The sequence below is a fragment of the Pseudomonas sp. GW821-FHT10B02 genome, from assembly GCF_059415665.1.
Window position 1 is genome coordinate 1 of record NZ_JBWKNR010000019.1, and the last position, 57,671, is coordinate 57,671.

General features: G+C 61.6%; 45 protein-coding genes and 1 pseudogene (1 of these 46 running past the window's edge). 26 read left to right on the forward strand and 20 right to left on the reverse strand.

The genetic code is table 11. The annotated features are described in order from the left end of the window. Positions 1 to 226: 226 nt before the first annotated feature. The 6 genes from AC07OF_RS24025 to AC07OF_RS24050 all read right to left on the reverse strand — a co-directional run bounded on the left by AC07OF_RS24025 (position 227) and on the right by AC07OF_RS24050 (position 6,369). Entirely contained in the window at positions 227 to 1,462 is a 1,236-nt protein-coding gene (locus AC07OF_RS24025; RefSeq protein ID WP_495073568.1) for a saccharopine dehydrogenase family protein, read from the reverse strand. Positions 1,463 to 1,489: 27 nt separating this feature from the next. Further along, on the reverse strand, positions 1,490 to 2,587 hold the full coding sequence (gene nspC / locus AC07OF_RS24030; protein WP_038616468.1) for a carboxynorspermidine decarboxylase: 1,098 nt from the start codon (positions 2,585 to 2,587) through the stop codon (positions 1,490 to 1,492). 162 nt (positions 2,588 to 2,749) lie between these two features. Beyond that, entirely contained in the window at positions 2,750 to 3,958 is a 1,209-nt protein-coding gene (gene gltS, locus AC07OF_RS24035; protein WP_157192101.1) for a sodium/glutamate symporter, read from the reverse strand. Positions 3,959 to 4,004: 46 nt separating this feature from the next. Further along, a complete protein-coding gene (gene hutG, locus AC07OF_RS24040) occupies positions 4,005 to 4,943 on the reverse strand; it encodes a formimidoylglutamase (RefSeq protein WP_157192100.1) in 939 nt (312 codons plus the stop codon). Positions 4,944 to 4,963: 20 nt separating this feature from the next. Beyond that, positions 4,964 to 5,689 (reverse strand): IclR family transcriptional regulator, encoded by a 726-nt coding sequence (locus AC07OF_RS24045; protein ID WP_038609790.1) that lies wholly within the window; start codon positions 5,687 to 5,689, stop codon positions 4,964 to 4,966. 116 nt (positions 5,690 to 5,805) lie between these two features. Beyond that, positions 5,806 to 6,369, reverse strand: coding sequence for a hypothetical protein (locus AC07OF_RS24050; RefSeq protein ID WP_157192099.1), 564 nt, complete (start codon positions 6,367 to 6,369; stop codon positions 5,806 to 5,808). 218 nt (positions 6,370 to 6,587) lie between these two features. Between AC07OF_RS24050 and AC07OF_RS24055 the strand changes: the two genes are divergently transcribed. After that, complete coding sequence (locus AC07OF_RS24055; RefSeq protein WP_157192098.1) at positions 6,588 to 7,592, forward strand: GlxA family transcriptional regulator; 1,005 nt, start codon at positions 6,588 to 6,590, stop codon at positions 7,590 to 7,592. Here AC07OF_RS24055 and rarD read toward each other — a convergent pair. Further along, positions 7,556 to 8,494, reverse strand: coding sequence for an EamA family transporter RarD (gene rarD, locus AC07OF_RS24060; protein WP_157192097.1), 939 nt, complete (start codon positions 8,492 to 8,494; stop codon positions 7,556 to 7,558). The two genes, AC07OF_RS24055 and rarD, sit on opposite strands and share 37 nt — an antisense overlap. A gap of 100 nt (positions 8,495 to 8,594) precedes the next feature. Between rarD and AC07OF_RS24065 the strand changes: the two genes are divergently transcribed. Further along, positions 8,595 to 9,086 (forward strand): Lrp/AsnC family transcriptional regulator, encoded by a 492-nt coding sequence (locus AC07OF_RS24065; protein WP_157192096.1) that lies wholly within the window; start codon positions 8,595 to 8,597, stop codon positions 9,084 to 9,086. Positions 9,087 to 9,123: 37 nt separating this feature from the next. Further along, the gene (locus AC07OF_RS24070) at positions 9,124 to 10,227 is read left to right on the forward strand and encodes a pentapeptide repeat-containing protein (RefSeq protein ID WP_157192095.1); all 1,104 of its coding nucleotides are present in this window, start codon (positions 9,124 to 9,126) and stop codon (positions 10,225 to 10,227) included. Between the two features lie 85 nt (positions 10,228 to 10,312). On the opposite strand, the gene AC07OF_RS24075 is transcribed toward AC07OF_RS24070, so the two are convergent. Further along, entirely contained in the window at positions 10,313 to 10,774 is a 462-nt protein-coding gene (locus AC07OF_RS24075) for an FAD/FMN-containing dehydrogenase (RefSeq protein WP_157192094.1), read from the reverse strand. A 214-nt stretch (positions 10,775 to 10,988) separates the two neighbouring features. Between AC07OF_RS24075 and AC07OF_RS24080 the strand changes: the two genes are divergently transcribed. The 3 genes from AC07OF_RS24080 to AC07OF_RS24090 all read left to right on the forward strand — a co-directional run bounded on the left by AC07OF_RS24080 (position 10,989) and on the right by AC07OF_RS24090 (position 13,751). Continuing rightward, positions 10,989 to 11,969, forward strand: a complete 981-nt coding sequence (locus tag AC07OF_RS24080; RefSeq protein ID WP_157192093.1) for an aliphatic sulfonate ABC transporter substrate-binding protein — start codon at positions 10,989 to 10,991, stop codon at positions 11,967 to 11,969. A gap of 183 nt (positions 11,970 to 12,152) precedes the next feature. Further along, the gene (locus tag AC07OF_RS24085) at positions 12,153 to 12,989 is read left to right on the forward strand and encodes a bifunctional allantoicase/(S)-ureidoglycine aminohydrolase (protein WP_028944847.1); all 837 of its coding nucleotides are present in this window, start codon (positions 12,153 to 12,155) and stop codon (positions 12,987 to 12,989) included. 126 nt (positions 12,990 to 13,115) lie between these two features. Beyond that, complete coding sequence (locus AC07OF_RS24090) at positions 13,116 to 13,751, forward strand: START domain-containing protein (RefSeq protein WP_157192092.1); 636 nt, start codon at positions 13,116 to 13,118, stop codon at positions 13,749 to 13,751. Here AC07OF_RS24090 and AC07OF_RS24095 read toward each other — a convergent pair whose 3' ends face one another. After that, complete coding sequence (locus tag AC07OF_RS24095; protein WP_157192091.1) at positions 13,752 to 14,633, reverse strand: LysR substrate-binding domain-containing protein; 882 nt, start codon at positions 14,631 to 14,633, stop codon at positions 13,752 to 13,754. Between the two features lie 78 nt (positions 14,634 to 14,711). Here AC07OF_RS24095 and AC07OF_RS24100 point away from each other — a divergent pair, with 78 nt between their 5' ends. Next, positions 14,712 to 15,389, forward strand: a complete 678-nt coding sequence (locus AC07OF_RS24100) for an ankyrin repeat domain-containing protein (RefSeq protein WP_157192090.1) — start codon at positions 14,712 to 14,714, stop codon at positions 15,387 to 15,389. 121 nt (positions 15,390 to 15,510) lie between these two features. Here AC07OF_RS24100 and tatA read toward each other — a convergent pair whose 3' ends face one another. Both tatA and pobA read right to left on the reverse strand, forming a co-directional pair. Next, positions 15,511 to 15,687 carry a twin-arginine translocase TatA/TatE family subunit gene (tatA, locus tag AC07OF_RS24105; protein WP_038609769.1) on the reverse strand — a complete coding sequence of 59 codons (177 nt, stop codon included), beginning with the start codon at positions 15,685 to 15,687 and terminating at the stop codon, positions 15,511 to 15,513. Positions 15,688 to 15,704: 17 nt separating this feature from the next. Next, complete coding sequence (gene pobA / locus AC07OF_RS24110) at positions 15,705 to 16,892, reverse strand: 4-hydroxybenzoate 3-monooxygenase (protein WP_038609766.1); 1,188 nt, start codon at positions 16,890 to 16,892, stop codon at positions 15,705 to 15,707. 166 nt (positions 16,893 to 17,058) lie between these two features. Between pobA and AC07OF_RS24115 the strand changes: the two genes are divergently transcribed. Next, positions 17,059 to 17,937 carry a helix-turn-helix domain-containing protein gene (locus AC07OF_RS24115; protein WP_038609764.1) on the forward strand — a complete coding sequence of 293 codons (879 nt, stop codon included), beginning with the start codon at positions 17,059 to 17,061 and terminating at the stop codon, positions 17,935 to 17,937. A 181-nt stretch (positions 17,938 to 18,118) separates the two neighbouring features. Beyond that, a complete protein-coding gene (locus AC07OF_RS24120) occupies positions 18,119 to 19,042 on the forward strand; it encodes a SphA family protein (RefSeq protein ID WP_157192089.1) in 924 nt (307 codons plus the stop codon). A gap of 16 nt (positions 19,043 to 19,058) precedes the next feature. On the opposite strand, the gene AC07OF_RS24125 is transcribed toward AC07OF_RS24120, so the two are convergent. Continuing rightward, entirely contained in the window at positions 19,059 to 20,897 is a 1,839-nt protein-coding gene (locus tag AC07OF_RS24125; protein ID WP_157192088.1) for a sigma-54-dependent Fis family transcriptional regulator, read from the reverse strand. A gap of 332 nt (positions 20,898 to 21,229) precedes the next feature. On the opposite strand from AC07OF_RS24125, the gene AC07OF_RS24130 reads away from it, so the two are divergent. Genes AC07OF_RS24130 through AC07OF_RS24145 form a run of 4 tightly spaced genes read left to right on the forward strand, consistent with a single transcriptional unit; the run spans position 21,230 to position 25,361 of the window. Then, positions 21,230 to 22,705 carry an aldehyde dehydrogenase family protein gene (locus AC07OF_RS24130; RefSeq protein WP_157192087.1) on the forward strand — a complete coding sequence of 492 codons (1,476 nt, stop codon included), beginning with the start codon at positions 21,230 to 21,232 and terminating at the stop codon, positions 22,703 to 22,705. A gap of 37 nt (positions 22,706 to 22,742) precedes the next feature. Then, positions 22,743 to 23,078, forward strand: coding sequence for a c-type cytochrome (locus AC07OF_RS24135; protein WP_157192086.1), 336 nt, complete (start codon positions 22,743 to 22,745; stop codon positions 23,076 to 23,078). 13 nt (positions 23,079 to 23,091) lie between these two features. Continuing rightward, complete coding sequence (locus tag AC07OF_RS24140; protein WP_157194714.1) at positions 23,092 to 23,781, forward strand: hypothetical protein; 690 nt, start codon at positions 23,092 to 23,094, stop codon at positions 23,779 to 23,781. 11 nt (positions 23,782 to 23,792) lie between these two features. Beyond that, entirely contained in the window at positions 23,793 to 25,361 is a 1,569-nt protein-coding gene (locus AC07OF_RS24145) for an FAD-binding oxidoreductase (RefSeq protein ID WP_495073569.1), read from the forward strand. A 50-nt stretch (positions 25,362 to 25,411) separates the two neighbouring features. On the opposite strand, the gene AC07OF_RS24150 is transcribed toward AC07OF_RS24145, so the two are convergent. Then, a complete protein-coding gene (locus AC07OF_RS24150; RefSeq protein WP_495073570.1) occupies positions 25,412 to 26,461 on the reverse strand; it encodes an AraC family transcriptional regulator in 1,050 nt (349 codons plus the stop codon). 134 nt (positions 26,462 to 26,595) lie between these two features. Here AC07OF_RS24150 and AC07OF_RS24155 point away from each other — a divergent pair, with 134 nt between their 5' ends. The 5 genes from AC07OF_RS24155 to AC07OF_RS24175 all read left to right on the forward strand — a co-directional run bounded on the left by AC07OF_RS24155 (position 26,596) and on the right by AC07OF_RS24175 (position 34,255). Further along, positions 26,596 to 27,285, forward strand: a complete 690-nt coding sequence (locus AC07OF_RS24155; protein ID WP_157192083.1) for an OmpW/AlkL family protein — start codon at positions 26,596 to 26,598, stop codon at positions 27,283 to 27,285. A 43-nt stretch (positions 27,286 to 27,328) separates the two neighbouring features. Next, positions 27,329 to 28,948 (forward strand): GMC family oxidoreductase, encoded by a 1,620-nt coding sequence (locus AC07OF_RS24160; protein ID WP_157192082.1) that lies wholly within the window; start codon positions 27,329 to 27,331, stop codon positions 28,946 to 28,948. A gap of 3 nt (positions 28,949 to 28,951) precedes the next feature. Continuing rightward, on the forward strand, positions 28,952 to 30,388 hold the full coding sequence (locus AC07OF_RS24165) for a coniferyl aldehyde dehydrogenase (RefSeq protein WP_157192081.1): 1,437 nt from the start codon (positions 28,952 to 28,954) through the stop codon (positions 30,386 to 30,388). A gap of 85 nt (positions 30,389 to 30,473) precedes the next feature. Beyond that, complete coding sequence (locus AC07OF_RS24170) at positions 30,474 to 32,186, forward strand: diguanylate cyclase (protein WP_157192080.1); 1,713 nt, start codon at positions 30,474 to 30,476, stop codon at positions 32,184 to 32,186. 104 nt (positions 32,187 to 32,290) lie between these two features. After that, positions 32,291 to 34,255 (forward strand): alkyl/aryl-sulfatase, encoded by a 1,965-nt coding sequence (locus AC07OF_RS24175; RefSeq protein WP_495073571.1) that lies wholly within the window; start codon positions 32,291 to 32,293, stop codon positions 34,253 to 34,255. Between the two features lie 53 nt (positions 34,256 to 34,308). Here the strand turns inward: AC07OF_RS24175 and AC07OF_RS24180 are convergent, their stop codons facing one another. The 3 genes from AC07OF_RS24180 to AC07OF_RS24190 all read right to left on the reverse strand — a co-directional run bounded on the left by AC07OF_RS24180 (position 34,309) and on the right by AC07OF_RS24190 (position 38,419). After that, a complete protein-coding gene (locus AC07OF_RS24180; protein ID WP_476445472.1) occupies positions 34,309 to 35,646 on the reverse strand; it encodes a DUF1329 domain-containing protein in 1,338 nt (445 codons plus the stop codon). A gap of 14 nt (positions 35,647 to 35,660) precedes the next feature. Next, on the reverse strand, positions 35,661 to 37,460 hold the full coding sequence (locus AC07OF_RS24185; RefSeq protein WP_157192077.1) for a DUF1302 domain-containing protein: 1,800 nt from the start codon (positions 37,458 to 37,460) through the stop codon (positions 35,661 to 35,663). A gap of 110 nt (positions 37,461 to 37,570) precedes the next feature. Continuing rightward, positions 37,571 to 38,419 carry a helix-turn-helix transcriptional regulator gene (locus AC07OF_RS24190; RefSeq protein WP_495073572.1) on the reverse strand — a complete coding sequence of 283 codons (849 nt, stop codon included), beginning with the start codon at positions 38,417 to 38,419 and terminating at the stop codon, positions 37,571 to 37,573. A 97-nt stretch (positions 38,420 to 38,516) separates the two neighbouring features. Between AC07OF_RS24190 and AC07OF_RS24195 the strand changes: the two genes are divergently transcribed. Together AC07OF_RS24195 and AC07OF_RS24200 are read left to right on the forward strand one after the other, a co-directional pair. Further along, positions 38,517 to 39,437: a LysR family transcriptional regulator gene (locus AC07OF_RS24195; RefSeq protein WP_157194713.1), complete on the forward strand. Its 921-nt coding sequence runs from the start codon at positions 38,517 to 38,519 to the stop codon at positions 39,435 to 39,437. Next, entirely contained in the window at positions 39,434 to 40,453 is a 1,020-nt protein-coding gene (locus tag AC07OF_RS24200) for an AraC family transcriptional regulator (RefSeq protein WP_495073573.1), read from the forward strand. Before AC07OF_RS24195 ends, AC07OF_RS24200 begins: the two co-directional genes overlap by 4 nt. Here the strand turns inward: AC07OF_RS24200 and AC07OF_RS24205 are convergent. The 3 genes from AC07OF_RS24205 to AC07OF_RS24215 are packed head-to-tail and all read right to left on the reverse strand — an operon-like array spanning position 40,429 to position 44,030. Beyond that, positions 40,429 to 41,457: a histone deacetylase family protein gene (locus AC07OF_RS24205; protein WP_157192074.1), complete on the reverse strand. Its 1,029-nt coding sequence runs from the start codon at positions 41,455 to 41,457 to the stop codon at positions 40,429 to 40,431. The two genes, AC07OF_RS24200 and AC07OF_RS24205, sit on opposite strands and share 25 nt — an antisense overlap. A gap of 10 nt (positions 41,458 to 41,467) precedes the next feature. Beyond that, positions 41,468 to 42,697 (reverse strand): Zn-dependent hydrolase, encoded by a 1,230-nt coding sequence (locus AC07OF_RS24210; protein WP_495073574.1) that lies wholly within the window; start codon positions 42,695 to 42,697, stop codon positions 41,468 to 41,470. Positions 42,698 to 42,725: 28 nt separating this feature from the next. After that, positions 42,726 to 44,030, reverse strand: a complete 1,305-nt coding sequence (locus AC07OF_RS24215; protein ID WP_157192072.1) for an MFS transporter — start codon at positions 44,028 to 44,030, stop codon at positions 42,726 to 42,728. 169 nt (positions 44,031 to 44,199) lie between these two features. Between AC07OF_RS24215 and AC07OF_RS24220 the strand changes: the two genes are divergently transcribed. From AC07OF_RS24220 to AC07OF_RS24235, 4 genes and pseudogenes are all read left to right on the forward strand, one after another. Further along, positions 44,200 to 45,114, forward strand: coding sequence for a LysR family transcriptional regulator (locus tag AC07OF_RS24220; protein ID WP_157192071.1), 915 nt, complete (start codon positions 44,200 to 44,202; stop codon positions 45,112 to 45,114). A gap of 349 nt (positions 45,115 to 45,463) precedes the next feature. Next, complete coding sequence (locus tag AC07OF_RS24225; RefSeq protein WP_157192070.1) at positions 45,464 to 46,816, forward strand: APC family permease; 1,353 nt, start codon at positions 45,464 to 45,466, stop codon at positions 46,814 to 46,816. Positions 46,817 to 47,154: 338 nt separating this feature from the next. Continuing rightward, a pseudogene (locus AC07OF_RS24230) lies at positions 47,155 to 48,162 on the forward strand (methyl-accepting chemotaxis protein); the annotation flags it as partial. A gap of 102 nt (positions 48,163 to 48,264) precedes the next feature. Beyond that, the gene (locus tag AC07OF_RS24235) at positions 48,265 to 49,020 is read left to right on the forward strand and encodes a methyl-accepting chemotaxis protein (protein WP_371261999.1); all 756 of its coding nucleotides are present in this window, start codon (positions 48,265 to 48,267) and stop codon (positions 49,018 to 49,020) included. A gap of 24 nt (positions 49,021 to 49,044) precedes the next feature. Here AC07OF_RS24235 and AC07OF_RS24240 read toward each other — a convergent pair whose 3' ends face one another. After that, the gene (locus AC07OF_RS24240; protein WP_157192068.1) at positions 49,045 to 54,864 is read right to left on the reverse strand and encodes a DUF7379 domain-containing protein; all 5,820 of its coding nucleotides are present in this window, start codon (positions 54,862 to 54,864) and stop codon (positions 49,045 to 49,047) included. A 242-nt stretch (positions 54,865 to 55,106) separates the two neighbouring features. On the opposite strand from AC07OF_RS24240, the gene AC07OF_RS24245 reads away from it, so the two are divergent. Further along, on the forward strand, positions 55,107 to 57,431 hold the full coding sequence (locus AC07OF_RS24245) for an AAA family ATPase (RefSeq protein ID WP_495073575.1): 2,325 nt from the start codon (positions 55,107 to 55,109) through the stop codon (positions 57,429 to 57,431). Beyond that, positions 57,424 to 57,671 carry the start of an HNH endonuclease gene (locus AC07OF_RS24250; protein ID WP_495073576.1) on the forward strand. The gene runs 556 nt beyond the window's last position, so the window shows 248 of its 804 coding nt (coding positions 1-248); it begins with the start codon at positions 57,424 to 57,426; its stop codon lies beyond the right edge, outside the window. Before AC07OF_RS24245 ends, AC07OF_RS24250 begins: the two co-directional genes overlap by 8 nt.

Consider the following 57,671-nt stretch of genomic DNA (forward strand, 5'->3'; position numbering starts at 1 on the left):
GATGCAGGAGCGAGCGGTTTTGCCTACTTTTTCCAAGAAAAAAGTAGGCCGCCGTAAAGGCGGAAGGGGCCGGCAGCATCGCCACACAAAATGGATAAGCTCACAACCACAGCAATCAAAACCCAACCCAAAGATCATAGCCCCCGGAATTCCGTGAAGAGCCAAAAAAAACGGGATTGGCACTGTGCCAATCCCGCTCGGTTGCAACCTGTGAGCTAAAGGTCAATCAGCTCCAGGGACGGTCACCGTTCTCGTCTTTGATACGAGTCGGCAGCCCCATCACGTCCAGCGCCTTGAGGAACGGCTCAGCCGGCAGTTCCTCGACGTTGGCCATGCGCTGCACATCCCACTCGCCACGGGCGACCAGCAAGGCTGCCGCCACTGGCGGTACGCCTGCGGTGTAGGAAATACCCTGGCTGTCGGTCTCGGCGTAGGCCTCTTCATGGTCGGCCACGTTGTAGATGAAGATCTCACGTGGCTGGCCATCCTTGGTGCCCTTGACCAGGTCACCAATGCAGGTCTTACCGGTGTAGCCCGGCGCCAGCGAGGACGGATCAGGCAGTACAGCCTTGACCACTTTCAGCGGCACCACTTCCAGGCCTTCAGCGGTCTTGACCGGCTGCTCGGAGAGCAGACCAAGGTTCTTCAGCACGGTGAACACGTTGATGTAGTGCTCACCAAAGCTCATCCAGAAACGCACGTTCGGCACGTCGAGGTTCTTCGACAGCGAGTGCACTTCATCGTGGCCGGTCAGGTACAGGTTTTGCGAACCTACCACTGGCAGGTCGTCGGTACGCTTGACTTCGAACATGGTGTTGCTGGTCCACTGGCTGTTCTGCCAGCTCCACACCTGCCCGGTGAACTCGCGGAAGTTGATTTCCGGGTCGAAGTTGGTGGCGAAGTACTTGCCATGTGAGCCGGCATTGACGTCGAGAATGTCGATCGAATCAATGCGGTCGAAATACTGTTGTTGCGCCAGCGCCGCATAAGCGTTGACCACACCCGGGTCGAAGCCTACGCCGAGAATGGCGGTAATGTTCTTCTGCTGGCACTCTTCGAGGTGTTTCCACTCGTAGTTGCCATACCAGGGCGGGGTTTCGCAGATTTTGCCCGGTTCTTCGTGGATGGCGGTGTCCAGGTAGGCCACGCCGGTATCGATGCAGGCACGCAGCACCGACATGTTGAGGAAGGCGGAGCCGACGTTGATGACGATCTGCGATTCGGTTTCGCGGATCAGCGCTTTGGTCGCTTCGACATCCATGGCATTGAGTGCAAATGCCTTGATTTCAGCAGGCTGTTTGAGGCTGCCCTTGGCCTTGACGCTGTCGATGATGGCCTGGCATTTGGAGATGTTGCGCGACGCGATAGCAATACGACCGAGTTCGTCGTTGTGCTGCGCGCACTTGTGGGCCACCACCTTGGCGACACCTCCTGCACCAATGATAAGAACGTTCTTCTTCAATTTCTCTTTCTCTCCTTTACTGCCAGCTTACGACAGGCTGGACAAGTAGTCTTCGAACCCGAATTCACGAACCACCTCGACTGTACCGTCGAGTTGTTTCACTACGATGGACGGCATTTTCAGGCCGTTGAACCAGTTTTTCTTGACCATGGTGTAACCCGCTGCGTCAACAAACGACAGCCGATCGCCGATGGCCAGCGGACGATCAAATTGGTACTCGCCGAAGATGTCGCCAGCCAGGCAGGACTTGCCGCACACCATGTAGGTGTGATCGCCGGTGCTTGGCGCGAGTTTGGCGTTGAGGCGGTAGATCAGCAGGTCGAGCATGTGCGCTTCGATCGAGCTGTCGACCACGGCCAGGTGCTTGCCGTTGTACAGGGTGTCGAGCACGGTCACTTCCAGCGAGGCGCTCTGGGTGATCGCCGCTTCGCCCGGCTCCAGGTAGACCTGTACGCCGTACTTCTCGGAGAAGGCTTTCAGGCGCGCGCAGAAAGCGTCCAGCGCATAGTCTTCACCGGTGAAGTGGATACCGCCGCCCAGGCTCACCCACTCGACCTTGTGCAGCAGGTGGCCGAAGCGCTCTTCGATGGTGCTGAGCATCTGGTCGAACAGGCCGAAGTCGTCGTTCTCGCAGTTGTTGTGGAACATGAAGCCGGAGATCTGCTCGATGACCGCTTCGACTTTCACCGGATCCCATTCGCCCAGACGGCTGAACGGACGCGCCGGGTCGGCCAGCAGGTAGTCGGAGCTGCTCACCTGTGGGTTGACACGCAGACCACGCACGGTGCCTTCGGTCTGTTCGGCAAAGCGTTGCAGCTGGCCGATGGAGTTGAAGATGATCTTGTCGCAGTTCTCGACCATCTCGCCGATCTCGTCGTCGGCCCAGGCCACGCTGTAGGCGTGCGCTTCGCCGGCGAACTTCTGACGGCCCAGTTTGAGCTCGTAGAGCGACGACGAGGTAGTGCCGTCCATGTACTGCTGCATCAGGTCGAACACCGACCAGGTGGCGAAGCACTTGAGTGCCAGCAGGGCCTTGGCGCCGGAGTTTTCACGCACGTAGGCGATCTTCTCCATGTTGCGCAGCAGCTTGGTTTTGTCGATGAGGTAATACGGCGTTTTGATCATTTCGAGGCCCCCGGCAAGGCCGGCCAAAAAAAGGACACGCATTGTGCCCTCCCTTGACGGAACTCGAAAGGGAGAAAAGCGATTTTCGCCAAGTCAGTGGTCGTGTGGGCCGTGTTTCGGGCCTGTTGCAGGTGGCATTTCTGCCACCTGTGGGGCTTTCGATCAGGCGAAGGCGTTGATGAACCAGGTAATCAACGGCAAGGCCACGATGTCGATCAATACCGCGCCACACAGCGGCACGATAATGAAGGCCTTGTAGGAGAACACTTTGTAGTGGTCACAGATGGCGCCCATGTTGGCCACCGCATTCGGTGTGGCGCCCAGACCATGGCCCATGTAACCGGCACACAGCACTGCGGCGTCATAGTTGCCGCCAAACAGGCGGAACAGCACGAAAACGCACAGCAACACCATGATCAGCACCTGCACCACCAGGATCACCAGCAACGGCAGGCCCAGCTGTTCCAGCTCCCAGAACTTCAGGCTCATCATCGCCATGGTCAGGAACATGCCCAGGCTGATGTCGCCCACCGTGCTGACCGCGTTGTCCGGCATCTCGATGATACGTGCGCGGTCGTTGAGGTTACGCAGGATGATGGCAACGAACATCGCACCGACATACACCGGCAGGACGATGCCCAGGTGCTCTTTCAAGGCATCGCCGATCCAGAAGCCGAGCACCATGATCACCAGCATGCAGGTCAGCAGACGCAGCAGCACGGCGGCATCCAGGGGCACGCTCGGGGCTTCGTTGGCTTTTTCCAAGGCTTGCAGGGTGTCGACCTGGTCGGCTTTGACTGCCAGCTTTTTACGGTCGATCAGGTAACGGGCCACCGGGCTGCCAAGCAAGCCACCGGCGACCATACCGAAAGTCGCCGAGGCCAGCGCGGCGGTAGTCGCACCACTGGTACCGAGGCTCTCGGCAATTGGCCCGAAAGCCGCCGCAGCACCAAAGCCGCCTTCCAGCGACACCGCTCCGGCCATGATCCCCAGCAACGGATCGATGCCGAGCAGTTCGGCCATGCCGACACCCACTACGTTCTGCAGCAAGGCCAGGCCCCAGCAGGCGCCGAGGTAGACGAACAGGATTTTGCCGCCCTGGCGCAGCAGGCCAAGGCTGCCGCCCAGACCGACGGTGGTGAAGAACGCCACCATCAGCGGGGTTTGCATCGCGGTGTCGAGCTTGATGTCCAGCCATTGCTGGTTGCGCAGCAGCCACACCACCAGGGCAAAGCCGAAGCCGCCGATCACCGGGGCCGGTACACAGAGTTGGCGTAGCCAGTAACTGTGCTTTTTCAGTTGCGCCCCCAGCGCCAGCAGCACAAGGGCCAGGGCGACGGTGGTCAATGCATCGAGTTGCAGGGTCAGCATGGGTGAATACTCTTGTTTTTATACTTGGATTAATGGGGAGAAAGGCTTAGTCGACCAGGCTGGCCAGCAGCCGCGCGCCGATGCGTGCGGTGCGCTGGTCCTGGTCGAGGCCCGGATTGAGTTCGGCAACGTCGGCCATGCGCAGCTTGCCGCTGGCCTTGGCCCGGCGGACCAGGTGCTCGACCACCATCAGGTCGACGCCATGGGCCGACGGCGCACTCACGCCGGGCGCCTGGCTGGCGGGCAGCACGTCCAGGCAGACTGTCATGTACAAGTGATCGATGCCGCTCAAGAACTCGTCGACAAAGGCTTCGATGGCCGGAACATTCCACGGCTGCATCTGCCGGTCGAGGCGATAGCGCACGTTCAGGCGCCGGGCCTGGTCGAACAGCGCCTGGGTGTTGTTCAGCTCACTCACGCCCAGGCAGCAGTAGTCGAAGTCCAGGCCGGCCTGCTGGCAGTACTCGGCGATCTGCCGGAACGGCGTGCCGGAGCTGCTTTGCGCGGCGTGGCGCAGGTCGAAGTGGGCGTCGAAGTTGAGGATGCCGATACGCGGGCGCGCCTCGCGCTGGCGTAGGTGTTCGGCCAGGCCCAGAAAGCTGGCATAGGCGATTTCGTGGCCGCCGCCCAGCCCCAGGGGCAGATGGCCTTGGTCGAGCAGTTGACTGACGCGCTCGGCATAAGCCTGCTGCGCACCTTCCAGGTCAGTGCCGACACAGGCGATGTCGCCGCTGTCGTACAGTCCGCGCTGGCCACGCCAGGCCAGGTTGGCCAGGGCTTTGCGCAAGGCCTCTGGCCCCTGGCGGGCGCCGCTGCGGCCCTGGTTGCGGCTGACGCCTTCGTCGCACGCCAGGCCCACCAGGGCGCTGCCGGGCGCTTGCGCGCTGCTGCAGGGCTGCACCCACTGGTGCCAGCGCAGTGCCGACGAGCCTTCGTCAGCGTCAATACGGCCTTGCCACACGGGCATGGCGAGATGTGCGGTCATGCGGGGTACTCCAGGTTGATTCAGTCCAGCCGCGCGCCCACGCGCAGGGCGACCTCGCGGGTCCAGCGGGTCAGGCGTTCACTGTTTTGCTGGGCACGAATGGCCGGGGCCATCAGGCTGATTGCACCGTGCAAACGGTTGCGGCTGTCGAGCACCGGGGCGCTGACGCCCCAGATACCGTCGTCGATTTCGCCAAGGCTGACGGCATAGCCCTGGTCGCGAATAGCAATGAAGCTCTGCAGATAGACCGCGATGCCGTCAGCATCGACGCCCTGCTCGTGGAGGATCGCCTCGCTTCGTTCCGGCGCCATATGCGCCAGCAACACCCGCGCCGAAGCCCCCACCAGCAGCGGCTGGGCCAGGCCTTTCTGATAGCAGCAACGCAGCGGCTGCGGGCTGTCGATCAGTTCGATGCAAATCGCCTGGCCATTGCTCGGCACCATCAGCGCAACACTCTCGCGGCTCAACTCGGCCAGGCGCTTGAGCTCAGGCAGGGCTTGCGATACCAGCAACGCTTCACGGTCGAACTTGTTCGCCAGCTGCAGGCAGGCCGGCCCCGGCAGGTAGCGACCGTGGCCGTTGTCTTCGGCCAGGCCCCAGCGCAGCAGGGTTTTCAGGTGCCGGTAGGTGCTGCTCAGGGGCTGTGCCAGTTGCAGGCTCAGTTCCTTGGCCGACAGCGCCTCATCGGCCTGGCCAAGGGCAACGAGGATCTGCAGCAGGCGATCGGTGGGCGTGTTGTAGTTCATATGTGCTCCTTGCGAACATGGTGCACAGGCTTTTCCCAAAGGGTGAAACAGGATTCCCACTAAGTGGGAAATTTCGCAATTAAAAGCGATGAGGGGTGTGTAAACGGCAGGCAGGATCAGGCCGACAAGGACTTGCCGCAGCGCCCGTAGACCACTATTTCTCCCGCGGTGGCAATCACCAGACTCAAACCGGTGTAGGAAAACCCAAACGCCCTCACCTCCAGCTCGACCCCCAGCTTGTGGAACAGCGCTGGCCGGTTATAGCGCGCGCCGTGCAGCCACGACCCCGGTTCAACCAGCAGCAGGTGCTGCTCGGGCCAGGCCAGAACGATGTCCTCGACCATCCAGCCATCGGCGGTGGCCAGCGGCAGACCGCCGCCATTGATGCCGGCCATGCGGATCACCCGCTCGTGCAACGGGCCGATGCCGCGGGTTTCCAGGTGGCGGTCGCTGCCGAGGTTGTCGGTGCGGTCACGGGCGACTTTCTCGCCGGTCTGGCAATCGATCACACTGCGCCCGGAGCTGGAGGCGACCAGCAGCAGCTCGCTGTCCCGGTCAAAGCCGATTTCCAGCAGACCGGCAATGGTCGATCGCGTCTTCAACTGCCACGGTTCAGGCGCTGCGGCGACCTGAAGCTGTTCGATCACCCGGCGCAGCGGGTCAAGATGGGATGAGGGCATGTCGCGACTCTGCTGTAGGGATCAGGCGTCGGATTCCGGCATTTTTGCATCAAGCCTTGCCGCAATGATTCATGGATCCTACAACGACCAGACGCCAGCCGGTTACCCCAAGAGGCGCTGGCGCGCAAAGTTGAGCCTGCGGTGTATTCGCATCCCCCTGGTTGTCAGGCATGATCGTCAGCGCAGGCTTTACCCATCAATGCCCCGCGGAGCCGAAATTGCCCACCCCTCGCCACTTCAGCCAGAAATCCAGTACAACAAACATGCTGAACCTCAAGCACCCGCAGGCGCCCTCCTCGCCCGCCTACCGCGTTGGCTTCCTGCTGCTGGAGAATTTCTCCATGGCCAGTTTCACCGTGGCCATGGATGTACTGGTCACCGCCAACCTGTTGCAGAACCAGCTGTTTGTCAGCACACCGCTGTCACTGGGCTCAGAACGGGTGATCAGCGACCTGGGGCTGGAGATCTATGCCACAGGCCTTGAGCGCAACACCCTGGATAACCTGGACATGCTGGTGGTCTGCGGCGGCTTGCGCACACCGCTCAAATACCCGCAGCTGGACCGTCTGCTGAGCGAGGCGGCAAGCCATGGTCTGGCCCTGGGCGGGCTGTGGAACGGTGCCTACTTTCTCGGGCGTGCCGGGGTACTGACAGGCTACAGCTGCACCATCCACCCCGAACAGCGAGCGAGCCTGGCCGAGCTCACGCAAAGCACGATTACCCCGGCAAGCTTTGTCCTCGACCGCGACCGTTTGACCGCCGCCAGCCCCAACGGCGCGCTGGAGATGATGCTGGCGCTGCTCAAGCTGCAACAGGGTGAAGCACTGGCGGCCGGGGTCGAGGAGATTCTGGCGTTCTCCGGGGCGCGCTTCAGGCGGGTCGACAGCAGTTCGAAAAAATCCATGAGCGCACCGCTGCGGACCATTGTCGAACTGATGGAAAACAACCTGGAAGAAACCCTGAGCCTGGATCAGCTGGCCACCTACAGCAGTCGCTCGCGCCGTCAGATCGACCGGCTGTTCCAGGCGCAGCTGGGGACCTCACCCAGCCGCTACTACATGGAACTGCGCATCACCAAAAGTCGGCGCCTGCTGCAGTATTCCGATCTGCCGTTGATGGATGTGGCGATAGCCTGTGGCTTTGTCTCGGTGTCGCATTTCAGCAAGTGCTACAGCGCCTACTTCGGCTACCCGCCTTCGCGTGAACAGCGGCTGGGCGAGTAACCACGGCGACTGCTGTTCAGGCTCAAGCCGCCCTCCACCACCAGCACCAGCACCGCCAGCCAGATAGCGATGTAGGTGGGCCATTGCGCCGGGGCGATGCTTTCCCCCAGGAGGATCGCGGCCAGCACCAGCAGAATTGGTTCGACATAGATCAGCAGGCCGAACAGGGTCAGGTTCAAGCGTGGCCCTGACAGCGCTTGCAAGGCCAGCGCAGATGCACTGATCGCCCCCAGCCCGGCGACCAGCCACGGCAAGCTTGAGCCACTGGCGGCAACGCTCAGCACTACGCCGCCCTTGAGCACGAAAAACAGGCTGACCGGCAGGCTCAGGCTCATGTCGAACCACAGGCCGCCCATGTTGTTGCTGTCGCTGACCCGACGCAGCCAGAAGTACAGCGGATACCCCAGCCCCACCGCCAGCACCGGCCAGGTGATGGCCTTGGCAATGGCGATCTGGTTGATGATACCCAGCGCCGCCAGCGCACAGGCCAGCAGTTGCAGGCGACTGATGTTGTCGTTGAAGGCCAGACGGCCGACGATCACCATGGTCAGTGGCATGAGGAAATAGCCAAGCGAAACATCCAGGCCGTAGCCATTGATCGGTGCCCACATGAACAACCACAACTGCACCCCGAGCAACGCCGCCGATAACAGGCGCACCGCCCAGAACCAGCGCTCTGCAAACACCCGCCGAACAAGCCGGCGCACTTCGTGCCAGTGGCCGCTGGCGAGCACCATCAGGGTCAGGCAAGGCACGGTCAGGAGAATTCGCCAGCCGTAGATTTCGTCGCCGGCCAAAGGTTCGAGCAAATGGGTATAGGCATACATCACGGCAAACAGCACCGACGCCAGTACGTTGAGCAGCACGCCCAGGGCGGCATTGGCGGTAGCGGGCGAGTGCATGGCGGTGTCCTTCACGTAGCGGTTCGGTCGGTGATAATTTATTGCGTAGCGCCCGATAAGTGCCCTCGTTTTTCACCCTGAAGATGAGAAATTTTTGCACATGAAACCTGCACTGGATGATTTCGACCTTGCCCTGCTCAACGTTCTGCAGCAGGACAACAGCCTGCCGCTGCGGGAACTGGCCGAGCGGGTACACCTGTCGTCAGCCTCCGTGCAGCGGCGCATCCAGCGCCTGAAGACAGCCGGCTTTATCCAGGCCAACGCGGCAGTGGTCGATCCGGAAAAAGTCGGTCAGGTGATAACCTTGATGGTCGAGGTGCATGCCGACCGCACTCAGTCGGCAGACCTTGAGCTGATGAAACAGGCCTTCTCCGGGCCCGAGATCCAGCAGTGCTACTACGTCACCGGCGATGCCGATTTCATGCTGGTGCTGACGGTGGCGAGCATGAGCGAGTTTCAGGCACTCGCTCAACGGCTGTTTCATGACAACCCGAATGTGAAGTGGTTTCGCACCATTGTCGTGCTGGAGCGGGTGAAATCGACCTTGCATGTGCCGATCCCAGTAAAAACCAAGCCCGCAAAGGGCCAGTAACATCAGGATTTCAAGAGTAACCCCAGGACAGGATTGTATGGAAAACCATAGCAAAGAAGAGCCAAACAAAGAGCAATATGCATTACTCGTCAGTTGCGCAATCAAGGAAGATTTTTCAGCCTGGAATGATTACGTATCAACGCTCGATGAAATGATTAAGCTTCGCGGTGCAAATTTCGATGAACTAACGATTAAGAGCGCGCGATTTAAAAACAAGCATGGCAAAGGCGCCGACTTATATGGCGCCACATTCAAAGGCTCTACCCTGGAGAGCATAGACTTATCCGACACTCATTTGATGCGCGCAAATTTCCAGGATGCGACCATCGCAAGTTGCCTATTCTGTGAGGCCGCATGTGAAGAAGCGGTGTTCGAGAACACCACTTTTTTTATAGTGAATTTTACTCACGCCCGCTGCTATAACGCGAACTTCCGGAATGCGAAATTTTTCAGCTCATCCTTCTACGAAACGCAGTTCGCTTCTGCCAATCTGGAAGGCGCTCGTTTCATAACGGAAAAATACAATCCGCTAGCCGCTAAAAAACCACGTCTCAACATGTGCGGCGCAAATTTTCGCGACACGAAACTTAACAGCGAAACTTACTTCGATCTGTGTGACGTTTCTCGAAATACAGACTTCAGAAGCATCTCCTTTGAAAGCGCCAACTTCTCAGCTGGTCTACGTCAAACCCTGCAATACTGCAACCGCCGACACAACTGGAACGACTGGTACAAAAAGCAGGGAGCATTATCTAGTATCCTGGTGAGATTATTTTGGATGCACTCAGATTATGGCCGTTCAGCCAAACGGATCATTTCCTCTTTCTTCATAGCATCCTTGCTCTTTGCAACTTTTTACTTTTTTTTCCCGAGCCAGGTGCAAAATCTTCAGCCCTGGCAACCGATTCGCAGCCTGTATTTCTCCATCGTCACCATGACCACCCTGGGTTTCGGAGACATGCATGCATCACCCGATAGCTGGCTTGCGCCCTGCATTATCATGATTCAGGTGCTCTATGGATATGTACTATTAGGTGGTCTGATCACTGTACTTTCCAATTTGTTTAGCTCTGACGGACCTGCCCTAGGATTGGTAAAGCACCCTTCAGCACCACCAAGTTTCATGTTTACGATGAGGTGATTGGCAATCGCGGGGCAAGCCCGCTCCCACCGCTGATCAACAGTGGGAGCGGCGGTGCGACGACTCGACTTGCCCCGCGATGAAGTCAGTTCTGCTCTAGCGCCTGGCGCAACTCTTCGGCCGTGGCGAACTCCCGCTGACTGACCACCTGCCCCTTGTCCAACTGCAACCACAGCACCTTGTCTTCGGCACCGGCATAGCGTGTAGCCACACTGCCCTCACGGTCCAGCAGCACACGGTAGCTGTAGTCGCGCATCGCCGGGATGGCAAAGAGCCTGGAAATCAGCGCCGGCATGCGCTGGATGTCCGCGACGAACACAGTCTGGCGAGCTTCCAGGTAGCCCTTGGGACGGTCGGCCAGGGCCGCCTTGACCAGCTTGGCGCCGTCCATGTTGCGGGCCACCAGCAAGGTGCGGGTCTGGTCGTTGAGGCTGTAGGCCTGGTCGTACTGATCAAGCAGGGTCCAGGGCGCCAGGCGCTCACCGACTTCGACCGCCTGGGCCATCAGCGGGGACAGGCTCAAGAGTAGTGCTATGGCGTATTTCACAAGTGACCTCAGTGGCTGGTAAGAGAATGCAGCGTGCATGGTAGGCCGTTGCCGCCGAGCCAGTCCATGCATCAGAAAACCCTGAAACAAATAAAACAAAAGGATATAAAAATAACAAAACAATCTAACTAAACAGAATAAACAAATTGAAGCACTTACCCGGGCTGCTTATATTTTTGGATACCAACCGTCCTTGAGTCTCTGGAGTCCGCCCATGCCGCAACAGCCCCACTCTCCCTTGCGCCGCCTACTCACTGGCGGCTTGATTGCCGCCTTCGCCGCACTGCTGTTACCTGGCCAAAGCGCCGTGGCCGAGCCCAGCAAAACCCTGCGCATCGGCTACCAGAAATTCAACAGCATCAACATTCTCAAAGGCAGCGGCGCCCTGGAAAAAGCCCTGGCACCACAAGGCGTAAGCGTCAGCTGGTACGAGTTTGCCGCCGGCCCGCAACTGCTGGAGGCATTGAGCACCGGCGCCATCGACCTGGGCCACGCTGCCGATGCGCCGTCGGTGTTCGCCCAGGCGGCGGGCAAGCCGGTGGTGTACCTGGCCGCCGAGCAACCTTACCCGCGCGGCATCGGCCTGGTGGTCCGGGAGCAGGACAAGATCGCCAACGTCCAGGCCCTCAAGGGTCAGCGCGTGGCCACCGGCCGTGGCTGGAACGCCCAGTACCTGCTGGCCGTGGCCCTGCAGGATGCCGGCCTGAGCTACAAGGACATCACCCCGGCCTACGTCAACAACGCCGCCGACGCGGTGGCGGCACTGCAGTCGGGCAGCGTCCAGGCCGTGACCCTGTGGGACCCGTTCCTGGCCGCCGCAGAAAAGCAACCGGGGCTGAAAAACCTGCGTGACGGCAGCGGGCTGTCCAACAACCGCACCTTCTACCTGTCGTCTGCCGCCTTTGCCGACAACAACCGCGCCCTGCTCAAGACCTTCTTCAGCGAACTGGCCAAGGTCAGCGCCTGGGCCAACCACAAACCCGATGAAGTCGCCGCCCTGCTCGCCCCGCAACTGGGCATCGGCGCCGATGTACTGCAGGTGGCCAGTGAACGACGCAACTACAATGCCGTGCCGATCGACAGCAAAATCACCGCCGAACAACAGAAACTGGCCGACACTTTCCAGGGCCTGGGCCTGATTCCCAAAGCCCTGCGGGTGGCCGATGCGGTGTACCCGGTCTCGGTGCTGCCCTGAGCTGACTGACCGGTAATGCCGACTCGCGGATCAGCCCGGTCGGCATTCAGTAATCAAATACCGGGTATTTCAACATTTAATTTGTGGATAGCACGAGCTTGTCTATATCGTGTCAATGCATCCCCACGCAGCGCCGGCCGGCGCTGCCAGGCACGGGGACACAACAACAAGTCGAGACTGTCCATGTCGAAATCTTCTTACTACGCCCCTCACGGTGGGCACCCGGCTCAAACCGAGCTGCTGACAGACCGTGCCATGTTTACCGAAGCCTATGCCGTGATCCCCAAGGGCGTGATGCGTGACATCGTCACCAGCCACCTGCCGTTCTGGGACAAGATGCGCATGTGGGTCATCGCCCGTCCGCTGACCGGTTTCTCGGAAACCTTCTCGCAATACATCGTGGAGCTGGCGCCAGAAGGCGGCAGCGAGCGCCCTGAGCTGGACAAGAACGCCGAAGCGGTGCTGTTCGTCGTCGAAGGCGAAGTCGACATCACCCTGCAGGGCAAGCCTTACACCCTGAAAGAAGGCGGCTACGCCTTCATTCCGCCGGCGGCCGACTGGAGCCTGCGTAACACCAGCGGCAAGAACGTCACCTTCCACTGGATCCGCAAGCACTACCAGGTGGTTGAAGGTCTGGCGCTGCCGGAAGCCTTCGTCACCAACGAGAAGGACATTGAGCCAATCCCGATGCCCGGCACCGACGGCGCCTGGGTTACCACGCGCTTCGTCGACATGGCCGACATGCGCCACGACATGCACGTCAACATCGTGACCTTCCAGCCGGGCGGCGTCATTCCGTTCGCTGAAACCCACGTCATGGAACACGGCCTGTACGTGCTGGAAGGTAAAGCGGTGTATCGCCTGAACCAGGACTGGGTCGAGGTCGAGGCCGGTGACTTCATGTGGCTGCGCGCCTTCTGCCCGCAGGCCTGCTACTCCGGCGGCCCAGGTCCGTTCCGCTACCTGCTGTACAAAGATGTAAACCGTCATATGAACCTGGTGCTGAACCCTCAGCGCTAAGCCCAGGCTCGATGCACAAGAAGCCCGCCGTTACTGGCGGGCTTTTTCGTTGCTGTGGGAGCGGGCCCACCACCCTCTGCATGGCCTATGCTTTTTTGACCTGACGTCGGCCATGGAGCCCGTCTTATGAAGCCCGGATACCTCTGCGGCGCGCTGCTGCTCATGCTGCTAAGCAACATCGCACACGCCGATGCCTGGCAGCTGGCCAAGGACGAAGACGGCATTCAGGTGTATCTGGATGATGTGGCCGGTTCGAAGTACCAGCGCTTTCGCGGCGTGACCCTGATCAAAGCCGATGTGCGCACCTTGAGTGACCTGCAAGAGAACCTGCGGGTGGCGTGCAAATGGTTATACGGCTGCGCCAGCATGCGCCTGCTGGACGTCGAAGGCGACAGCACCTGGGTGTACCTGACCACCGAACTGCCCTGGCCGGCCAGCCCGCGCGACATCGTGATCAAGGTGCAGACCGAGCGCACCGACGATGACGGGCTGATCCGCCACCTCAGTGCCGTTGCCGGCAAGGTTGAACGGCAACCGGGACTGATCCGTGTCCGCCAGCTCAAGGGCCTGTGGACCCTGATCCCCAAAGGTGAACAACTCACCGAAGTGACCTATCAACTGGAGGCCGAGCCAGCCGGGGACATTCCCTCGTGGCTGGCCAATCAGTTCGTCATCGATGCGCCCATGGTTTCACTGCGCACCTTGCGGGCGGTGGCGGAGCGTCAAGGCCTGCGCCCCGAGCAGGAAACACCTGATGAATGATTACACCTCATGGGCTTCCAGAAGGCTTGCCAACACCCCCGCCAACTCCTTGACCATCGGATCGGCGGTCGGCCGATGAACGATGACGATTTCGTAGCTGTCGATCACCGGCAGGCCGTTCTGCTCACCCAGCACCGCATGCTCACGGGTTGCCGCGCGCGGCGGCAGCAGGCTGATGCCCATGCCATCGGCGACCGCGGCCTGGATACCACTGAGGCTCGAGCTGGTGAAGCTGATGCGCCAGCGCCGGCCCATACTTTCGATGGCGTTGATCATGTCGTCGCGGTACAGCCCCCGCGGCGGAAAGGTCACCAGTGGAATCGGGTCGAGGTCGATCGAGGGCGTGCTGGCGCTGTCGATCCATTGCAACTCTTCCGGCCAGCAGGCTACCCCTTCGCGGCTGTTGCGTCGCTGCTTGAGCAATACCAGGTCGAGCTCACCGTTGTCGTAGCTCTGGCTCAGGTCACGGCACAGGCCGCTGGTGACCTCCAGTTTGACCTGCTGGTACTTGCGATTGAACGCCGACAAGGCATTGGTGGTGCGCCCACCGACAAAATCCTCCGGTACCCCCAAACGCACGGTCACACCCACGGTGGCGCCGGCCAGGGCTTCAAGCATCTGGTCATTGAGGGCCAGCATGTGACGGGCGTAGCCGAGCAGGGTCTGGCCGGCATCGGTGGGCAATACATCGCGATTGCCACGCACCAGCAGGCGGTGGCCGACCATGTCTTCCAGGCGCCGTACTTTCTGGCTGACGGTCGACTGGGTGGAATGCAGACGTGCGGCAGCGGTGGTAAAGCTGCCGCAGTCGGCCACCACGACAATGGCCCGAAGCAGGTCCAGATCGAACAACGACCTATTCGGTTTTACACTGATGTCCATGTAAATATTTAACTTCTAAATGGTGAGCACGATTTCTATCATGCCCCCATTCACGGGACAACCCACGGAGACCAGCGGATGCGCCTGGAACACCTCAACGTTTTTTTCGCATTCCTATTGGCCATGATGACCTCGATCACCGCCAGCGCCGAAGGCGGCGTGCTGGAAAGCCAGCTGCGCGAAGCCGCTGACAACGGCGACGCCGCGCGCGTACGCAGCCTGCTTGAACAAGGCGCCAACCGCGAAGCCCGCGACAAGCTTGGCCGCACGCCGCTGCTGCTGGCGACCCATCGCAACCAGGTCGAAGCGGCACGGGTACTGATCGAGGCCGGTGCCGACGTCAACGCCAAGGACAACATCGACGACAGCCCTTACCTGTATGCCGGTGCGCGTGGCTTCAACCAGATCCTGCGCCTGACCCTGGCCCACGGCGCCGACCTCAAGAGCACCAACCGCTATGGTGGTACGGCGCTGATCCCCGCGGCCGAGCGTGGTCATGTCGACAACGTGCGCACCCTGATTGACGCCGGTGTCGACGTGAATCACCTCAATCGCCTGCACTGGACGGCCTTGATGGAAGCCATCGTGCTCAGCGACGGCGGACCGCGTCATGTGGAGATTGTCGAGATGCTGGTCAAGGCCGGGGCCGATGTGAACATTGCCGACAAAGATGGCGTGACGCCGTTGGCGCATGCACGCAAGCGTGGCTATACGGCGATGGTGAATATCCTTGAGGCGGCCAGTAATCCGCGTTGATTGCGCGGCCCATCGCCAGCAAGGCTGGCTCCCACAGAGTGGCTGACTGCATAACATCTGTGGGAGCTGGCGACAGCCTGCGATCGACCGCAAAGCGGTCGCAAACCAGGCAACACCTTTGTCAGACCTTATCGATCTTGGCGGGAGGGGTTGGCTCTTCGTCCTGGTTCACCGAACGACGAAAGCCCTTGATCGACTCCCCCAGATCACTGCCCAGGGTCTTGAGCCGCTTGCTGCCGAACACCAGTACCACCACAACCAGCAGTACTCCCCAGTGTTTCCAGTCGAACACACCCATGCTCCACCCTCCTTCGCTTATTCGATGTCTTCGAACGGCAGGCCCACGTAGTTCTCGGCGATGTTGACCAGGCCGGCGTGCGAGTTGAAGAAGTACTCACGGTCAGCCTGCTGCATCTTCTGATCCCAGGCGTCCTTGTGTTCGCCGAAATCGTGCAGCAGGTTGGTCATGAACCAGCTGAAGCGCTCGCCTTTCCAGACCCGGCGCAAGGCCAGTTCAGAGTAGCTATCAAGCAGATCGGTACGGCCCTCGCGATAGACCTTGACCAGGATCCGATACAGATAGCAGACATCCGAAGCCGCCAGGTTCAGGCCTTTGGCGCCGGTAGGCGGAACGATGTGGGCGGCGTCGCCGACCAGGAACAGCTTGCCGTACTGCATCGGTTCGACCACATAGCTGCGCAGCGGGGCGATGCTTTTTTCCAGCGCGGGTCCGGTGACCAGGCGCTCACCAACTTCCTCGGGCAAGCGCGCCTTGAGCTCGTTCCAGAAGCGTTCGTCCGACCAGTCGTCAACGTGATCGGTCAGCGGCACTTGCAGGTAATAACGGCTGCGGGTCAACGAGCGCTGGCTGCACAGCACAAAGCCGCGGTCGTGATGGGCATAGATCAGTTCATGGTTGACCGGCGGGGTGTCGGACAACAGTCCCAGCCAGCCGAAAGGATAGACGCGCTCATAGTGGGTCAGCACGGCTTCGGGAATGCTCTTGCGCGCCACCCCGTGGAAGCCGTCACAACCGGCGATGTAATCGCAATCGATGCGATGGGTCTGGCCGTCTTTCTCGTAGGTGACGTAGGGTTGCTCGCCTTTCATCTCGTGCGGTTGCACATTGTCGGCCGCATAGATGATCGGGGCGCCGCTGAGCGTGCGGGCGTGCATCAGGTCACGGGTGACTTCGGTCTGGCCGTAGACCATCACCGTCTTGCCGCCGGTCAGCTTCTTGAGGTCGACGCGAATGCGTTTGCCGCCCACCAACAGTTCGACGCCATCGTGCACCAGGCCTTCAGCGTCCATGCGCTCGGACACACCGGCTTCACGCAGCAGGTCGACGGTGCCTTGCTCGAGCACGCCGGCACGAATGCGCCCGAGTACGTACTCCGGGGTCTGACGTTCGACGATCACCGTGTCGATGCCAGCCTTGTGCAGCAGCTGGCCCAGCAGAAGGCCCGAGGGGCCGGCACCGATAATGGCTACCTGAGTTCTCATTATTCTTGTCTCGCTTTGAGGCTCCAGGCTTGGGGACGCGAGCGCCTGGCAGCTATTGTTGTTGTGTGCCCCTGCATTTTTGCTGACAAAAACCGGATAAAAAGGTGATATTCCTCCTGCGAATTGCACTTTTACAAATACAGTTCGATTATCGGACAGGCCCACAATGACAAGATCCAGCCTCCCCAGAATCCCCGTGTTCAAGCTGTATGGCGAAAGCCAGGCCTGGCCGACGCCCGACCTGCTGCACTGCGAATCGATCCCCAAACGCAGCAGCCTGCACCACTGGGAGATCAAAGCGCATCGCCATGCCGACCTGTTTCAGCTGTTGTATGTGCGTCGCGGCCAGGCCGTGATCGAGCTTGAAGGGCGGCGCAACACAGTGCGCGAAGCGGCGATACAGGTGATCCCGCCGATGACCGTCCACGGCTTTCAGTTTTCCGAAGACATCGATGGCTACGTGCTGACCCTCGGCGCACCACTGGTGGCGCAACTGGAAGCGCAGTTGGGTGCCCCTCTCACGGTGCTGGCCTCGACAGGCTGTTATCGGCTGGGCGCAGACCGCCGCGCCTTGCACACCCTGATCAGGGTGTTGCACCAGGAGTACGAAGGCAGCGCCCCGGCACGCGAGCTGCTGCTGCATTCGCTGGTTACGTCACTGATGGTCTGGATCAGCCGCCGCAGCCAGCAGAACACCCTGTCGAGCAACCGTGACGAGCGTAACCAGCAATTGCTTGCGCGCTTTATCAAGCTGGTCGAACAGCACTACCGCGAACACCTGTCGGTCGAGTTGTTCGCGCATCGCCTGGGCGTTTCCAGCGTGCACCTGAACAACCTCTGCCGCGAACTCGCCGGGCAGACCGCACTGCAGATCATTCACCAGCGCTTGCTGCTCGAAGCCCGGCGCAACCTGATCTACACCAACATGAGCATCAGCCAGCTGTCAGACAGTCTGGGCTTCAGTGACCCGACCTACTTTTCGCGCTTTTTCCGTCGTCTCTGCGGGCAGACGCCGAATGCGTTTCGTCAGGCCGGGGTGTCCTGACTGCGACTTTTACGCAAGTCGCTGAAATTTCTTAACAAACACTAACAACACAGCACATACACAGCCGGACAAAACCAGTAAGTGATTGATATATAAAGAATATAAATCTGGCACAGAACTTGAGAGGGCCCGTGCAGGCGCTGCACGGCGCCGCACCCATAACAATAAGGTTGACCCTCTCATGTTCAAACGCGCCCCGCTGCACCTTGCCACCAGCCTGCTGCTGGCCACCTCCACCTGGCAGGCCCAGGCCACCGAAGGCGGCATCTCCTCCTGGCCCATGGGCATCGAGCTCTATGGCATGGGTATCCTGCCGCCACCGGGCACCTACGGCCAGCTGTTCGTCGGCAACTACCTGGCCGACAGCCTGCGCGACAACAGCGGTGACAAGGCCGCCGATATCGACCTGCGTGTTACCACGCTGGTACCGCGTTTCGTCTGGGTTACGGAACAGAAAGTGTTTGGCGGCGACCTGGGCTTTCACGCCCTGCTGCCGCTCAATGACATGCGCCTGAACGTCAAGGGCGGCCCGCACGACCACAAGCGCGGAATCGGTGACGCCCATCTGGGGCCGGTGATTGGTTTTCACCCCACTGACAAGCTGCACATCGCCACCGGCGTCGACTTCGTCCTGCCCACGGCCAGCGAGTACGACAAGGACGACCTGATCAACCTCGGCAACCACTACTACACCGTGCAAGGCGTGCTGGCGATGACCTACCTCGACCCCGCCGGACTGAATGCCGATGTGCGCCTGATGTACGACTACAACTTCGAGAACAAGGCCACCGACTATCAGTCGGGCCGTGAGCTGCACGCCGACTACACCCTCGGCTGGGGCCTGGGCAACGGTTGGGTACTGGGGGTTGGCGGGCATGCCTACCAGCAGGTCAGCGACGACAAGTGCAGCGCCGGCGATTGCGCGGCCGCCGCCCTGGTCGAGGCCAGTGACGGCAACCGCGGCCGCTCGTTCTCGATCGGCCCTGCCGTGCAATACAGCAGCAAGCAAGGCTGGATGTTCAGTGCCAAATGGCAGGACGAATCCGGCGTACGCAACCGCGCCGAGGGCCAGACTTACTGGTTCAAGTTCACCACGCCGCTTTAACCCTCAGCCATCCGGGTCAGCTGCCCTTGAGCCGGTAGCTGACCTGGGCCCGGCTCATACCGAGCATCTGTGCCGCCGCTGTCACGTTGCCGCCCGAGCGGTCCAGCGCCAGACGCACCAGGCGTCGTTCGATTTCCTCCAGCGAGGTGCCCAGCACCCGCTCCTGGCCGGCGAAGAAGGCCTGCAGGCTGGCAAGTTCCGGGGCCTCGGCTGCGCTCTGGCCTTGCTCTGTTTCAGTGTCCTTGGCGGTAGCCCGAGGTGCCGCGCTATCCAGGGCCAGGCGCCCCTCGGCGGTCAGGCCGATGGCCGAGTCAATCAACGGCGCGCCGGCCTCGGCCAGGTGCACCACATCAATTACCTCACCATCGCTGGCGGCAATCACGCCGCGTTCCACCAGGTTCTGCAGCTCGCGAATATTGCCGGGGAAACGATAGGTCAACAGCGCATTGACCAGACGCATGCTGAAACCCGCCAACTGCCGGCCATGGCGTTGGCTGAAGCGCCGCAGGAAATAGCTCATCAGCAGCGGTATGTCTTCGCGTCGCTCGCGCAGCGGGGGCAAGTGAATGGGGAAGACGTTCAAGCGATAGAACAGGTCCTCACGAAAACGCCCCGCTTCGACCTCCTTGCGCAGGTCGAGATTGGTCGCGGCAATCACCCGCACATCGACCTGGATCGACGACGTGCCGCCAACCCGCTCGATCTCGCCTTCCTGCAACGCGCGCAGAATCTTGCTCTGGGCATGCAGGCTCAAGGTACCGATCTCGTCGAGGAACAGCGTGCCGCCATTGGCCCGCTCGAAACGCCCGGGCCGCGAACGCTCGGCACCGGTGAAGGCGCCGCGCTCGACACCGAAGAGTTCGGCCTCGACCAGGTTTTCCGGCAGGGTTGCGCAATTCAACGCCACCATCGGTGTGTGCTGACGCCGGCTGGCCTGGTGCAGGGTATGGGCGAACAGTTCCTTGCCCACCCCGGATTCACCGGTCAACAGCACCGTGGCCTGGGTCGGCGCCACGCGCTGCAACAACTGGCTGGCGGCGACGAAGCTGGCAGAGATACCCACCAGTTGCTTGCCGTCGGCTGGCACGTCGAGCTCGGCGACACGGGTGTCGACTGCCGAGGTATAAGTGCTGCGGCTGAGAAAGTCGCCAGGGTCCAGATAAGCCAGGTCGACATCGATGTCTTCCCACTGCTCAGCCGGTTTGCCGACGATGCGGCATGCCGGATGGCCCATGGCCCGGCACTGCAGCTCGCGAAACACCACCAGGCGCCCGAGCAGTGACGAGGCGTAGCCGCTGGCATAGCCGATCTCCATCCAGCACGCTGGCTCCCCGCCCAGGCCGTAGGCGGCGATGTGCTCATCGACCTCCAGGGAGTTGTGCCAGAGAAACTCGGAATAGAAGTGGCCGACGCCCGAATCGATCTCAAAGCGCACGACCTCGACATTGACCATGCCTTCGAGCATGTGCAGGCGCGGGCCGGCACTGTAGAGGCTGGCGTGATCGCCCTCGGGCCACTGCTCGCTGACCTGGGCGGCATCGCGCGCGCCCGCCTGCCAGCCAATGCGGGTGAGCAGACCGCGAGCCTTGTCCAGACCCAGGGCCTCGATCAGTTCACGGCGAATCGCGCCGAAGGCCGAGCCTTGCAGCAGCATCATGCGCTGGCCACACAGCCAGATACTGCCGTCCTGCGGCGCGAACGCCACGGACTGCGCCAGCTGTTCGGCCGAAGGCAGGCCAGTGGCGCCGAACTGGTTGGTGCGGTCGACGATCAGGCTTTTGTGGCGGCCCAGTACCTGTCGGAAAAACGCTTCATCGACGGTACGGCCAGGCTTGCCAGGTGTTGTAGTAGTCATAGGCAATACCAAAGGCAGAAGGTAAGGCTTGCAGTATGCCCCCCACCTCGGCCCGGTCAATCAGCCAACAGGCCAAGGGTAACGTCCAGGCGCGCAAATGACCGATTACCGCCCGGATTTTTTCCTTGGCGGTACCTGCGTCGAGCTTTCTGCATTCGACGACTTCTCTGCATAAATTTTCGCACCTGCTGCTGTCCGCGTTTTCCAATCCCTCATACAAAAACAATATAACTATTTGTTTCATATAGATTTTTACCCATTAAAACGACATGGCACGATAGTAGCTATGGGCTGTTCATCGAAACCTTTTCGACACAATAAGAGAGAAACCGATGACCCCTACCCGCCCTGCCTACCAGAACCTTCACCTGCAGCCGCTGGCCGGACACTGGCGTGCTGGCAGCGCCGAGCGCGCGCTGACGGTAGTCGACCCGTTCAACCAGCAGACCCTGCTGCAGATTCCCATGGCCAACCGCGACGACCTCGACGCGGCGTACCGCAGCGCCCGTCAGGTCCAGCCTGACTGGGCCGCACAGTCCCCCGCCGCGCGCAGCCAGGTGATGCTCCAGGCCGTGCGCATCTTCGATGAGCGTCGTGAGGAAATCATCGACTGGATCATCCGCGAGTCCGGCAGCACCCGGATCAAGGCCCAGATCGAATGGGGCGCCGCCCGCGCCATCACCCTGGAGTCGGCAAGCCTGCCTAGCCGCGTCCACGGGCGCATTGTCAGCTCCAACATTCCCGGCAAGGAAAGCCGGGTGTACCGCAAGCCACTGGGGGTGATCGGGGTGATCAGCCCGTGGAACTTCCCCCTGCACCTGACCGCCCGTTCCCTGGCACCGGCCTTGGCCCTGGGCAATACCGTGGTGGTCAAGCCGGCCAGCGACACCCCGGTCAGCGGCGGCCTGCTGCTGGCGCGCATCTTCGAAGAAGCCGGCCTGCCAGCCGGTGCGCTGAGCGTGGTAGTGGGTGCCGGTGCCGAGATCGGTGACGCCTTTGTCGAGCACCCGGTGCCTGCGTTCATCTCGTTTACCGGCTCGACCCAGGTCGGGCGCAACATCGGTCGTATCGCCAGCGGTGGCGAGCACCTCAAGCACCTGGCGCTGGAACTGGGCGGCAACAGCCCGTTCGTGGTCCTCGCCGATGCCGACCTGGAACAGGCCGTCCACGCCGCGGTGGTGGGCAAGTTCCTGCACCAGGGCCAGATCTGCATGGCGGTCAACCGCATCATCGTCGAGCAGCCACTGCTCGAAGCGTTCACTCAACGCTTTGTCGAGCGGGTCAAGGCCCTGCCCTGCGGCGACCCGAACCTGCCCGGCACGGTGATCGGCCCGGTGATCAACGCCCGGCAGCTGGAAGGCCTGCAAGACAAGATTGCCACCGCCCAGGCCGAAGGTGCCCGGCTGCTGCTCGGTGGCCAGGCCCAGGGCAACGTGCTGCCGCCGCATGTGTTCGGCAACGTCAGTGCCGAGATGAACATCGCCCACGACGAGATCTTCGGCCCGCTGGTGGGCATCCAGGCTGCACGCGATGCCGAACATGCCCTGGAGCTGGCCAATCGCAGTGAATACGGGCTGTCCAGCGCGGTGTTCAGCACCAGCCTGGAGCGTGCGGTGCAGTTCGCCCAGCGCCTGCACGCCGGCATGAGCCACATCAACGACATCCCGGTCAACGACGAGCCCAACGCCCCGTTCGGCGGCGAGAAAAACTCCGGGCTGGGGCGTTTCAACGGTGACTGGGCAATCGAAGAGTTCACCACCGACCACTGGATCACCGTGCAGCACCAGCCGCGCCAATACCCGTTCTGATTGCCTGACCTACCCCCATAACAATAAGGAGTCCGCAATGTCCCTACTGCCCAACCGCCAGGCTGTGCGACGGACCGTCACCACCTGCCTTGCCCTGCCCTTGATCCTGCTGGCCGGCACTGCCGCCGCCGATGGCGACGGGGTGTGGAAAGGCGGCGAGAATGTCTATGCGAAAGTCTGCGGCCACTGCCATGAAGGCCAGGTCGGCCCGCAGCTCAAAGGCCGGCAATTGCCCGCTGCCTATATCAGCGCCATCGTGCGCAACGGGTTTCGTGCCATGCCCGCCTTCCCCGCCTCGTTCATCGACGACAACGCCCTGCAACAGGTCGGCGACTACCTCTCCAAATCCCCCGCGCCAGCGGCCAAGCCTTGAGGGTGCTGTGATGATGAATGTCGAACGTCGTTCGCTGCTCAAGGGCATGGCCATTGGCGGCCTGGCCGGTGTTGCCCTGAGCAGTTCCAGCCTGAGCCTGGCCAACAGCGTGCTGGGCCGTTCCGCTCACGCCCAGGCCGCGAGCCTGGCGCTGGTCAGTGCCGAGGTCGCCCGCTCGGCCTTTGTCCAGGGTCTGCAGGCAAGCCCGGCCGCCCCGCAGCTGCAGGTGATACCCGCAGGCCTGGAGCTGGCGCTCATGCTTGAGCTGCAGCAGCGCCTTGCCAGCGGCCAAGCGCAGCGCTTGATCGGCCTGCTCGACGATGCCAGCGCCACGTTGATCGTCGACCTGGCGCGTAGCGCCGGCGCACGCGTGCAGTGGCTGGGCCAGCACAGCACCCATGCCGGGCAATCACGCCACCGCCTGCTCAGCGCCCAGGCCTCCCACGGTTGCGCGTTGCAGCTGGGCCAGCAACTGCACGCCTGCGGCCAGGGTTTCAGCCTGCACGAGCAGCGCCTGCACAGCCCGGCGCCGACCTTGCAACTGGCCAGCGCCAAACGCGGCATGGCCGGCGACCAATGGGCGGCCACCCTCGGTTACGCCCTGGCCGTACTCGGCAGCACCGACACCGGCCAGGCGCCGCTGCTTGCCAGCCGCCCCTCGGCACTGACCGGCACCTATGTGTCGTTCTCGATCGCAGTCTGAAGGATTCCTACATGAGCCAAGCAACCGCCAATACCCTGCTGCCTCGCGGCGTCGATGCCGCCCGTTTCGAGCAAGCTCTGGCGCAGTTCCGCGCCCTGCTGGGCGACGACAACGTCCTGGTCAAGGACGATCAGTTGATCCCCTACAACAAGATCATGATGGCCGTGGACAACGCCGAACATGCGCCCGCTGCTGCCGTCACCGCCACCACGGTGGAACAGGTGCAGGGCGTGGTGAAGATCTGCAACCAGTTCAAGATCCCGGTCTGGACCATCTCCACCGGCCGCAACTTCGGTTATGGCTCGGCGGCTCCCGGCCAGCGCGGCCAGGTGATCCTCGACCTGAAGAAAATGAACAAGATCCTTCACGTCGACCCTGAGTTGTGTACCGCCCTGGTCGAACCGGGGGTGACTTACCAGCAGCTCTACGACTACATCCAGGAACACAAGCTGCCACTGATGCTGTCGTTTTCCGCGCCTTCGGCGATTGCCGGGCCGTTGGGCAACACCATGGACCGCGGCGTCGGCTACACGCCCTATGGCGAGCACTTTCTGATGCAATGCGGCATGGAAGTGGTGCTGGCCAATGGCGACGTTTATCGCACCGGCATGGGCGGGGTCAAAGGCGACAACGCCTGGCAGGTGTTCAAGTGGGGTTACGGCCCGACCCTCGACGGCATGTTCACCCAGGCCAACTACGGCATCTGCACCAAGATGGGTTTCTGGCTGATGCCCAAGCCGCCAGTGTTCAAGCCGTTTGAAATCAAGTTCGAGAATGAATCGGACATCGCCGAGATCGTCGAATTCATCCGCCCGCTGCGCATCGCCCAGGTCATCCCCAACTCGGTAGTGATCGCTGGCGTGCTGTGGGAAGCCTCGACCTGCAACACCCGGCGCAGCGACTACACCACCGAGCCCGGCGCCACTTCCGACGCCATTCTCAAACAGATCCAGAAAGACAAGAACCTCGGCGCCTGGAACGTCTACGCCGCCCTCTACGGTACCCAGGAACAGGTCGATGTGAACTGGCAGATCGTCACCGGCGCCCTCAAGCAACTGGGCAAGGGCCGTATCGTCACCGAGGACGAGGCAGGCGACACCCAGCCGTTCAAGTACCGCGCACAGCTGATGTCCGGGGTGCCCAACCTGCAGGAGTTCGGCCTGTACAACTGGCGTGGCGGTGGCGGCTCGATGTGGTTCGCACCGGTCAGTCAGGCACGCGGCAGCGAGTGCGACAAACAGCAGGCACTGGCGAAAAAGATCCTCAACAAACATGGCCTGGACTATGTCGGTGAGTTCATCGTCGGCTGGCGCGACATGCACCATGTCATCGACGTGCTGTACGACCGCACCAACCCCGAGGAAACCCAGCGCGCCAACGCCTGTTTCACCGAGTTGCTGGATGTCTTCGAGCAGCACGGTTACGCCGTTTACCGGGTCAATACCGCGTTCCAGGAACGCGTTGCGCAAAGCTACGGGCCGGTCAAACGCAAACTCGAGCACGCGCTCAAACGCGCCCTCGACCCGAACAACATCCTCGCCCCGGGCAAGTCCGGCATCGACCTGAACAATCCGTTCTGATCCCCTCACCGCTCCGCCAGCGCCAGGCTGGCGGAGCACATGGGTCAAATTCACTCGCCGCTGCGAAAGGCCGCGCGATAGTCTCCCGGCGCCCGACCGGTCCATTTCTTGAACGCCTTGCGAAAGTTGGCCGCCTCGGAAAAGCCGACCTGGGCCGCCAGTTCCTCCATGGGCAAATCACTTTTCTGCAAGAACTCGATGGCCAAGGCGCAGCGCACTTCATCCAGCACACCCTGATAGGTACGCTGATGCTCGGTCAGGCGCCGGTGCAGGGTGCGGGTCGACATACCCAGGGTGGCCGCCACCGCGTCGGCACCGGGGAAGCGCCCGGTTCGGCTCAGGCACGCAAGGCGCACCGCTTCGATCAGGTCTGCCTCATCCGGCAGGCTGGCAAACAGTTGCTGGCAGAACCCCGTCGACATCGCCGAGGTAATGGGGTTGGCATTCGGGCAGGGCTGCTGCAGAACCGAGGCGCAGAAGCGCCACTCCATCACCTCGCTGTTGAACTCCACCGGGCAGCGAAAGACCTCTTCATAACGTCGCCAGTAGGTCGGTGGTGGATAGGGCAACAGCAGCCGAACCGAAGGAAAAGGCTTTTCCAGCACGCACTGGACCAGCGCCTGGATCGAGGCAAACCAGAATTCCGTGGCCAGCGGCATCAGCTCCCCGAGAGCAAAAAAACCCTGACCGACGAAGATGCCTTCGTCCCCTTCCCGGCGAAAGGTTTTCTCGAACACTGGCCCCAACAGGCGTATGTGCTTGATCCCGAAATCGACGGCCTGGCCAAAGGTTTCACTGCTCAGCATGGCGTAGCCGAAGATCCCGAAATCACTGATGCGTTGCCGCCCTCCGGCGCGCAGGCCACTGTCGGCATGCAGCATCAGGCGCCGCATGTTGGCGAAAATCACCACTTTCTGCCGGTGAGAGATCCGTGTGTTGGGGTCCTGCATTTGTGCCAGCGAAAGCTCGGTACCGTCCAGCAGCCCCGCCTCACTCACGCCCTGGGCCTGCAGTTCGGCCACCAGGGCAGGCAAGCCGAGCATGTTGTGCTGCGCAACATCCTGTGAGGTGCCATACAGGCCCACGATCAGCTGAGTCATCAGGGGATCTCCATTCACCGATGGCAGAAATTAACCCCCGTACTGGCGCATTACAACCTCCCGCCGCGCAACACAGCGTTGCAGCATCAGCACTGCAGCACCACTCGACAAGAACAATAAAAGCTGAGGCTTCCATGAGACGAATGCTTGCTCCCGCGCTTGCCGCCTGCTTGCCGTTGATCCCGATAACGTCGCTGGCCAGCGACGCGCCGCGCAACATCCTGCGCATCGGCTATGCCGACATTCAGTTCAACACCGACTCCGCAGACATGACCGGCATGCCCGGCACCACCCCTGCCAACGTCCAGGCCGAGGTACGCGACAGCGGCACCCTGGCGCTGGTCTACGAACGCAAGCTTGGCGGCCCCTGGTCATTGCTGATGCAGGCCGGTGCACCACCGGTGATCGATTTCGACGGCGCGGGTTCGGCCGCTCCCCTGGGCAAGGTCGGCAGCGCCCGGGCGTGGTTTCCGGCGGTGCTGCTGGCCTACAACTTCGACGTGCTGGGCATGCAGCCCTACGTAGCACTGGGTGTCAATTACACCTGGTTCAGCGAAGAGAAGATGACCGCCGCCTACAACACTGCGTTCGGCGGCACTTCCAGCACCTCCAAAATGGATGACTCGCTGGGCGCCGTGGCCAAGGTCGGCGTGGAAGTACCCCTGATCGGCAACTGGAGTGCCGGCTTCTCTTACGCCCGTTACTGGATCGACACCACCGCCACCATCAAGACCCAGACCCCGGGTGTTGGCCAGGTCAAGCGCAAGATCGACGTCGAGGCTGACCCGGACGTCTATTCGCTGACCATCGGCTATCACTTCTGAGCGCTCAGATGCCTTTGCCCGCACACGTCACGGAGCACCGAACATGACCACTGACCCCATCAACAGCACCTTCGATTACCTCGTCGTCGGAGGAGGCTCGGCAGGCTGTGTGATCGCCAGCCGCCTCAGCGAAGACCCGAGCATCAGCGTCTGCCTGATCGAAGCCGGCGGCAGCGACAGCAGCGTACTGATCCATGCTCCGGTGGGCATGGTTGCCATGCTGCCCACGCGGATCAACAACTGGGCCTTCCAGACCGAGGTGCAACCGGGCCTCAACGGCCGTCGCGGCTATCAGCCACGGGGCAAGACCCTGGGCGGTTCCAGTTCGATCAACGCCATGCTGTATGTGCGTGGTCACCGCCACGACTACGATCACTGGGCAGCGCAAGGCAACCAGGGCTGGTCGTATGCCGACGTGCTGCCTTACTTCATCAAGTCCGAACAGAACCACAGCCTGCACGATGACTACCATGGCCAGCACGGTCCGCTGAGCGTCACCGAGGTGTCCTGCCCGAGCGCCTTGAACGCTGCCTTTATCCAGGCCGCCCAGCTCAATGGCATCCAGCGCACCGCGGACTACAACGGTGCCGAGCAGGAAGGCGCATTCATGTATCAGGTCACCCAGCGCAACGGTGAGCGCTGCAGCGCGGCCAAGGCCTACCTCACCCCGAATCTGCAGCGCCGCAACCTCAAGGTATTGACCGGCGCCACCGTCGAACGGGTGCTGATCGAGTCCGCCCGTGCGGTCGGGGTGCAGCTGCGCCATGGCGGCCAACGCGTGGTGCTCAAGGCTCGCCATGAGGTGGTGCTCAGCGCCGGCAGCTTCGGCTCGCCGCAGGTGCTCATGCTCTCGGGCATTGGCCCGCAGCAGGAACTGCACAAGCACGGTATACGCATCACGCATGAACTGCCTGGCGTCGGTCAGAACCTGCAGGACCACATCGACTACGTGTTTACCTACCGCAGCAGTAACAACACCCAGACCTTCGGTTTTTCACCGACGTTCAGCTGGCAGATGCTCAAGGCCATGGCCCAATGGAAACGCGAGCGCAAGGGCCTGGTCACCTCGCCTTTCGCCGAATCCGGGGCGTTCTTCAAGAGCCAACCCGGGTTGTCGATGCCCGACCTGCAGCTGATCTTCGTCCCGGCGATTGTCGACGACCACGCGCGCAAGCTGCGGCCATGGCACGGATTCAGCTGCCACCTGACCCTGCTGCGCCCCAAGAGCCGTGGCACCGTCAAGCTGGCCAGCAGTGACCCGAGCGCAGCGCCGTTGATCGACCCGCGCTTCTTCAGCGAGCCACAAGACCTGGAAGTGCTCATGCGTGGCGCCGACATCCAGCGTGCCATCCTCGAGGCCTCGCCCCTGGCGCCCTATCGCGGCAAACCGCTGTACCCGCTGGACCAGCATGACCGCCAGGCCCTGGAGCAGGACATCCGCAACCGGGCCGACACGCAATACCATCCGGTGGGCAGCTGCAAGATGGGCCACGACCCACTGGCAGTGGTAGATGACCAGCTGCGAGTGCACGGGATTGCTGGCCTGCGGGTGGCCGACGCTTCAATCATGCCGACCTTGATTGGCGGCAACACCAACGCACCGAGCATCATGATTGGCGAAAAAGCCGCCGACATGCTGCTGCGCAGCCGTCAGGAGGGCTAGGCCATGAATGATCTGTCACACGCTTTCGACACCCAGGAAGTCGAGCGCATGCAGCTGTTGCTGCAGCGTCAGCGCCAGGCCTTCAACATTAAACCTTACGCCTCGCTGAGCAGTCGACTGAACGACCTCAAACGCCTGATCGCCGTGCTGCGCGGTTATCAGCAGCGCATTGTCACCGCCCTTGAAGCCGATTTCGGCGGCCGCGCGGCATTCGAAACCCGCCAGATCGAAGTGCTCGGCCCCGTACTGCAGGCACGCCACGCCATCGCCCATTTGCGGCGCTGGATGAAAGTTGAGCGGCGCAAGACCGAGCTGCTGTTTTTCGGCAACCAGGCCTGGGTCCAGTACCAGCCCAAGGGTGTGGTGGGCATCGTCGGCACCTGGAACTTCCCTTTGTACCTGACCCTGGGCCCTCTGGTGGCAGCCCTGGCTGCTGGCAACCGGGCAATGATCAAAGTGTCGGAATATGCGCCACACAGCCGTCAGGTGCTGCAAGAGATGCTCGCCGAGGTATTCGACGAAGACCAGGTGGCCGTGTTCGGCGGCCAGGTGGCCAGCGCCCAGGCATTCACTGGCTTGCCGTTTGATCACCTGATATTCACCGGCGCGCCGCAGGTCGGGCGTCAGGTAATGCGCGCCGCAGCCGAGCATCTGGTGCCAGTGACCCTGGAGTTGGGCGGTAAGTCGCCGGCGCTTCTCGGTGCCGATGCCGACCTGGAGGATGCGGCCTTGCGCATTGCCCATGGCAAGGGCTTCAACGCCGGCCAGGTCTGCGTAGCCCCCGACTATGTGCTGGTGCCCAAGGGCAAGGCCCAAGTGTTTGCCGAAGCACTCAAGCACGCCTTCGAACGTCTGTACCCGGACCCGGCCCAAAGCACCGAGTACACCAGCATCATCAGCGAGCGTCATGCCTTGCGGCTGCAGGCGTTGCTGGCCGACGCCCTGGCCAAGGGCGCGGTGATCCTCAGTTGCCATGGTTCAAGTAACACTCCCCGTCGCTTGCCGTTGCAGGTGATCACCGCCGTCACCGACGACATGCAGGTGGCTCAGGAAGAGATCTTCGGCCCGCTGCTGCCCGTCATCGAGTACGCCACCTTCGACCAGGCCATTGCCTACATTCAGGCACGACCGCGGCCGCTGGCCCTCTACCCGTTCGGCCTTGATGCCAGGCAAACCGAGCGCGTGCTGAATGAAACCCATAGCGGTGGAGTAACCCTGAACGACTGGGTCTGGCATGTGTTCCAGCACGACCTGCCCTTCGGCGGCGTGGGCAATTCGGGTATGGGCTCATACCATGGCCAGGAAGGCTTTCGCGCACTATCCCACGGCAAGGCGGTGTTCAAGCGCCAATGGTGGTTTCCCACACAACTGTTCTACCCGCCCTATGGGCGCTGGGTGCAACGTCTGGCCTTGAGGTTCTACCTGGGTAAATCCCGATAGCCCCAGACAGACTGAGCGTGCGACCGGGCGGCGGAGTGATGACTTCGATCTATAATCACAACGCCCTTAGCAGTGGATATGCCCGATGCAGCAGAAATCACCGTCCGCGTCGCGATCTCGCCTGCTCCTGCCCATGGCTTGCGCACACCCGCGACGCACGGTGATCCTGTGTTTTCTCGCCGCTTTCGCCATCAGCCTGGTACTCGCCGGTCGTCAGTATTACCAGCTGCTGCAACGCGAACTGCAAGAACGCGAGCACAATCTGCACCTGCAGGCGCTGGCCATCGAGGCCGTGGTGAGCAACGGCAAGAGCCAGCTGCAGTTCATGCGCAATATCGCCGAACGGCTGCTGATCGAAGCCCACATTCAACCCGCCATGCGCCGTAACGAGGCCATTGCCGCAGCGATGCGCAACAGCCAGCAGCCGCTCTGGGAGCTGCCGGTGCCAAAGTCCGATGCACCGGTTCGGGCCATAGGCGATGCCCGGCTGGCGAACATTCCGGGCTTGAGCCGCGAGCCCCAGCAATTGATAGAAGACCTGCACCTGGCACACGCGATGAGCCAGGTGTTGCCCGCGCAGTTTCAAGGTGAGAGCAATCTGTCACGCATCCTGTTCCTGACCACCTCCGGCATCGTCATCGCCTACCCGGCAGTCAGGGACGAGCAGCTGGAGCCGATCCTGCGCAAATTCACCCGCTCGCCTTTGATGCACTTGAACCGCGCCAATGCCGAAGACCTCGACATCGCCTTCTATCCGCCACCCGGCAGCAATCTGGGCAGCATGCCGCACGTACTGCTGAGCACCCCGGTGTACCTCAATGCGGTGATGCGCGGTGCGCTGATCTACGACGTGCCGCAGACCAAGCTGCAGAACTACCTCTACCAGACCACCGCAAGCGATGAACAGCATGCGCTGATCGATGACGAGGGCAGCCTGGTCGCCTCCAGTGAGCAGACGTTCAAACCGCTGCCGGGCGACTGGCTGGGCAGCTTGCCGGCCTCGAGCATGCGCCTGTCGATCCCGATGCTGTTCCAGCGTGACCACGGCACGCTGAAACTTGACCAGGGCTACCTGCAATTCCGTGAGCTGCAAGGCATCGACCTGATGCTGACCAATTACATCAGCGCCGCCGACCTGCGGGCGGCGGTGAATGCGCAGATCGATATTCTGTTCCTTGGCGTCTGGGCAGTGCTGGGCATGTTGATGGCCCTGACCCTGTACATCGTCGATCGCCTGTTCAAAGGCCAGTTGCGCCTGAACCGGCAACTGCGCGAGATGGGCCTGGTCGACGGCCTGACCCAACTGGCCAACCGCCGACGCCTGCAATCGGACTTCGGCGGCTTGCTCCAACGCCTGCGCGAGGATCAGCCGCTGGCCTTGTGGATGCTCGACATCGACCGCTTCAAACACATCAACGACAACTGGGGCCACAGCGCCGGCGACGAGGTGATCAAGCACCTGGCCACCCTGTGCCGGGCGCTGGTGCGGCCGCAGGATCTGGTGGTGCGTTATGGCGGTGAAGAGTTCTGCGTGCTGCTGCCTGACACTTCACTGGCCCAGGCCACCCAGATGGCCGAACAGCTGCGCGCCGCCACCGCGCAATCGGTGTGCGTACCCGAAGCCGGCACCCTGCTGGCCGGCGCACCGTCGCTGGAAATCCGCCTGACGGTATCGATCGGCGTGGCGGAACTGCGCGTCGATGGCTGCCTGGGCCTGGAAGACCTGGTGGCCACTGCTGACCGGCGTTTGTATGCGGCGAAAAAGGCTGGCCGCAACCGGGTGGTCAGCAGCGACTGAGTAGCGCCGGTGCATGGATTTTGTCGTTGACGGCTTGTCGGCCAGCAAAAGCCGGACCTTAAGCTCGGGGGGGTGTGCCATAACCACAAGAAAACGGAGACACCATGCCCCTTCCCATGCAGTTGCGCCGCAAGCATCTGGCGAGCCTGATCGCCCTCGCCTGTCTAAGCCAGGCTGTGTACGCCGAACCCGCCAGCGAACAAACCCGCGCCAACAACGCCGCCATGCTCGAGCAGCGGCCGTTCAGCAATGATGCCGATTTCGCCGCCGTCAGCCGCGGGCTGATCGCACCGTTCAAGGGGCAAGTCGTGGATGCCAACGGCAAGCCGATCTGGAACCTGGCCAGCTATGACTTTCTCAAGCAGAAGGACAGCCCCGCCACGGTCAACCCCAGCCTCTGGCGCATGGCTCAACTGAACAACCATGCCGGGCTGTTCGAAGTGGTACCCGGGCTGTACCAGGTACGCGGCCTGGACCTGGCCAACATGACCATCATCGAAGGCGACGACGGGCTGATCATCATCGACCCGCTGACCACCGCCGAAACCGCCCGTGCCGCGCTCGATCTGTACTACCAGAACCGTGCGCGCAAACCGGTGGTGGCGGTGATCTACAGCCATACCCATACCGACCACTTCGGCGGCGTGCGCGGCGTGATCGACGAGGCCGACGTCAACGCCGGCAAGGTCAAGGTGTTCGCCCCCAGCGGGTTCATGGAACACGTGATGAGCGAGAACGTTTATGCCGGCAACGCCATGAGCCGCCGCGCCCAATACCAGTTCGGCCTGTACCTGCCGCGCGGTGACCAGGGCCAGGTCGACGCCGCGATCGGCAAGGCCGTGGCCATCGGTGGCAGCATTACCCTGATTGCGCCCACCGACCTGATCGACAAGCCGATCGAGACCCGCCGCATCGCCGGTATTGATGTCGAGTTCCAGCTCACCCCTGGCACCGAAGCCCCCTCGGAAATGAACTTCTACCTGCCGCAGTTCAAGGCTCTGGGCATTGCCGAAAACGCCTCGCAGACCATGCACAACATTCTCACCCCGCGCGGTGCCCAGGTGCGCGATGCCAAGGCCTGGTCACAGTACCTTGATGCCAGCCTGAGCCGTTACGGCGACAAGACCGAAGTGCTGTTCGGCCAGCACAACTGGCCGACCTGGGGCGCGGAATCGGTGCGTACCTTGCTCGCCGATCAACGCGACATGTATGCCTTTCTCAACGACCGCACCCTGCACCTGCTCAACCAGGGCCTGACGCCGATGGAAATCGCCCAGAACATGCAGAAACTGCCGGGTGAGCTGCAGAACAAGTGGTACACCCAGGGCTATTACGGCTCGCTGAGCCACAACTCGCGTGCTGTGTACCAGCGTTACATGGGCTTTTACGACGGCAACCCGGCCAACCTCAACCCGCTACCGCCGGTGGAGAGTGCCCGGCTGAGCGTTGAGGCCATGGGCGGTAGCGAGGCCGTGCTGGCCAAGGTTCACGCCGCCATGGACAAGGGTGAGTACCGCTGGGCCGCGCAACTGGGCAACCAGCTGCTGTTCGCCGAGCCGGACAATGCCAAGGCGCGGACTGCCCAGGCTGATGTTCTGGAACAGCTGGGTTATCAGAGCGAGAATGCCAACTGGCGCAATATCTACCTGACCGGCGCCATGGAACTGCGCAACGGCGTACCGAGCCAGGTCGGCAGTTCGGTGTCGGTCGACATGGTGCGCGCCCTGACCCCGCAGATGTTCTTCGACTTCATGGCGGTGCGTGTGGATGTCGACAAGGCGATCGGCCATGACCTGAACCTCAACTGGCACTTCACCAACCCCGACCAGACCTTCAACCTGACCCTGCGCAACGGCGTGCTGACCCACCGCGAAGGCCTCAACCCCAAGGCTGATGCAGGCCTGAGCATGAGCAAGGCGACTCTCGAGCAGGTCAGCCTGAAACAGCTGGATTTCCCCACGGCGATGCAAAAAGGCTTGATCAAGGTCGAAGGCAACGGCAAGAAAATCGCCGAGTTGCTGGCGACTCTCGACACCTTCAGTCCGCAGTTCAATATCGTGACGCCTTGAGCCGCCTGCGGGCTTTGCCGGCCTCAGCGCCAGCAAAGTCCGCAGGGCTTGTGTCACTTGGCCCAGCGCCGCAGCTCCGAAGGCGTGTAATCATCGGTTTTCGCCGTGAAGCCTACCCGCATCGGGGTCTTCTCTTCGTTGCTCAAACCACCGGCGTAATAGCGACCCGAGATCAGGTCGTAAGAAGTTTCCAGCACGTTGTAAGTGAAATCATGATCGTAGTGCTGGATCGCGTGGAGTTCCGAGCTGCGCCACAACTCACCACGGCTGTCGTACTGATCGACCTGTGCAATTTGCCAGCTGTCTTCATCCACATAGAAACGCCGCTTGTTGTAGATATGCCGGGCACCAGGCTTGAGCGTGGCTTCAACCACCCAGACCCGATGCTTTTCGTAGCGGGTGTAGGCTGGATTGATGTGGTTGGGCTTGACCAGTTCGTCGAGCTTCAGCGCCCGGCTACCAAGGCGATAGCTGTTGTAGGGGATATACAGTTCCTGCTTGCCGATCAGCTTCCAGTCGAAGCGGTCCGGCGCGCCATTGAAGCCATCGATGTTATCGGCGGTGATCAGGCCGTTGCTGTAGCGGGCACTGTTGTCATAGGCCAACATCGGCGCGCGGCGTACCCGACGCTGGGCAGGCAGGTACTGCCAGGCTGAACGCGGCTCGGCCACCTGGTCGACCGGCTCATGCACCAGCACGGTCTCGCCCGCCAGACGCGCCGGTTCCAGCACCCGGCTCTTGAACATGAACAGCACGTTGGCCTTGGGCTCAAGGCCGCTGATCGCTTCGGCGAAGCTGACCAGTGACTGCGCACGGATATAGCTGACCGCGCCGTTCTCGCGCACCAGGGCAATGCTGCTCAAGCGCTCGTAGCTGCCACCGCGCCAGCGACTCATGTGGTTCCACATCACCTCCATGCCCTCGGTCGGCAGCGGGAACGGGATGCCACGGCTGTAGTCATGGAGGCCGTTGCCGCCATCGGCCAGGGTAGTCTTGCTGGCGTTACTGCGGCTGTCGGCAAGCACCGCCGCCGGCAGGCGCGCACTACGATGGCTTGGGTATACCGGCATCTGGAAGCTGTTCGGGTAGCGCTTGAACATCGCCACCTGGCCAGGGCTGAGCGCGGCCTGGTACTGCGCAAGGTTCTGCGCCGTGATGGTGAACAGCGGCTTTTCGCTGGCGAACGGATCGCTGTAGCCGCCGTTGCCATCGACGCTGCCAGCGCGTTTGTCGAGGCCGCCGGTCCAGGCCGGAATGCTGCCGTCGGCATTGCCGGCGCGCTCCGAGCCCATGGGGGTGAGGGTCTTGTCCAGTGCTCCGAGGTCATCGCTCTTGGCCAGGACGCAGGTACTGACACAAGTCAGCGCCAGCAACAGGGGATGAATACGCATTTTTATTGTTCTCCTTAGAAATCAACCTTGAAACTGACCGAGGCGAAGTCGCGGTCATCGAGGGTGCTGTAGTCGTTGGAGCCGAAGAAGGCGTTGTAGGCCAGCTCCACGCTGTAGTCGTTGAGGTAGTTGGCGGTCAGGCTCAAACCCAGGGCCTGCTGCCCCTCCTGGAACGGCCCGAGCGGGTCATAGGAATAGCCCTCGAGGTCATGTCGCCAGTTGACCGCCGGAATCAGGTTGATCCCTGGCAGCACATCGCTGTACTCAAGGCTTGCCCGCAGGCGGTAACCCCAGGACCAGTCCGTGGCAAATCCCTGGTCGGTGCAGTAGCGATTGGTCACTCCAGAGGCCACGGTGTTGCAGGTGCTGCCATTGCGCGGGGCACTGCGGCCGAAGGCGGCGTTGCGCCCCAGGCGCTCATCGCCCAGACCGTCGATATGCACCACGCCGACTTCGCCAAACAGGCTCAGGCGCGTCGCGCCGAGCACGTTGTCGATGGCCTGGGTGGCCGAGCCGGTCCATTGCCACACGCCCTTGCGCAGCCAGCCATCGAGACGATCACCTGCACGATTGTCAAAACCGGCGGGCAACTCGACCCAGGAGCTGCCCGCAGCGCCGGCGACCACCGCTGAGGTGAGATCAGGTGCGTTGTAGGCCAGCGGCATGTTTGGCCGGTAACTCAGTTCCGTGGCCAGAGAGATGCCGCTGTAGGGTTCCACTGCGGTCAGGCTCAGCCCATACAGGCGGATGTTCTCGGGGAACGCGGCGGCGTACGTCGGCCCCTGCCCGCCCCCGGGAAAGTTGCCCGGCAGGCGGGTGTTGCGTGCGTCAAGGGTCAGGTACGGCAGGCGCGAGTGGTAGTTGATGAAGTACAGCGCCGCCTCGGCATCGTTGAGCGCCGGCAGCATCTGGCGCAGGGCGAAGCCGAACTGACCACTGTCCGCAGGCGATTCGTTGCCCCGTGAACTGGCAAACAGGCCGCTGGCCTGCATCTGCTGATCAGTCAGCACCTGGCTCAGGTACAAAGGACCGCAGCCAGGCTGGATCACATCGCTGCTGGCGAAGAAGGTTCCACAGCCGTCGAGCACACTGGGCCGCCAGTTGTACTGGTAGAAGCCTTCAAGGTTGAGGGTGTCGGATATGCCGAAACTGAACGACAGCATCTCCACCGGCAACTGGCCTTCCTTGATCTCGACACCAGGGCGGTTGAAGGCAGTGATATCCAGCGGGTTGATGACGTTGATGCCGTTCTGGATCAGCAAGGCCTCGCCCCATGACAGCACTTGCTTGCCAAGCTTGACGTTGAGTGGATGACCGGCCAGCTCCAGGTCCTTCCACAGGTAGGCATCCAGCGCTTCGAAACCCTGGAACCTGGCCAGGTCGTCCCAGCCACTGTCATCGAAGTCCTTGAAGCGCCCGTTGCGGGTTTCATAGGCGTGGTCGTACCAGTATTTGAGGCGCAGGAACGCACCCTGTCCCTGGCCATCGACACTGAAGTCGGTGAGGCCCTTGAAGGTCTGTGAGATCGGGTCGCCCTTTTTGAAGTTGAGGCGGTTGTCGTCGGCGCTGACACTGCTGCCATCAGCGCTGACGCCCTGGGCCTGCAAGGCGTTGGCGCGGGTCATCAGATGCCGGTCGGGGCTCTGGGTCGACCAGCTGCTGCCCAGGCTCAGGGTGCTTCGGGTGGTAAAGCTCCAGTCTTCATTGAGGTCGAACGTGGTCGCCTGGGCAGGCGCGGCGACAGACGCCAGGACGGCCAGGATCAGCGGTGAGCGGCCACCGCTGCCTGTTCGGGTTGAGCTTATTGTTGTCATTATCGAGCTCCAGTTGGATTACGCAGCTCGATCAAAATGCCCAAGCCGCCACCGCCAGACACAAGCGGTGCACGACAAAAAATGATCATGCGCAAACACCGGTGCTGGCGTTACATCACCTGCAGGGCGTTCAGGCGAAACTGTTTGGGCGTGACGCCAAACTGCTTGCGAAAGGCGCGGATGAAGTTGCTCGGCTGGCGGTAACCGAGGCGCTCGGCAATGCGTTCGATCGGCTGGTCGCCCGCACTCAACCAGTGCCGCGCCAGTTGCAGGCTGTCCTTGCGCCCACCGTCATCGGTCGCCCCCTGCCACTGGCGCAGCATGCTCTGGTGCAGGAAGGCATTGGCCCCAGGTAACGCCAGGTCCAACGCCTGCGGCGTCAGTTGCAGGTTCAGCCATTGGCCCTCGGAAGCCGCCACGCCCCAGCCGTGCAACCAGGGCGCCGCCGCTTGCCCGGCCAACAGGCTCACGTGGCTGAACAGGCGGGCGGGCGGCTTGCCGGCACGTCGGGCAATGTTGCGCACCAGGCTCAGTGCCGCAGCATCGAGCATGTAGTAATGCGGCTGGTGCTGATAACGGCGCACCTGTAGCTGTGCCTGGCCTGCGTCCTCTTCCAGGCTGACCCGTATGCAGTTGGTCACCAGCGGCAGGTAACAGATAAAACACTCAAGGCTGGCACGTACCGTGGCGGCTGAGTCGAGGAGGATGTTAAGCCCCTGCAAAGAGTGAGTAGCCATGCCCGGCACCAGCTCACAACCAAAGTCGCGCCCGGCACCGGCTGCCTCACATTCTGCGAGAAACTGCTCGACCAGCAGTGCCGGGACCCTGCCGTGCCCTTCGAGCCAGGCCGGTGCAATGCCGGCCCGCTGCAACAGCAGCTCGACCGGCAGGCCACAGCCCTGGGCATGAGCCACCAAGGTACGGGTGAAAGCACTGGAAACAAAGGGCGCGGCAAGCATGACAAGTCACAGAAAAAGGACAGGACTAGACTTATGCCAGCCGCTACACTATCGATCAAATGCATAAAAAACATCTGCAACATGCAAGAGGTGCATGGTGGATCTACGCCAACTGCGTCACTTTGTAGCCTTAGCCGATTTCCGTGGATTTGTCCGCGCCGCCGACGCTGTCAATCTCAGCCAGCCGGCCTTCAGCCGCAGTATCCAGACCCTGGAACGCGACCTGGACTGCGTTCTGGTCGAGCGAGGCAGCCGCGACTTCCGCCTGACCGGCCAGGGCCAGCTCGTGCTGCAGCATGCCCGGCGCCTGCTGGCCGGCAGCCAGAACCTGCACAACGAGCTGTTGCAGTACAACGGCCTGGAAGGTGGCGAACTCAACTTCGGCAGCGGCCCCTATCCGGCCCAATTGCTCGTGCCCGAGGCGCTGGCGCAGTTCATCCACGACCACCCGTTGGTGCGCGCGCGCTTTCATCTGGGTGACTGGGAGCAGCTGGGGAACTGGCTGAAGGAGCAGCAGATCGAGTTTCTGGTCGCCGACTCGCGCTATTTCAAGGACGATCCGCGCTATCAGGTACAGGTCCTGCGGCCTCGGCGCGGGCGCTTTTTCTGCCGCGCCGGGCACCCGCTGGCCGACTGCGCTGCGCTCAAGCTCAGCGCCCTGCTCGACTATCCGATTGCCGGCACGCGAATCCCGCCCATGATCCGCAAGATCCTCGCCCGCGCCCAGGGCACGGAAGACTTTGTCACCAGCGTCGAGTGCGCCCAGTTCGATGCGATCTGCCGGGTGGTGATGCGTTCGGATGCCATCGGCCTGGCCACTGCCGAAGCCCTGAGCGAGCGTGTCGATGTTGGTGAGCTGCGTCTGCTCAGTTTCGTCGACCTGGATGCCAACGACCCCGACCTGCAACTGCAGTACGGCATTGTCAGCCGTGTCGGCGGCAGCCTGACGCCCGCCGCACAGGCGATGATCGACGCCATCCTCAAGGTGGACCAACAGTTGTTGGCGGGGCGCTCATGAACCCAGCGCCGGCCAATGCTTTCTACGCCCCGACCCTGCTGCCGGCCATCGAAGAACTGCAGGCCCGAGGTGTCGACCAGGCACTGATTGAAGGCGTGTTTCGCCGCAGCCTGTTCGAATTGCGCACACCCTTCCTGCGCGTACCGCTGGTGCTGTCGCGACGCTTCTGGAGCCTGGCCCTGGCGCAAACCGGTGACCCGCTGATCGGTCTGGCCGCCGGCCGGCGTTTCGTCTCCACCGCCACCAATGGCCTGACCTACCTCTTCGATGTGGCGGCTTCACTGGACAGCGCCTGCGCTTTTTTCGTCGAGTACTTTCCGTTTTTCAACGGCCATTTTCGCGCGCGCATCGAGCATAGCGAGCGGCAGGTGACCCTGCGACTGGAAGATTGCGGCAGCCTCAAGGCCAGCGCGCCGATCACCGACTACATGCTTACCAGTATCTGCAGCCTGCTGCGGCGCAAGTTGCTGGCCAGCGGCCTGGAGCAGGACCCGATCATTGCCATCGAGCTGGCCCACCCGGCACCGGCCGATAGCGGCGCACACCGGCAGGCCTGGCGCGCGCCGGTCAGCTGGGGCCATGGCGAACATGGCATCCACCTTGACCCGCAACTGTTCAAACAAACGCTCACCCCCGGCAACCAGGCGCTGGAACAAATGCTGGTGGACCTATTGCAACAGACCCGGCACAACAGCCAAGCGACCTTGCTGGAGCTGGCCAGTGATCACCTGGCCGTGCACCTGGCCGACAGTGAGCGCTGGCCGATGTTCTGCAGCCGCCAGCACTTGCTCGAACGCACCGCAGCCCGGCGCTTGAAGGCACTGGGCTGGAGCTTTTCCGAGTTACTCGACGAGTACCGCCGCTACCGCGCCGAAGACCTGCTGCAAGGCAGTGCGCTGGAGCTGGTGCAGATCGCCGACCAGCTTGGCTACAGCGACGTGCAAAGCTTTCACCGGGCTTGTCTGCGCTGGTTCGACTGCGCACCTGGCACCTACCGCACGCGCCAGTCCTGCTGATTGGCAAAAAACGCCCGCGCATTGTCCTCAAGGCTTTCCAGGTGATAACCGCCTTCTTGCACAATCAGGCACGGCACGCCCAGGCTGCGGATACGTTCCCCCAAGGCAGCAAAACCTTCGCGAGTGACCGCCACCTTGCTCTGCGGGTCGAGCTCGTAGATATCGAAGCCCAACGACAACACCAGCACCTCGGCAGCAAAGTCCTTCACCGCTGCCAGGGCGACCTCCAGCTGGCCGAGGAAGTCCGCCTCACTGGCGCCATGGGCCATCGGCAGGTTGAGGTTGTAGCCCAGCCCCGCACCGCTGCCGCACTCGTCGGCAAAACCGGCGACCGCCGGGTAGAAGTTGGTCGGGTCACCGTGCACCGAGACGTACAACACATCGTCACGCTCGTAGAAGATTTCCTGGATGCCCTGGCCGTGGTGCATGTCGGTGTCGAGCACCGCCACGCGGCTGAAGCGCTCGCGCAACACCTGGGCGGCAATCGCGGCGTTGTTCAGGTAGCAGAAGCCACCCGCCGCTTCGGCGCGGGCGTGGTGCCCCGGTGGGCGGCACAAGGCGTAAGCCGCAGGCTCGCCGTCGAGTAACGCTCTGGCCCCGGCCACTGCGCTTTGCGCCGACCAGTAGGCCGAACGCCAGGTCAGCTCACCCACCGGGCAACTGCCGTCCGCCAGGTAACAGGCCGCCTGGGCGAGAATGCCGCGCATGGCATTGGACTCACGCACGAAGATGTTCGACATCACCTCATCGCCCCAGTCTTCGGGGATGTCCTTCCAGCGCGGGTGAGCATCCTGAAGAAAGTTCAGGTAGCCCTCACCGTGAACCGCCAGCAACGGCTGCAAGCCGGCATCGTCCGGCTGTGCGATGTCGAAGCCGAGATTCTGCGCCGCCTGCAACAGATTGCGGGCACGTTCGGGCACTTCCTGCGGCGTGCGCAGCTGCCCACGGGAGTAGTAACTGCGCGGATGGTGCAGAAGCTGTTCGGGGTGAAAGTAGCAACGCATGAGCTTCTCCTTATTCGGCCCGGCCAGCACGGGCCAGCACGGCATTGAGCAACACATCGGCGCCCCGGCGCACATCCTCGGGCAGTACGTCTTCTGCCTCGTTGTGGCTCAGGCCGCCGACACAGGGAATGAATACCATAGCGGTCGGACAATAGCGCGCCAGCAGGATCGCATCGTGACCGGCGCCGCTGACAATCGACTGCTGGGCATAGCCCAGACCGTCCACGGCAGCCTGCACGGCGGCCACACAGTCAGCGTCAAACGGCGTTGCCGGGCTGACCCAGTGGCGGCTGATGCTGACTTTCAGGCCACGTTGCGCGGCGATGGCTTGCAGGCGTTTACCGACCTGTTGCTCCATCTCGTCAATCGCGCTGTCGAGGTGATGACGCAGGTCGACGGTGAACTGCACCAATCCCGGAATGGTGTTGCGCGAGGACTTGCTGATGCTCAACTCGCCGACCGTGGTCAGGCCTTGCGGGGCGAAGTCGCAGGCCAGCTGCTCAATCGCCTGGATCATCGGCGCGGCGGCATAGAGGGCATCCTTGCGCAACGGCATCGGCGTGGTACCGGCATGTGCGGCCATGCCTTCGACCCGCACGTCGAGCCAGCGAATGGCCTGACCGCCACTGACCACACCGATGCTCTTGGCGTTGTCCTCAAGGATCGGGCCCTGCTCGATATGCGCTTCGAAATAGGCATCCACCGCACCACCCAACGGGCGTTTACCGGCAAACCCGGTGCGCTGCAGCGCTTCGGCGACGCTGACACCCTCGGTATCGCGCACCGCCAGGGCATCCTCAAGCTGCATGCTGCCGGTGAACACCGCCGAGCCGAACATGGCTGGAGTGAAGCGTGCGCCCTCTTCGTTGGTCCACACTGCCACTTCCAGCGGCTTGCGGGTCTGGATCTGCAGGTCGTTGAGACAACGCACCACCTCAAGCCCGGCCAGCACGCCGTACACACCATCGAAACGCCCGCCTTCCGGCTGGGTATCGAGATGGCTGCCAATCATCACCGGGGCCGCCTCAGGGTCGGTGCCGGGGCGACGGGCAAACAGGTTGCCGATCGGATCAACGCTCAGGGCCATGCCCGCTTCGCGGCACCAGTGGGCGAACAGTTCGCGGCCGGCCTTGTCTTCTTCGCTCAGGGCCAGACGGCAACTGCCGCCACGGGCCGTCGCACCGATTTCAGCCATGGCCATCAGGCTCGCCCACAGGCGTTCGCCGTTGCTTTTCAACATCGCAACCACTCCAGTATTCGTTAACAAATCAGGCCATTTCCAGAGAATGGGCCGCGGCATGCCGGCGTGCCAGGGCCAGTACACAGAGCAGCGAGATCGCCGCAATCACGCTGTAGAACAGCGCCATCGGCCACCACTGACCGACAAATTCATGCGCAAGCCAGGTGCCCACCAGCGGCGTCAGGCCACCGGCGATTGCGCCGCACACCTGGTAGGCCATGGAGATCGCCGTGTAGCGCACGCGGGTCTCGAACATGCCGCTGACATAGCCGGCGATCACCGCGTAGAACGACGCCATGCACACTACTGCCAGGGCAATACCGACAATGATCAGCGGCGCCTGGCCGGAGCTGACCAGCACGAACATCGGGTACGGCGAGGCCATGGCCAGCAGCGACACCAGGCAAAGGAAACGCGTGGCGCCGATCTTCTCGGCGACCCAGGCGGCGATGGGCTGGATGCAGAACTGGATGATCGCCACCACGAACAGGCATTCGAGGATCAGCGAGCGCGGCAGCGCCAGTTGCTGGGTGCTGTAGGCGATCATGAAGGTGTTGGTGAAATACACCCCGGCGATGCCCAGGGTATTGGCGCCAATGCACAACAGCAGCGGGCGCCAGGCCGTGCGCAGCACCTCCATTACCGGTGCCTGCTCCTTGCGCTTGGCCTTGCTGGCCTGCTCGCGGCTGGCGAGAAATTCCGGCGACTCGTTGACCCCCAGGCGAATCGCCAGGCCGACCAGCAGCAACAGGGCACTGGCCAGGAACGGCAGGCGCCAGCCCCAGCTCATCAGGTCTTCTTCCGGCAAACGGGTGACGGCGCTGAAGGCCAGCAGCGACAGGATCAAACCGGCCGGGCTGCCCAACTGGGCGAACGAGGCAAAGAAGTTCCGTCGTCCCTTGGGCGCATGCTCGCCAGCCATCAGTACCGCACCGCCCCACTCCCCGCCCACGGCAATGCCCTGGACGATGCGCAGCAGAATCAGCAACACCGGCGCCATGGCGCCGATCTGCGCATAGGTGGGCAACAAGCCGATGCACACCGTCACCACCCCCATCATCACCAGGGTGATCACCAGCGATTTCTTGCGCCCGATACGGTCGCCAATATGACCAAAGACAATGCCGCCCAGCGGCCGGGCGAAAAAGCCCACGGCAAAGGTGCCGAAGGCGGCCATGGTGCTGAACAGCTTGTCGTCCGAGGGAAAGAACAAGGCCCCGAACACCAGCGCCGCAGCCGTGGCGTAGATGTAAAAGTCGTACCACTCGATCATCGTGCCGATAAAGGCGGCGGCCGCAGCCCGGCGTGGCTGGGGCGAAGCGGAAGGCTTCATGGGTCAGGCTCCTTTGATTATTTTTCTGGCAGGAGGGAACGGTGCGTTCGCGGCGCTCTGGTGTCGCCTGTGTGACAACGATTTTTCGTCCCGGGGCTATGATTAGTCAATTTTCTATTTATTATTCGGATTATTAGCCACCCTTATATTGTTGCCAGAGGGCCCTGCCATGCCTGATCGCCTGCTCAACGACCGCCTGGACTGGAACCTGCTGCGCACCTTCCGGGTGATCGGCCAGGAGCTCAGCATCAGCCGCGCCGCCGCGCGCCTGCACCTGACCCAGCCAGCGGTGAGCCAGGCCCTAAAGCGTCTGGAGGAACAGCTCGGGCGCCAGCTCATCGCCCGCCGCGGCCCGCGCTTTGCCCTCACCGAGGTGGGCGAACAGATCTTCCACCTGGCCGGTGAAATCTACGGGCAGATGTCCCAGGTCAGCAGCGTGCTCGAGCAACCGGCCGACGAGGTGATTGGCAAAGTGCGCCTGCTGATGATCAGCCGCATCGTCTGCGAGCGCTTCGACAGCTTCCTCGCTGACTTTCATCGCCAGCACCCGCGGGTCGACCTGGAAATCGACGTAATGCGCAGTTCCGACATCGTCAGCGCCCTGCAGGAAAAGACCGCGACCCTGGGCCTGAGCCTCAACCGCCGGCCGCAGCCACGCCTGGAGCAGCGCCTGTTCCTGAGCCAGCGTTATGGGTTCTTCTGTGGCAAGCACCATGGGCTCTACGGCAAAAAAGACGTCGCCGAGGGCGACCTGCAACGTGAGAACTTCGTCAGCTTCGCCAGCGACCAGATTGGCGGCATGCTCTCGCCGCTGACCATCTTTCGCGATCAGCAAGGCTTCAGCGGGCGCATCGTCGCCTCGTCACCGAGCCTGGAGGAAGTGCGGCGCCTGGTGATTGCCGGGTTTGGTGTCGGCTGTCTGCCGGCGCATGTGGTGGCCGCGGATGTCGAAGCGGGGTTGCTCTGGCCGTTGCCGCCGCTTGAGGGGATCGCCGATGTCGATATTCATCTGCTGTGGAACCGGGAACAGCGCATGAGCCGGGCGGAGTCGGTGTTCATTGAGGCGCTGCAAGCGACCCTCTAGGCCCTCCCACAGTCATCGATAAAAGTCGACAATCGTGTCTATTTTTATAGACACCCGAATCAATCGAAAAAACGTTACAAGGCGCGCAATAGAGCACTTGAACCGTAATATATGGCGAGAAGAAGTCGCATAACGGTAACAATTTGTCAGAATTTAATTGACACACCACTCCAACTCTTCTTATTTTCCCCCTGCCTCACCACACCAAAAAGAATAATTCCAAACAAATACGGGCAAGTGCCATCCATGATGCCAGTCTCTTCACGCGCACCTGAAAAGCAGAACAAAGGACCCGTTCTCACCGCTTCACCCCGCCGCCGCTCCTCACTGATTCAGGAGCGCACCGCGCATGCACAGTAACAGCCCCGCAGCCTCCAGCCCGCAATTCAAGAAGACCCTGAAACTCTGGCAGGTGGTCATCATCGGCCTGGCCTACATCGCGCCGATGACCGTCTTCGACACCTTCGGCATCGTCTCCGGCATTACCGACGGGCATGTGCCCAGCGCCTACGTGCTGGCCCTGCTCGGCATCCTCTTCACGGCCGTCAGCTACGGCACGCTGGTTCGGCGCTTCCCCGAATCCGGCTCGGCCTACACCTACACGCGCCGGGCGATCAACCCGCATGTCGGCTTTCTGGTCGGCTGGTCGTCGCTGCTCGACTACCTGCTGCTGCCGATGGTCAACGCCCTGCTGGCCAAGCTCTACCTGTCGGTGATGTTCCCGGAAGTCCCGGCCTGGGCCTGGGTGGTCGGCTTTGTCACCATCATGAGCCTGATCAACATCCGCAGCATCAACCTGGTGGCCAACTTCAACACCCTGTTCGTGGCTATCCAGGCGATCATCATCGGCGTGTTCATCTACCTGACCATCCGCGGCCTGCACAGCGGCGAAGGTCTGGGCACGACCTGGAGCCTGCTGCCATTTGCCGGTGAGGATACCCACCTCAACGCTCTGGTCGCTGGCGCCACCATCCTGTGCTTCTCGTTCCTGGGCTTCGATGCGGTCACCACCCTGTCGGAAGAAACCGAGAACGCCGAAAAGGTCATCCCGCGGGCGATCTTCCTGATTGCGCTGATCGGCGGCCTGGTGTTCATCGTTGTGTCGTTCTACATCCAGTCGTTCTTCCCGACCATGGACCGCTTCCAGGACCACGAAGCCGCCCTGCCGGAAATCGCCCTGTATGTCGGCGGCAAGCTGTTCCAGTCGATCTTCATCTGCTGCACCTTCATCAACACCCTGGCGTCCGGCCTGGCTTCGCAAGCCAGCGTGTCGCGCCTGCTGTACGTGATGGGCCGCGACAATGTGATCCCGAAACGCTACTTCGGCCGCCTGCATGACAAGTGGAAAACCCCGGCGATCAATATCGTCATCGTCGGTTTCATTTCACTGTCGGCGATTTTCTTCGACCTGGTGACGGCCACCTCGGTGATCAACTTCGGCGCCCTGGTCGCCTTCAGCTTCGTCAACCTCTCGGTGATCGTGCACTGCTACCTGCGTGAAGGGCGCAGCAAGACCCTGGCCGACAAGCTCAAGTATCTGGTCGTGCCGACGATAGGCTTTTGTATCACCGCCATTTTGTGGCTGGACCTTGATGAACACTCGCTGCTGTTCGGCGGTGTCTGGGCGGCGCTGGGTGTGCTGTACCTGGCGTACCTGACCAAGGCCTTCAAGGTTGCACCACCCAGTTTCATTGCCGAGTAAAGCGCTATAGAAAAAATCGCCCGTCGCTATCGACGGGCTTTTGCTGTTCACACCCCTGAACCTACAAGGACGTCACCATGCTGCTGCGCCGCCTGCTCATCCAATGGAAGATCACCCTGCTCGCCGGCCTCTGCCTGCTGGTCATCGTGGTGCTACTGATGACCGCGGCGCTGTTTCAATCGAGCCGCAGCGCAGCACTGGTCAACACGGCCAATACCCAGATGCTCGACCAGAACGCCCGCCTGCGCCTGCAAACCTATGCCCAGTTGCAGGCGGTGCGCATTCAACGCTATTTCAAGGACGCCTACCTGTACGGTAATGGCGTCTCGCAGCTGATGATGGTGCTCCGCGCCCAGGGCGTCGACAACCTGCGCCAGACACTCACCCAACAAGCCAGGACGGCACTGGGCGACAACCCTGAGTTGCTTGGCCTGTACCTGGTGTTCCTGCCCGATGCCCTCGATGGCAAGGACGCCGCGTTCATCGATCAAGCCGAGGTGGGCAGCAATGAAAGCGGACGCTACTCGCTCTATTGGTCACAACCGCAACCCGGCCAACTGGAGTCCGAGGCGATGCCCGAATCGATGCTCGCCGACACCAGCCTCGGCGCCAACGGCTTTGCCTACAACCGCTGGCTGACCTGCCCGCTGGAAACCGGCGAAACCTGCGTGATCGATCCCTACTTCGATACCGTCGGCGACCGCACGCCACTGATGACCAGCATCGCCATCCCGCTCAAGCAGGACGGCAAGGTGATTGGCGTAATGGGCCTGGACATCAGCCTCGACAACCTGCAGCAACTGAGTCTCGACGGCCGTCGGGAACTGTTCGACGGCAACGGCCAGGTCAGCATCGTCAGCCCCTCCGGCCTGCTCGCCGGGCACAGCCGCGACGGCAGCCAGCTGAGCAAGAAAATCGAAGACGTGCTCGGCCAGCAGGCCGGCGCCCTGGCGGCGCAGATGCGCGCGGGCAAGGCGGCTGAATTCAGCGCCAACGGCATGCTCCAGGTTAGCCAGTCGTTTGCCCCGGTGCCCGGCGCGCAGCCGTGGAGCGTGTTGCTGGAAGTGCCCGAACAGGTCCTGCAGGCGCCGGCCATCGAGCTCAATGCCCGCCTGGACGCCCACAACAACAACGCCAACCTCACCAGCCTGCTGATGGCCCTTGGTGCCGTCGTGCTGGGCCTGCTGGTGATCTGGATGACCGCTCGCGGCGTGACCCGGCCGATCCTCAAGGTTGCGGCAATGCTCAAAGACATCGCCAGCGGTGAAGGCGACCTGACCCGTCGCCTGGACTATGCCCGCAAAGACGAACTGGGTGAGCTGGTGGGCTGGTTCAACCGCTTTCTCGACAAACTGCAACCGGTGATCGCCAACGTCAAAGCCTCGGTCCAGGATGCCCGCAGCACCGCCGACCAGTCGGCGGCGATTGCCAGCCAGACCAGCGCCGGCATGCAGCAGCAATACCGCGAAGTCGACCAGGTCGCCACCGCCTCGCAGGAAATGAGCGCCACCGCCCAGGATGTAGCGCGCAACGCCGCGCAAGCCGCCGAAGCGGCACGCGGTGCCGACCTTGCCACCCGCGAAGGTCTGGAACTGATCCGCACCACGACCCGCGCAATCGAACAGCTGGCGTGCGAAATGACCGCCGGCATGGAAGAAGTGCAACAGCTCGCCAGCCGTAGCGAACAGATCGGCTCGGTGCTTGAGGTGATCCGCTCGATTGCCGAGCAGACCAACCTGCTGGCCCTGAACGCCGCCATCGAAGCGGCGCGTGCCGGGGAAGCCGGGCGCGGTTTTGCCGTGGTCGCCGATGAAGTGCGCAACCTGGCCCGGCGCACCCAGGACTCGGTCGATGAGATCCGCGTGGTCATCGAAGGCCTGCAACAAGGCACGCGCGAAGTGGTCGGTTCGATGCACAGCAGCCATCGCCAGGCTCAGGGCAGCGTCGCCCAGGCCGAACAGGCGGTGCCGGCCCTGCAGCGGATCGGCGATGCGGTGGCGGTGATCACCGACATGAACCTGCAGATCGCCTCGGCGGCCGAAGAGCAGAGCGCCGTGGCTGAAGAAGTGAACCGCAACGTCGCCAGCATTCGTGACGTGACCGAGTCGCTGTCCGGGCAGGCTGAGGAGTCGGCACAGATCAGCCAGGCGCTGAACCGCCTGGCCAATCATCAGCAGGGGCTGATGGCGACGTTCAAGGTGTAGCGGGTATACGCCAGCCAGGTCAAACTATCCACGGCGTGTCTTCAGGACCCTGGCGATGTTATCCAGCACTTGTGCATCGCCGGTTTTGCCAGACCACTCCAGCCACTTGGTGATCATCTGCAACTGACGCACGACCGACTCGAACTGGCGCTGCGAAATGCGCTGGCCAGCCAGCGCATCATCGTAGCTATCGTTGAGTGTGCGTTCGTTGCAGGTCTGCGAGCCTGCCGAGCCGCTACCGCGGGTGACGTCAATCAGCCAGCGGGTCAGCAGTACGTCGGCCGTCATGACCGCATCGAATACACCGAAAGATTGTTTGTAGCGAACCTGTGCTTCGGCTTCGCAGCGCTTGAGGTCGTCGAGCGATGGTGTGCCAGTCATGCACATCACCTCCAGTTGAATCCGGTTCAGCATGGCATAAGGGTTCCAGTCCGGTGCATCCTTGTCTTCGCCCGCAGCATAGGCCTGCCTTGCTGCGTCAAGACTCTGGCTGATGAGCTTGTCCAGTGCCTTGGACCTGGACTGGGTGAGGCTCTGCAGTAACGCGATATGGGCTTGCCGCTTGAGGCCCCGCCCGCGCATCACCTGACGACGCGCAAGCAATACGCCCGGCGTGCCCTCACACATCTCGCTCAAGTGATCCGCACGCGCGATGGCAGCCTTGATCAACGTGCTGGCTTGCTTGAAATCGGCAGTGCCGAAACCTGGCTCCGGGTCTGCCGCCAGGTAGGCCTGGCGAATCTCCACATCGATGAGCTTCTCCACCGCCGTCATGGGCACGCAGCCCCGACCGCTGAAGCGCGCCATGGCCTGCAGCAATGCAGTCCGGGCGTCAGCCAATGCCTGGGCTTCATCCCACTCGCTATACAACAACCCCAACCCGTACTGGACTTCAGCCTGGTTGATCCAGCTCTCCGGCAAGCCCTCAAAGCGCTTTTGCACCTGCCTCTGCAGTTGCGCAAAGCCTGACGCCGCTGCTGTCGAACTCGGGGTGGCGGCCGCCAGCCGCTGCTCTTCGAGCCAGTCGAGCAGTTCCGGAGAACCGCGCAAACAGCTGTTGCTGCCATCGCCGGACGGCAGCAGGCGCAGCTGAAACAACGGGTCGCCATAGGCCTGGTAGGCACCCCAGGTATTGCAGGCGGGAAACTGTTCGAGGGTATCCAGACGCGCACAGGCAATGGCTTCGGCGAAATGATCACCGTAAATGGCCAAGCGGTTGAAAAAGGTTTCCGAGAAGCAGCACGCCGCACTGTCATCGACCTCCCAACCGGCCGCCACCACGCAACGCACGCCCATGTTGATCAGCTCTTGCGCCAGGCTCGCCGCCAAGCGATTGCCTCCCGGCTCAGCGCCCGAGACTTTACCCAGGTGACAACAGCTGAGGAACACCAGATCCGGCACGGTTTCCATGCGGTCGATCTCGGCGGCCGTCAGCAGCAAACCATCCGACAGCACCACGCCGCTGCGCAACTGACCGTTGCTGTCTTTGCTGCGAAATACACCATGGGCACAGATCACCAGGACCCGGTAAGGCCGGGCGAACAGTTGGTCGAACACCTCCACGGCACTGGCGCCGCTGCCCAGACTCCAGGTGGTATAGCCCGCGCCATCCAGCACGCGGCTGACCGCCTGGCTTTCGCGCAGCGCACCGGGCAACCCCACCAGCCGCTCCGGCCAGGGTCCATCGCCCTTGGGCCGGAACTGTTTGAAATAGCCCTGGGTATCCGGATCGCCAATAACGCAGGCATTCATCAGGTCCGTGCGCACCACCTCTCGGCGGTAGCGCTGGGTAATGAACTGGCGCACCAGGCGGGTACGCTTGATCATCGGTACACCGTCGGTCTCCAGCATCTCCCACGGCAGGTTGGCACTGCTGTCATCGAGCACCAGAATCAGGTTATCCGATTTGCGCACGGCGCTTTTGAAGCCGAGCGGCAGCATCAGCTGGAACAGGCTGTTGCCGAAGAACGCCGCCGCGTCGTAGCGGGTAGGGTTCGGCCCGCGCAGGGCACTATCGACCATGCGTTCCAGCAACCCCGGCTGACGTTGATCGACCACCGCCTCGACCCTGGCGCGCTGTCCCATGTACAGGTAGTTCAAGCGTTGCGGCGGGCGCTCGAATCTGGCCTCCCCCCTGCTCCCGGAATCCCTGCCGTGGCCGACATGATCGGCACTGCTGACCTGCAGGCGCGGCCAGTAGTTGCCGGGCGGGATGACGCTCAGGCGCGGCCTGGCACCCTCACCGAACTGCACCGCCTGGGCCACCTCCAGGCGGCTGTTCAAGCGCTGGAGTTCGCCGGCCAGTTCGTGATCCAGCGTCGCTACCGTATAACCGGCGCAGATCGCCGCATCGACAAACATTTCGACAATGTCCAGGCGTGTTACCGCCGCCGGGCGCCCCTTGGGCCCGGCGCAAACGGCCGCATACTCGCGGTTGGCCTGGAGGACGCCGAGTGTCACGGCGCGAATCGATTCTTCCACGGTCAACTGTGCACTGGAGTTGGTTCCCAGTAACAAACTGGCGATGTGTAGCGGCAATAGCGCTTCAGGCTCGTCAGGATCCTCCATACGGGTCACCTGCGCGTACTGGTCCACTGCGTTCAGCAGGTAACGCAATACACCGTTGCGCACCGCCTGGGTGACGACTTCAGGGGTCAGCTCGCCCATTTCCCCAAGACCGACAACCAGTGCACCACGCCCCGTGCCACGACTTACCTCGGCAGCCGTGCGTGGTACCAGTACCACAGTGGCATTGCCCAGCTCGCCCGAGTACAAACCCAGGCGCTGACGCTGGGACAGCGCACCGTTGACCAGGTTCTGATCGATGGCGGCTTCGGCGCCGGAGATCGGGTCGCCGCGATAATGTCCGCAAATAAGCGGCACCTGGATGCAACTCAGGTTCATGGCCAGGACATTGATCTGCAGCGTGGTCAGTTGTGGCTTCGGCTCCAGGCTGCTGGTACGCCCGAGTACCTGGCTGAGCAACTGGGCATCGGCCGGATAGGCTGGCGGACCACCGCGAAAACTCACCAATGCACTCGAGCGTTCACCCGCCCGGCTAACGGGCAGGCGCTTGAGCAGCGCTGGCGTACGCTTGAGCAACAAGCTTTCGATCTCGGGGAAATAGTGGCTGGTAGAGGCCAGCTCACCGTGGACCACCGGCATGTACCAACAGCGGTTGTCAGGCAGGTTGCCGAGTTTGCCCGAGCGCCAGGTCACTGTACCGTCGCCCTGGGCAGTGCCGCGCAGCATCAACTGTTCGCTGCTGATGTCCAGGCCGCAGGGGGTGTTCTTGCCTTGACCGTAGACATAACTGATCCGATCGGGCGCCAGATCGACCCAGCTGTTGTCGGCAAGGGCCTGCCAGGATTGCTGGACCTTTTGCAGCAACGCGAAATCAGGACGTGCCCCGAGTTCGTCGCCGAACCAGAAGTCATCGTTCTTGAGCGCAAGCTGGCTCCAACTGGCAGCGCCATAGAAATCGACCGGGCCGTGGCCGCCGACATCTTCGAAGCCGGGAGCCGGCAGCAAATGCAGTGCGCCCGGAAACTCGGCGACGATCTGCAGAATCTTCTTCAGATTGTTCTGCAGATCCACGCGCGCCAGCATGCGGATAGTGTCGGACTGTCCGAGCAGGGTTTCGACCATGGAGTAAGCGCCATGGTTCGGGGTGCCCAACATCACCACCAGGCCGTCGGCTTGCTCGACCAGCGCTTTCCAGAGTGTCGGGTCTTGCTTGAACGCTGCGCGAATCACCAGCCCACCCATGCTGTGCGCGAGCAGGCGGATGCTGCGTTTGGGCCTTTTGCCAAGCTGTTTGCGCAAATCCGCAGCCAGTTGCGTACCCAGATCCGGCAGCGACTTGCGCCAATCGTAGGGATACGCAATGACCTCATGGGTTTCGTCAAGGTAGTCATGCAACTGCTTATAGGCAGATTCGATCAGGCCACTGCTGCTGACCTTCGGCGCACGCATGGCGATACTGTCCAGGCCATCCAGGGCAAGTTTCAGCGGGTTGAGCCAGAACGTTTCACCGCCAACCGTCAAGCTGCTGCCCATGATCCCGGGCAGCAAGAACACCAGCGGCCTGCTCTCCAGCTGCCGCTTGACCAGCAGCACATCGCCTTCGCCTCGTTTCGCCGGCAGCACAGCGCCTCTGGCCACCAACGCCCTGTCCAGCAACCAGTCGCTCAGACTGCTGGGCAACGGACGATTGCGGTACCTGACGGTATCGCGAAAATAGTGAAAGTGATTGACCTGCGGCCCTTCGACCGCCATGGCGTGCGCTTCCTGGGCGTGATCGAACAAGCCGCCGTACATGGAGTCGGTGTTGACTACCAGGTCATTACGGGCGCGGTCGAACAATGCCCAGTTGACGAACATGTAACCGATTCGCTGCAGAATACTGCTGGCCGATTCGTCGGTATCGCCAGCAACGATGGCCATCTTCAGGTTCGGCTGCGGCCTGGCCCGTGCCAGCAGCATGCCCATTGGCGCCTCGGGCAGCATCGCCTCAATGCCCGGCACCACCTGCGGCTGCATACGCTTGTCGGCGATTTCCAGCACCACGCGCTCGAGCAGTTTCAGGCTACGGGCCGCAACCTGCGCGGCGGCGCTTCCAGCTGCCGGGGTAGCGAGCGCCCCCACCGCGGTGCCAATACTCCAGCTGGCGAACTTGCGCACCAGGCTCAGCAGGCAGGACAGAAATACATCGAGGTTGTCAGACAGCAGCGCAGTGCCGCGGGCCGGAGCGGCGACACGGACATAGTGGGTGACTTGCAGGCTTTTGTCCTGGAGCAGCTTTACCAGCTTGTCGAGCTTCTCGCGTTCAGACCTTGCAAAGGCCTCACGCTCCCCGGCTAACGCCGGGTTGTGTTTTTCCCGCTCGACCTCGTCGGGCCTGGGCGCGCGGCGATAGTTCTTGATCCATTGCGGCAGGTTTGGATCGTTTGGGTCCAGGCACAGCAAGTCGGCCACCAGCCCGCCCCGCGAATGACTGACCACGTGTAGCCTGGCCCCCTTTGGCAGCCGATCGACAGCCTGCAAGGCATTGTCGATCGGGCTTTCCGAAAAAGTGCGATGTTCCAGACCGACGATCTGCGCGCCAAATTTCAGTTGCAGGTCTTTCCAGGCGGCGGTACCCGGCAACTCGCCGAAGCTGCCCATGGTGTGCGAACCGGTGCCATGGATGAACAGCAAAATGGGCGCCTGATCATCCAGCACTGCATCGCTGGCAATCAGATCCTGCGGAGTCAATACCCCACCGTTCCAGCGGTAAAGTCCGGGAGGCCCGGCCAACTGACTCTCAATGGCAGTCATCAGTGCCGTTGCGCCTTTCTGCGCAGCCCAGTCTACCGCCATGTCAGTGGCTTTCTTCTTGAACAATTCCTTGGCCAGATCAGTGATGCCGTCGTCTTCGAGCACCAGTTGCCTGACCTGCCGCCAGACCCAATCCGAGGCGCCACGGTTCTTGCCCTGAATATCAATGAAGCGGGCAAAGTCGACTGAGCCGTCTCTATCCACCACATCCGGGCGGGTCCGGCGCAACTGCTCGGCGAGGGTGTCGGCGCGAATGAAAATGGTCGAACCGTCATTGGCATCCAGTGCCAGCAGTGCATGGGGATCGTGCAGGGTTTCGGTGTGAGGGGCATCACTGGCACGCGCAGCCGGCGCCAGTTGCCAGGTTTTCAGCACCCGCACGTTATCCAGGGTGCTGGCCGGGCCGCCGCTGGCGCTACGACTGGTCGATGCGGCCATTGTCTGCGGCGGCATGGCGGCGGCATCGGCGCAATGCTGGAGAGGCAACTTGATGAGTGGCGGCGCGTCAGTCGGCTTCACAATCATTCCCTCTGGATCCACTCCTCACTAAAGTTCATGCTTATTTATATTTCAAGATCACCTGTACTTTTAATCTCCCATCCCCTGCAGTGTTTCAAGAACTTAACACTGGCGCGATTGATGTCAGTGCGCCACTGCGGCAATATAGCCCCCACCGTTTGGCCCAAGGACCGCTATCCAGAGCGATCCCAACAGGAGATTTGCCATGGATCAGGTTCGCAGCCACCGACAATATTCGGATTCTGCATATGTATTATGACTACCGGGATCTGGCCGCCGCCGCAACGCTGAAAAAAATTCGCAAGCACGTCACTGTACCCAAACTTGCAGATCATGTATTCAACATGAGTTGCGCGACAATCGTTTCGTTCTTTCTGGTCAATGAAGAAACGCCTGCTCGCTCTGACGATGATATCAACCAGCAGATTGGGCACATTATCGAGTTCGCCAACAGTTTCCAGCTCAAGGTCACCCCGAGAGTCCTGGATGCTATTTACTCTCCTGTAATACGCGTTCTAGATAATTTACCGACCGAAGATATCCGCTACTTCGCTAACTATGTTCTGGATCTCCTCCTGAGCGAGCAAGAAAATATCGACTACCGTCACTGCAAAATAGTTGCCGGTTTTGCAGGTCAGCTTTTTTCACACCTGCGCAGTGACGTCGTCGACCTATTTCCCAACACCGCTGAGCTTTCTCTTGGCGTGCTGGGCCGCGCCCCCCGCAGGTCATTCCCGATGTCTGCGGACATCGCCCAGCAGCACAGGGCCCTGGTTGAGCTGAAGCTGCAGACAAACAACATTCAGCCTAATTTTGTTCATGACCTTGCAGATTTTCGAATTCACGGCTCACGGGCAGCCTGTCTTATTGACTCTCCGTCGCAAGCGTCCTCGGCAACAACCCATCTGGACATACTCAGCGGCGCTACCTCCGAAGACATCTATTTCGCACTTTCTCAGGTTCATGGCAAACAAGGCAAATTCATTCTCACCCGCACCTACACCGGCGTGATCTCGGCCCAAGCCAATGAAAAATGGCAACAACTTAACGACCATGAAAAGATAGAAAGCGTCGTTGCCTTCGATAGTTACTACCAAGGTAAACCCAGGAAATTCGTCATCATTGTCATTGACAATACCCGGGCCGCCGCCGACAAAACCGTATACATCAACGTCACAGAGAACCCTGCACTCGCCTCTCTCGACGCCATTGAACGCTCCATGCTGGCGGCGAGTATTTACCTGATGTGGCTGGGCCAGCCCATCTCTCCTGAAAAATACACACCACGCATCGCAACCATCCTCAATAGCCAGTTCAAAAATGGTTACCGTGACGTCGACGGTTTGTGCAAACAGGTCGCGCGGGATGAACTCACCGCACGAAACACATTCCGCGTCAATCAACATGTCGACTTTGGCGCTGCGGAGCACAAGCGCATTGATGTCAACGGCGATGAAATAGTGGCCCTGATCGCCAAAGAGAACCCCCGCAGCATCTACGTGATCGGCAATAACGGCGCCGGGAAAAGCCTGCTACTGGGTGATATCGCCAGCAAACTGCTGAATAATGAAATTCGCACCGTCGGCATTACCCTGTCGCAATCCAATCGATTTCCCAAGGTTACGCAAGAAAATCAGGATTACTACCAGACCTGTGGCAGCAGTTATCTGAGCGCACGTTCCAAATTCAGAAAATCTGAAATCATCCTCGCCGCGCTGGATACCATCTTCCGAGACCAGCTGAAGATAGACACATTGATCGAATGCATGGGACTCCTGAAATTCAAGGCACAGATGTACCTGGCTCCACGCTCACATTCCAAAAGCGAACGAATGGCGCATGAAAGCGACGCAATGATCGCCTTGAGCACAGACGCGGCAGAAAACATCGCTGAACTCGAGCAGCTCCATCTGGAAATTTACACCCTGGCATTGAGCAAGGACAACGAAAGCCATCTCAGCAAGGACAATCGCTACCTGCTGTTCACCGACCTGAGTTCTGGCGAGCAGAACATCTTGCTGCTGCTCGCGCACATCATCGAGACAGCGCAAGTGGATACGCACACCATCGTTCTGCTGGATGAGCCTGAGGTCAGTTTGCACGTGAGCTGGCAGCAAACATTACCGAAAATCCTCAACACCCTCGCAGAGCGGTTATCGGTAAGCTTTATCACGGCAACGCACGCGCCCGTATTGATTACCAATGCACCCGTAACAGACACGCCCTGCTACGTGCTTGACGCCGGGAAATTAACACCGATACCCCCTGCACGGCGCCACTCGGTCGAAACCATTCTGGTGGCGGGTTTCAACACCTACACCCCCCATAACCGTGAAGTGTACGAGCGTTGCGCGCAGCTGGTCGCTGCAGTTATAAAGCTGAAAAACAAACAAGCCCCACCGGCAGAATTCAGCTTTGAAAGTGCCATTGAACAACTGGCGGCACTGAAAAACACGATGAACAATTCCGACATGGACAAACAGGACAGTCGTTTCCTGCGCGATATGGAACTTATCAAGACAGCGCACTCGGCCATCACCTCGGCCAAGGAAGAGGTAGTCAGTAATGATTAGCGTGCCAACCGACGCCGCGCTTGAAGCCATGCTTGAGGACTACCTCAACCAGTGTCATGCCGAGCCCGCACACGTTGCAGCCACGCAGAACTACTTGAAAAGTATGTCAAGAAAAGCGCTGCGGCAGTTCAGAAGGCGGCTGAACGGCGTATTCATAAAAGAAATAGATTTATGGAATGAGCTTTACAGCTTCTCCTCCCCGACAAACCCAAAGCTTTCCGGAGAGCGGATAAGAGAGCA

Coding starts and splice junctions, on each gene's coding strand:
- AC07OF_RS24065 (WP_157192096.1), top strand. CDS start 8,595: ATGAAACCTGCACTGGATGATTTCGACCTTGCCCTGCTCAACGTTCTG.
- AC07OF_RS24205 (WP_157192074.1), bottom strand. CDS start 41,457: ATGCGTTGCTACTTTCACCCCGAACAGCTTCTGCACCATCCGCGCAGT.
- AC07OF_RS24145 (WP_495073569.1), top strand. CDS start 23,793: ATGAGCCAAGCAACCGCCAATACCCTGCTGCCTCGCGGCGTCGATGCC.
- AC07OF_RS24150 (WP_495073570.1), bottom strand. CDS start 26,461: ATGACTCAGCTGATCGTGGGCCTGTATGGCACCTCACAGGATGTTGCG.
- AC07OF_RS24235 (WP_371261999.1), top strand. CDS start 48,265: ATGCAGCAGCAATACCGCGAAGTCGACCAGGTCGCCACCGCCTCGCAG.
- AC07OF_RS24080 (WP_157192093.1), top strand. CDS start 10,989: ATGCCGCAACAGCCCCACTCTCCCTTGCGCCGCCTACTCACTGGCGGC.
- AC07OF_RS24240 (WP_157192068.1), bottom strand. CDS start 54,864: ATGATTGTGAAGCCGACTGACGCGCCGCCACTCATCAAGTTGCCTCTC.
- AC07OF_RS24095 (WP_157192091.1), bottom strand. CDS start 14,633: ATGGACATCAGTGTAAAACCGAATAGGTCGTTGTTCGATCTGGACCTG.
- AC07OF_RS24170 (WP_157192080.1), top strand. CDS start 30,474: ATGCAGCAGAAATCACCGTCCGCGTCGCGATCTCGCCTGCTCCTGCCC.
- AC07OF_RS24125 (WP_157192088.1), bottom strand. CDS start 20,897: ATGACTACTACAACACCTGGCAAGCCTGGCCGTACCGTCGATGAAGCG.
- AC07OF_RS24050 (WP_157192099.1), bottom strand. CDS start 6,369: ATGCCCTCATCCCATCTTGACCCGCTGCGCCGGGTGATCGAACAGCTT.
- AC07OF_RS24165 (WP_157192081.1), top strand. CDS start 28,952: ATGAATGATCTGTCACACGCTTTCGACACCCAGGAAGTCGAGCGCATG.
- rarD (WP_157192097.1), bottom strand. CDS start 8,494: ATGCACTCGCCCGCTACCGCCAATGCCGCCCTGGGCGTGCTGCTCAAC.
- AC07OF_RS24185 (WP_157192077.1), bottom strand. CDS start 37,460: ATGACAACAATAAGCTCAACCCGAACAGGCAGCGGTGGCCGCTCACCG.
- AC07OF_RS24210 (WP_495073574.1), bottom strand. CDS start 42,697: ATGTTGAAAAGCAACGGCGAACGCCTGTGGGCGAGCCTGATGGCCATG.
- AC07OF_RS24190 (WP_495073572.1), bottom strand. CDS start 38,419: ATGCTTGCCGCGCCCTTTGTTTCCAGTGCTTTCACCCGTACCTTGGTG.
- hutG (WP_157192100.1), bottom strand. CDS start 4,943: ATGACCGCACATCTCGCCATGCCCGTGTGGCAAGGCCGTATTGACGCT.
- gltS (WP_157192101.1), bottom strand. CDS start 3,958: ATGCTGACCCTGCAACTCGATGCATTGACCACCGTCGCCCTGGCCCTT.
- AC07OF_RS24180 (WP_476445472.1), bottom strand. CDS start 35,646: ATGCGTATTCATCCCCTGTTGCTGGCGCTGACTTGTGTCAGTACCTGC.
- AC07OF_RS24115 (WP_038609764.1), top strand. CDS start 17,059: ATGACAAGATCCAGCCTCCCCAGAATCCCCGTGTTCAAGCTGTATGGC.
- tatA (WP_038609769.1), bottom strand. CDS start 15,687: ATGGGTGTGTTCGACTGGAAACACTGGGGAGTACTGCTGGTTGTGGTG.
- AC07OF_RS24135 (WP_157192086.1), top strand. CDS start 22,743: ATGTCCCTACTGCCCAACCGCCAGGCTGTGCGACGGACCGTCACCACC.
- AC07OF_RS24175 (WP_495073571.1), top strand. CDS start 32,291: ATGCCCCTTCCCATGCAGTTGCGCCGCAAGCATCTGGCGAGCCTGATC.
- AC07OF_RS24120 (WP_157192089.1), top strand. CDS start 18,119: ATGTTCAAACGCGCCCCGCTGCACCTTGCCACCAGCCTGCTGCTGGCC.
- AC07OF_RS24085 (WP_028944847.1), top strand. CDS start 12,153: ATGTCGAAATCTTCTTACTACGCCCCTCACGGTGGGCACCCGGCTCAA.
- AC07OF_RS24155 (WP_157192083.1), top strand. CDS start 26,596: ATGAGACGAATGCTTGCTCCCGCGCTTGCCGCCTGCTTGCCGTTGATC.
- AC07OF_RS24225 (WP_157192070.1), top strand. CDS start 45,464: ATGCACAGTAACAGCCCCGCAGCCTCCAGCCCGCAATTCAAGAAGACC.
- AC07OF_RS24100 (WP_157192090.1), top strand. CDS start 14,712: ATGCGCCTGGAACACCTCAACGTTTTTTTCGCATTCCTATTGGCCATG.
- nspC (WP_038616468.1), bottom strand. CDS start 2,587: ATGATCAAAACGCCGTATTACCTCATCGACAAAACCAAGCTGCTGCGC.
- AC07OF_RS24160 (WP_157192082.1), top strand. CDS start 27,329: ATGACCACTGACCCCATCAACAGCACCTTCGATTACCTCGTCGTCGGA.
- AC07OF_RS24130 (WP_157192087.1), top strand. CDS start 21,230: ATGACCCCTACCCGCCCTGCCTACCAGAACCTTCACCTGCAGCCGCTG.
- AC07OF_RS24215 (WP_157192072.1), bottom strand. CDS start 44,030: ATGAAGCCTTCCGCTTCGCCCCAGCCACGCCGGGCTGCGGCCGCCGCC.
- AC07OF_RS24245 (WP_495073575.1), top strand. CDS start 55,107: ATGTATTATGACTACCGGGATCTGGCCGCCGCCGCAACGCTGAAAAAA.
- AC07OF_RS24045 (WP_038609790.1), bottom strand. CDS start 5,689: ATGAACTACAACACGCCCACCGATCGCCTGCTGCAGATCCTCGTTGCC.
- AC07OF_RS24090 (WP_157192092.1), top strand. CDS start 13,116: ATGAAGCCCGGATACCTCTGCGGCGCGCTGCTGCTCATGCTGCTAAGC.
- AC07OF_RS24220 (WP_157192071.1), top strand. CDS start 44,200: ATGCCTGATCGCCTGCTCAACGACCGCCTGGACTGGAACCTGCTGCGC.
- pobA (WP_038609766.1), bottom strand. CDS start 16,892: ATGAGAACTCAGGTAGCCATTATCGGTGCCGGCCCCTCGGGCCTTCTG.
- AC07OF_RS24200 (WP_495073573.1), top strand. CDS start 39,434: ATGAACCCAGCGCCGGCCAATGCTTTCTACGCCCCGACCCTGCTGCCG.
- AC07OF_RS24070 (WP_157192095.1), top strand. CDS start 9,124: ATGGAAAACCATAGCAAAGAAGAGCCAAACAAAGAGCAATATGCATTA.
- AC07OF_RS24140 (WP_157194714.1), top strand. CDS start 23,092: ATGAATGTCGAACGTCGTTCGCTGCTCAAGGGCATGGCCATTGGCGGC.